Genomic DNA, 57671 nt, shown 5'->3' with positions numbered 1-57671 from the left:
CGAACTGGGCATGGAAGCCGTCTGGCAGATCGAGGTTGAAGACTTCCCGGCTTTCATCGTGATCGATGACAAGGGCAATGACTTTTTTGCCGAATTTGGCATCTGATCCATCCTGATCACACATATCGTTTCCAACGGGGCAGAGGCATTTTCTGCCCCGTTTTGCTTGGGTCTTTCTTGGCGGTGAAACGCGCGCCAAAAGAATAGCCAGGGCCCTGCTGGCAAATCTTGATTTGTGCGATGCAGCGTGGTCTTTTGACACCGGATTTCAATCGTCAGGATATCATTTATGTTGCGCCCGTCCGCCCCGTCATCCCCTACAGATTTGGTTGAAAACCGCCTTTTGGGCACATTCTGTGCCGTTTTGACCGTAACCATTTGGGCATCGTGGATTATTGCAACCCGCTATGCGGTAACAACGCGGTTTAATGCGATTGATATTGGCTTGATCCGCTTTTTTGTGCCGTTTGTTCTGCTCTCGCCGATTTGGTGGAAGCGCGGTATCTGGCCGCGCGGCCTGCCGATTGGCCTGGGGCTGGTTATCGTTGGCGGCTCGGGTGTGGCCTATTCGCTGGTGGTGGCAACGGCCCTTAAATTTGCCCCCGCTTCGCATGTTGGCACTCTGTTGCCGGGGGTAATGTCGATTTGGGCGGTGTTGATCGGGGTGGCCGTGTTTGGCGAAAGACCCAATGTCATCCGCTGGGTGGGCTATGGGGTGATTGCCACGGGCATTATTATTTTAACCGCCCTGCAACCCGGCCAGGCGGACGAGGATACGGTGATTGTTGGCTATGCGCTGCTGGTGTGTGCGGCCTTTATGTGGGCCAGTTATACCCATGCCCTGCGGAGATCCGGCCTTCAGGCGATTGATGCTGCTGCCTTTACCGGGTTTTGGTCCTTTGTCAGCTTCGCCGTGATCGCCCTGTTTACCGGGACCAATATTGTCGAGGCACCGCTGAATGATGTGCTGGTGCAACTTGTGTTTCAGGGGCTGTTATCTGGCGTGATTGCAGTTGTGACCTATGGCATTGCCGTTCGCAATATCGGCTCGACCGGGGCCGCGGCGTTTGGCGCGCTAACCCCGGCCTTTTCCGCCCTGGGCGGTGTATTTTTGCTGGGCGAAGCGGGCAGCATGAGTTTGATATTGGCGGTCGCACTGGTGATTGTCGGTGTGATGGTGGCATCGGGGGCGGCGGCCAAGCTTTTACGCCGTTAATTTGTTGCCCGCGAAAAGGGCTTTTCGCAGGTGCAATATCGCGCTAGGATGAAATCATCATGTTTTGGTAACGGAGCCAAAATATGCAAAGGGCAACGTGGCCTGTATGACGGCAAGGGCGAAAAGCGCCCGGCCGGTATATTGTGCTACGGAGAGTCCCATGTTTGCAGCTTTTATCCGTTCGGTTTCCCGCGAAGAAGACCCCATCCAGAGCCGTTCTGACACGATGGCGGGCATATTGCGCCTGTTGCGCGAGGTTACGGCGATTGCCGATGTTGCAGAGCAATATGATCGTGCCATTCACCGGATTCTCGAGGCGGTTTGCAATTATACCGGTTGGCCGGTCGGGCATGTTTACATGCGTGCCGGCCTTAACGCTGGTCTTGTTTCGGGCACAGCACGCCGTGACATGGCAGCGGTCGATCCGGATCATATGGTGTCTGCGGGGATATGGGTGATCGGACAGGGGGTGACGCCCGATGCGCTGGCCGAATTTTGCCAGCAGTCGGAAGCCACGGTTTTTGCCCCTGGGCAGGGATTGATTGGCGATGTGGCGCAAAATGGCGCGGCCGTGTGCCTTGCCGATGTTACAGTACGCGACGGGTTCCTGCGTGCGCGAACGGCACAACAAAACGGTTTGCGCGGGTGTTTTGCCCTGCCGGTGCGGCTGGATGGCAAGGTGATTGCGGTCATCGAATTTTTCAGCCGTGAAATCGCCCGGCTTGATGAAACAATGCTGGAGCTTTTGGGGTTTGTCACCGGACAGGTGGCCAGAGTTGTGGAACGTGCGGGCGCGATTGAAAGCCGACGCGCCCTTGCTGCCGATTTCGAGGCGGAAATTCAGGGCACTGTGACGGCTCTTGGCGTGGCGGTAAGCCAGATGCGCGGGGCGCTGGGGGTTCTGGACCAGGCCAACGGGCGCACGCGGGATTGCACGGCACGAATTGATCGCGCGGCGGATACCGCCCTTTTGCGCATTGAAAATGTCGCCCGGGGCATGACGTCTTTGCAGGATGCCCTGCAACTTGTGGGTACTGACGCTGCTGACACCCACCGCACCACCGAGGAATTGGGCAGGGATGCGCAGCATATGCAGGAAACCTTTACAGGGCTGCAAAGCCGGGCTGCCGATGCCGAAAGGATGCTGGCAACAATTTCCGACATTGCCACACGCATCAAGTTGCTGGGGCTGAATGCCGCGATCGAGGCGGCACGCGTCGGCGCGGCCGGGCGCGGCTTTGAGGTGGTTGCCAAAGAGGTCAAGGCCCTTGCTGATCAGGCCGATTTAACAACCAGAGACATTGATGTTTGGATGGGAAACGTAACGACCGCTATCAGCGAGGCCGGCCACACGGTGGAACGGTTTGCCGGAAGCATGGTCGAGTTGCGTGACCGCGCAGCGCGCACCGCCCAGCAAAGCGAGATTCAGCACGGCATATGCGATGATCTGGCGGGCAAGGCAAATGCCGCACTTGAGGATGCCCGCGCAGCCAGAAGCAGTGCCGATGACATCAGAACCGCACAGCAAAAAGGGGATGCGGTGATTAAGGAAGTTTCCCATGCTGCGGTTGATCTGGAACAGCAGGGCAATACCCTTCAGGCCCGCGTTGACGGCTTCATTCGCCGGGTGCTGGCGTTTTAGCGCGTGATGCCTGCGCAGCAGGGATTGCCAGGGGTACGATCAGATGTCCCCGGCCTGTTTATCGGCAGTCATACGCGCCATAAACCGGGCCAGAGGCGGGCCAATCAGCAATACCATAAAAAACCGGGCCGATTGCATGACCAGAATAAAAGGCAAATCGACATGGGTGCTGGCTGCGATAATGGCAACGGAATCAAGCCCGCCGGGGCTGGTTGCCAGATAGGCGGTTAACGGGTCCACATCCAGGAAGTGCACCAGCAAAACCGAAATACCGGCACAAAAGCCGATCAGCACGACAATGGACAGCAGGATTTTGGGCAGCGCGCTGGCGGCATGATGCAAAACGGCGGGGGTAAATTTAAGGCCGATGGTCCAGCCGATAATGGCATAGGTCAGGCCCAAAAACCATTCGGGCAATTCCACTTCCAGCCAGCCATTGATGTGAAGCACCATCACCGTGATGATGGGCAACAACAATGCGCCAGACGGAATGCGCAACACGACCCCCAGCACGGCCGATACCCCGGCCACCAGCAGGGTCAGGCCAAAATTGGTAAGGTCAAAAACGGGAAACCAGTCTTGAACCGGGATTGCGGTGCCAGCGGGCAGGGTGCTGGAAACCCAGAAATTTGCCACCAGTGATGCTACCGTGACCACGCAAACCACCCGCACATATTGCATGAAGGCGACCAGCCGGGCATCGGCGCCAAAGGCTTCTGCCATGATCACCATTGCCGATGCGGCACCGGGCGAAGACCCCCAAATGCCCACGGTGCCAGGCAAGACCCGGCGAATGCACAACAGCCAGCCCAAAAAGCTGCTGGCAAGCAGGGTGATCAGGGTGATGCCAAGGACCAAAGGCCAGTCATTGACAAAGGACGTTATGATGGCCGCCGTCATCGACCCGCCAATCATGGCGCCCAGAACCGACTGGGCCGCAATAAAGCTGATACGCGGGATGCGAATGGAGGCGCTGTTGGTGCCCATGATAATGCCGATAATCATGGGGCCCAGCAAAAGGGCGGCGGGGACATTAAAATGATGCAGCACGATCCCCAGCAACACAGAACTGCCAAATAACAGGGCCCATTGCAGCAATTCTGGCAGGTTTCCCAGGCGACGTGCGGGGGAGATTTCCGATCGTTGCGGCGTGTTTTGCGATTGCGAGCCACCATCGGCACGGACACTGGCACTGGCTTGAGAGGTGCTGGCGGGATGGTCTGGTTTTGGCGGCGTGTGGGGCAACGTCGTATTCCGTTTTGGTGCGTTTGGCATCGGCGCACTTTTGATTTTTTGGGGTGTGGCGTCACAGGCAGCCCTATCGACAGGGCGGCCAGAAACCCGACTATAACGGCATTGGCGTGGTGGCGCGTGTTGCCATTACAAGAGGGGGGTGTTGCCGATTTTGGTTTCGCAATGCAAAATTATTATAAGATAAATAACGGAAAGAACAAAGCCGGTTGCCAGGGCTTTGCGTGGTGGGGCAGCAATTTCTCCTTGCCGGATCAAACGGATGGCCCGGCAAGGAGCATATCGGTATCAGGTTTGGCCTTACGCGGCCGGGCCGTGGCAGACCGCCTCGATATTGTTGCCATCCGGGTCCAGGACGAAGGCCCCATAATAGTTCTCGTGATAGTGCGGGCGCAGGCCCGGCGCGCCATTATCCCTGGCACCCGCAGCAAGGGCGGCGTGGTAAAACGCATCAACAAGGGCGCGCGTCGGGGCGCTAAAGGCAATGTGGATGCCAGGCGGTGGCGTGGTGCCTTTATCGCATTCGGAAATCCAGAAAAACGGTTTGCCATGATTGCCAAAGCCGGTATGGGCCTTGTCGCCGGTTTGTTCGGCAGTGACTTCCATAACGACGGAAATATCAAGCGGGGCAAGGGCCGCACAATAAAAATCATGGGCTTTGGTGTGGTCGGTAACAGGAATGCCCAAATGGTCGATCATGAATTCCTCCGGTTCTGTTCAGCTACAGCATGACGCTATACCATAGCCCTCCTGACAGGATACTGTCAGGAGGGCTATGGTAGCATGCACGAATTGGAAAAAGCCGGAAAATTGATATGAGACGTGCAGACAGACTGTTTCGCCTGGTCCAGATTTTGCGCCGACGTAAACTGAGCCGGGCCCGCGAACTGGCCGAGGAACTGGAAGTTTCCGAACGGACAATTTATCGCGATATTCGTGATCTGGCGGCATCTGGCGTGCCGGTGGAGGGCGAGGCCGGTGTAGGCTATATCCTGCGTGACGGATATGACCTGCCCCCCCTGATGTTCGATGCCGAAGAAATCGAGGCCCTGGTGGTCGGCGCGCGCATGGTGCAAAGCTGGACCGACCCGCAAATGGCACGCGCGGCAAGCGATGCGTTGTCGAAAATCGAGGCGGTGGTGCCCGAAAGGTTGCGCGGCCTGATTGGCGGTATACCCATTGCCGTGGCCGATATTGCCCAGGAACCGATTGTTGTTTCAATGCCGGTTTTGCGCCAGGCCATTCGTGAACGCAATATTATTAACCTTGATTATACCGATGTGAACGGGGTGCGCACGCAGCGCCGCGTGTGGCCGCTGGGCATGTTGTTTTTCGGGTCGGTATGGTTGCTGGCGGGGTGGTGCGAATTGCGCAATGCCTTTCGCGTGTTCCGGGCGGACCGTATTGTGGCAATGGAGGTTCTGGGCGAACGGTATCGTCCCACGCCAGGACGTTCGATGCGTGATTACATGATTTCCGAAGGGGTCGAGGGGGAAATTTTAAATGGCCTTGGGCGTTAGCGGACAGCCGGCAGCACGTGGCCGGAACGAATTTGTCGCGATGCTGACCGACCTGTTTGCCCCGCTGGGGCATATCACGGCCCGGCGCATGTTTGGTGGTTGGGGAATTTATTGTGACGGCATTGTTTTCGGGCTGGTTGCCGACGATGTTCTTTTTTTAAAGGCGGATGATCTTTGCCGTGATGTTTTTGAAGCCCGCCATCTTGATATGTTTTATCCGCAAGGGCCGGAGGGCATTTGCATTTCCTATTACGAAATTCCCGGCGACTGGCTGGAAGATGAAGACGACATTCTGCCTTACGCCCGTGTCGCCCTTGATGCCGGGTTGCGGGCCAGCAGAACCAAAAAAACAAAGAAGAAAAAAACAATAAAATGACGCGCCAATGCGCTCCTGATATTGGTTTTATCTGGCCGGTTTTCCATTTATACGGGTGCAGTTTTGTCCGTGTTTGGCGCTGTTGGGCAGGCCAAACGTGCGGAGCGGTGTGATCTGTGACAGTGGGGACCTTGTTCATTCGGCGGGATACCCTAAACGGACAGGGTAATAATTTAGTCTGATGGTATAATTTTTGCCGGGCTTCTCTTTAATCTTTATATTATAAATATATCTACAGCTAATATCCTTTCCCGATGATCGGCCAGAGAGTGACGCGCTGATCGGGAGCAAGCAAACCCCGCAGAAAAGCGCCCCGCTGCCTGCCATCTGAGCGAGAGTTAATTCGTGTTTTTAACGAAGCAGTTTGAGAGCTTTGTTGATCTGTTCCGGTTGCATTACGAACGTCCGGAATTGATGCGTGCGCAGGTCGAAGGCCTGACGCGGCAAATACCGATGATGTATTTGCTGTTGATGGTAAATGCACTGGGTCTGAGTTATACGCATTTTCAACAGGCTCCCGTTTTTCTGACGGTATTCTTTCCCGGTTTTTTGACGTTATTGTGCCTTTTTCGCTCTATTGTCTGGATCAGGACAAAGGCGGTTCTGGACGATATGCCGAGTGTTGTTCTTATGCTTCAGCGTATTCGCTTCATGGCTGTCGCTGTAAGTGTCTTGTTTACCGGCTGGGCGATTGCACTTTATTGTTTTGGCGATGAATTGCACCAGCTTCATGTCGCCTATTTCATTTCGGTGACGGTTGTCGGATGTGTTTTTTGCCTGTTTCAGTTTCCGGCAGCCGCCTTGTTTGTCATTACAACGGTTTTTGGCGGCTGTATCGCGACATTTTCCTTTAACGGAACCGCGATTTTTTCGATGATTTCGGTGAATATGCTGACGGTGTTTCTGGTCGTCATCTATTTTATCCGCAGTTATTATTTGTCCTTTGCCGACCTGTTACAGTCGCGAAAGGTCTTGCAGGAAAAACACTATCAGACCCTTGAACTCAGTGCGCAAAACGAAAAACTGGCCCATTGTGATGCCCTGACCGGTCTTGCCAACCGTCGGGATTATTTTAACGTTCTCAATGCCAAAATCGCCCATGCCCTGCAACGGGCTTCGGGGGACGAAAACAACACGGGCCCCCGGCAGTTTGCCGTTATTTTGATCGATCTTGACGGTTTCAAGCCGGTTAACGACGTTTATGGGCATTTGGCCGGTGACGAAATACTGGTCAGTTCCGGTAAACGCATTTGCAATGTATTGGGAACCGGGGGATATGTTGCCCGGTTGGGCGGCGACGAGTTTGCGGCGATTGTCGATGGCTATGACAGTGCGGAGACACTGGAAAAGACTGCCACCGAAATTTGCGCCATTTTGAAACAGCCCTTCGAGTGTGCCGGGGGATATGTGCAATTGTCGGCGACTGTTGGGATTGCAACCTTTCCCGCTGCCGCACGTACGGCGATTGGTTTGTTTGAACGCGCCGATTTTGCCCTTTATCATGCCAAGCGCAATGACCGGGGCACAAGCATGCTGTTTGCTGCCTGTCATGAAACCATTATTCGCCAGGAATCGCGCATTGAGCAGGGCTTGCGCCAGGCCGATCTGGAACAGGAATTATCCCTGGTTTTTCAGCCGGTTTATAATCTGGACAGCGGTGCCATCTATTCGGTAGAGGCGCTGGCGCGCTGGCACAGCCCCGAGCTGGGGTTTGTGGCACCTGACGTGTTTTTTCCGATGGCGGAAAGAACCGACCGGGTGAATGATTTGACCCGTATCCTGTTTAACCGGCTGTTGCAGGAAGTTGAAAACTGGCCGGTGCATATTGGCGTGTCTTTTAATCTGTCGGCGCATGATCTGGCTGTGTCGGAAATGATGGATTGGCTGATTGCGCGGATTGACCAATCGGGCATTGAGCCGTCCCGTATTACATTTGAAGTCACCGAAACGGCAATTCTGCGCGATTTTGATGCGGCCCGCCAGCATATCGAACGGTTGCGTCGTTGCGGAGCACGCGTGGCCCTGGACGATTTCGGGATCGGTTTTTCCAGTTTGCGCTATGTGCATGAACTGGAAATTGACTGCCTTAAAGTTGATCGCAGCTTTATCACGCCGATTGTCAGTAATCCCCGCAGCCAGCATATCGTCAAAACCGTTTTTGACATGTGCGAAAACTTTGGCATTGATTGTGTGGTCGAAGGGGTTGAAACCCTTGAACAATGCACCACTCTGCGTGAATTGGGGGCCCGTTATGGCCAGGGCTATTTGTTTGCCCGTCCGGCAGCAAAGGTGTCGTTTGATCCCTTAAACACCGTTTGTGACGCATCCGTTAACCCGGGTAGCTGACGGGTTTTGATGGTGAAACGCTGTTGAGAGGGGGGCAGCAGGGTTATCATGGGGCGATCTCACCATCGGATTTGACCGCCCGGAATGGGGTTTTGATAATATATTGAATTTAAAAGTAAATTTTCAATAAAACGGTTTTTATCGTGTGATTTTCCCGCGTCGTTTATCTGATGGCTGACATTGTAAGGTCTATTGGCTTGTAAGTCCCTGATACGACTCGAGAAATTTTTCATTGTTGCCTGTTTCCTGCCGAGTCGGTACCATCGCCCAACTTTATTTGCACGCAGGGTTCTGGCAAAATGGCGCAATCACAGCCGGGTCTTTACATAACATCGTCCCCGAACGGAGAGACGGCGGATTTGGCCCCCGAAACGCGGCTGCGACTGCGCCAGTTGATCGATTGTCTTCCCGATGTTCCGGCCCGCCTGCGGGTGATGGGGCATGCCCTGCTGGATGCGGGCCTGACCGATCTGGCGCTGGAATGTTTCGGGCGTGCCCTTTTGGCCGATGATCTGGATGATGCAACCCATTTGGGGCTGGTTAGGACCTATTTGCAAAAAGGCAACCGCAACCAGGCTGTGGCGCATTTGGAAATTGCCATCAGTCTGCGCCCGGAAATGCGGGATTTGCGTGTGATCCTGGCGGAGCTTCTATGTAACAGTCGGCATTTGCGGCGCGCCCTTGATCAATTGGCACAGGTTTTGTCTGACGAGCCGTCCCACGCCGGGGCCAGACGGGGGCTTGCCACTATTTTGCAGGCCTGCATCACCCGGTCTGCCAATGTGACCCGTGAGAATGTTTTGCAAGCCACCCCGATTGTACCTGCACAGATTGCGCCTGGCCCGGTTGCGCCCGCAGCAATCCGGCTTGTGCCGATGCAAACGGATCCGGCCCCATCCGGCGGGGTGATGGTTTGGCAAAATCACGCGGCCAGCCAGATCGAGGTCAAAAAACACAATAGCCCGACCCGCGCCTGGTACTGGAGCGAACCTGCCCATCCGGCCATTCGATCCTGATCAGGGGCAACAGGCCTTATTGCCGGGAAGGGGCAGTTTGTGGTTGCAGGGTGATGAGGGTGAAATCATCGCTTAGCTCGCGGGGGGTATGATCGTAAAAATAGTCCGTGACCTGGGATGCCAGGTCGCTGCCACCACCCGGGCGTTTCATGATATGATACAGGACATCCTGCAGGCGTTCCGGATCCAGCATATTGCCGTTATTTAACGGTGTTTCGATCAGGGCGTCGCTATAGAGCATGAGGAAGGAATTATCGCCAAACGGGGTTTCGCGGGTTTCGTAACGGGCGTCATTGGTGACGCCAAGAGGCACCCCGGACCCGTCGAGGAAGCGTATTTCCTGGCCGTTGTTTTTACCGATCACCGGAGATGTCGATGCCGCACAGGCATATCGAAACAGGGCCTTTTTACGGTCAATGATGCCATAAAGCATGGTGGCATATTGCCCCACCGGCAAAAGCCGCTTGAGCTGCACATTGAGGGATTCGAGATAACTGCCAGGGTCATGCAGGTCTTCGCCGTCGGACCACATCAGGGAATGCAGGCGAAAGGTGTTAAGGGCCGCACCAATGCCGTGGCCGGCGAAATCAACCAGATAAATTGCCAGTCTGTCTTCATCAAGCGGTGCCAGGCCCCATATATCGCCGCCCAGTTCGGATGACATCTGAAATGTGGCGCTGATGGAAAGCCCGTAATCACGACCAACGGTGCGGTAATAGTCCGGCCGTGGCACCAGCATGGCCTGCATGTCATGGGCCAGGACCAGTTCGGACTGGGTTCTGTCACGATAGGCGCGTAACTGTTTGACCAGAATACGGTGTTCCAGATGAATGCGAACCCGTGCCAGCAGTTCCGATTTGTTGAGCGGCTTGAGAATAAGGTCGGTTGCGCCATCCTCGAAAATGCGCGTGCGGCCTTCGTTTTCTTCAAGCGCGGTTTGCGCAATGATGGGAACTTCAAAATAGTCGGGATCGGCACGGATCTGTTTGCAGACATCATAGCCGTCCAGGCCGGGCATGATGATGTCGAGAATAATCAGGTCCGGCTGGTTTTGCCGCACCTGTTCAAGGGTGTCATTGCCGTCACGCGCAAAGACCAGATTGGTGAAACCTTCGGCCCGCAAATAGGAGGCGACAATTTCACGCGAGATCAGGGTGTCGTCGGCAATCAGGATGCAGGCCTGATAGAGTTCGCGGGGGTCTTGTATCTCGCCGGCAAAGGCAATTGGCGCGATATTCTGACCGGAATTTTCCGCAGGAAGTGGCGGGGTTGCCGGGCTGACGGGCCGGGAAGATGCACCGCCGGACCGGGCGGACCCGACAGGCGGTGGTGCAGCGGCATATAACCGCGCTGCCGACGGGGGCCGATCGGTCAAATCCGTTGAAACGGAACCATCTTCCATTGCCGGATGGCCGGAAAAGCGCATACGAATGGTGCGGCCATCACGTTCAAAGCCAAGATCATTGCACAGTGTTCGGATGAGCGACAATCCGCGCCCGAATGTGGAATCGCTGCCGGGCATGGCGCGCAATTCGCCGTTTTGGGGCGGTATGAAGCCACGTCCCTGATCATGGATGAAAATTTCCACGCCGTGCGTTTCGGTCAGTTGTCGCGCTGCGAGAATGATGGCGCGATGGCCAAAGTCGGGATCGGCAAGCCGTTCACGCGTGGTTTGTTCCAGCGCATTGAATTTTTCCATCGAAAGATGGCCGGTGGTGTCGATTTCCATGTTGCCATGCAAAAGCGAATTGGAAAAAGCTTCCTGCACGGCGATTTCAAGGGTTGGCGCAATTTTGTCGTGCAACACGCCGCGCCGGCGCAGGGCGGTGACAAATTTGCGGGCAATTGGCAAATGATAGGCGCTTTGCGTGGACAGGCAGGCAAGAAGGTCCCATTGCGGGCCGGGAAACGGGCGGCGTAACGGGCTGAGATCGCCCAGTTCCAGCCCGTCATAGGCTTCGATAAAATAGTTGCAGTTCAGTCGCGGCAAGGCGCCCAGCCAGTCCGGCGTGACCAGATTGGGTAAAAAACACACCTGAAACCGGGTTTCGCGGGGGAAATCCTCGATACCGGTACCGTGGAAGAAACGGGTGTCGGATACATCTTCGGCAACGAAAAGATGCTCGCCAAAGATCAGGTTTTTGGCCGTTTCAAGGCTGGCATTCCCGGCAATGGCGACACGATGCGTCATTGGTGTGCCAGAAGCCTGATAGATGCCGCCAGACATTATCAGTCTTCCATCTGGAAAAGAGTGTCGAAGCGGGCAACTTCCAGCATGCGTTTGACCTGGCCTTTTGCCCCGCGCAGCACAATGGTGGCATGGTTTTTTTCCGCCTCGTCACGGGCGAGCAGTAGCATGCCCAACCCGGCTGAATCGACAAATTCGATCCCGGAGAGATCAAAGATCCGGGTAAGGGAATTCAGGCTGGAAAGTTCGTCGATCAGTTTGCGAAATACCGTATGGTCGCTAAATGTAAAGCGTTCGGACATTTCGATGATAACGGCAGTTTCGTTTTGCTGCGTTTTATAAATCACGCTGTCTTCCTCCTGGTCGACGGGTCGCCATTCAAAAAATATTTCCAATATTTTTCAATTGTCGGGATATATTTTAGCCGAAATTTTGTTCTTCGCCTATATTCACTCATGTGAAGTTTTGCGCACGACGTTTGGGTGTTACGGTCCGGATTGTCAGATGACAGGATACTCATATATATATGATTTTTCATACTGTTTTCGCTAAAAACCTCTGGCAAAAGGACGATAGGCAGCACTGCCGTTGATGCCCCTGTCAGACGAAGGAAGTAGTTGACCAGCATGGCAGTTTCCGATGCCCGTATTCTGATTGTTGAAGATACCCTGTCGCTGGCACGGGTATATCAGGATTATTTGCGTGTCGATGGGCATGATATTGCCCATATTGGCGTCGGACGCGAGGCCATTCGCCTGTTGCAGGAAAACCGGTTTGATGTGGTCGTTCTTGATTTGCTGTTGCCGGATATGGACGGTCGCGATGTGTTGCGCATGGCCCATGAGGTTTCACCATCAACGCGGATTATCGTGATTACCGCGCATGGTTCGGTCAATGTCGCGGTGGAGGCGATGCGCGACGGGGCATATGATTTTTTATTAAAACCCTTTACCGCTGAAAAATTGCGCGAAACCGTTTCGGCGGCCCTTGCGGGCAAAGCACAGCACATGGATGCCGAATTGAATGCAGCGCCCGAAGGCGGGGGCGGGAGACGTGCGGAAAAGAAGCTGGACGTCACGTTTGGCGACGGCGAGAAATATTTTGACTTTATCGGTGCTTCCGAAACCATGCGTGGTATTTACCGGATCATCGATTCCGCAGCGCCAAGCAGGGCGACCGTTTTTATTACGGGTGAAAGCGGGACGGGCAAGGAACTGGCGGCAGAAGCCATTCATCGTCGTAGCGAGCGGGCAAATGCGCCTTTCATTCCGTTAAACTGCGGCGCCATTCCCAAGGATTTGATGGAAAGCGAGATTTTCGGTCACGTCAAAGGGGCCTTTACCGGTGCGGTGACAGACCGTGAGGGGGCGGCGCACCGCGCGGCAAATGGAACCCTGTTTCTGGATGAAATTTGCGAAATGGATCTGGAGCTGCAAACCAAGCTTTTGCGTTTCATCCAGACCGGAACCTTTCAGAAGGTTGGTGGCAGTTCGCTGGAAACAGTGGATGTGCGGTTTGTTTGTGCAACCAACCGCGACCCGCTGGAAGAGGTTCGTGCGGGCCGTTTCCGCGAGGATTTGTATTATCGCCTTCACGTTATTCCATTGCATATGCCGCCCTTGCGCGATCGCGGGCTGGACGTGCTGCAGATTGCCAATTTTTACCTGCAGCGGTTTTCCCAGGAAGAGGGCCGCGATTTCACACGGTTCTCACCCGATGTGGCAGACCTGTTTTCACGCTATTCCTGGCCGGGAAATATTCGCCAGCTTCAAAACATCATCCGCAATATTGTGGTGCTGAATAACGGGCCTGCTGTTGAAATGTCGATGGTGCCGCGCCCGGTAAGCAATTTTGGCCTTGAGGGGTCTTTGGTCAACGGTTCCATCGAAGCCCCGCCGCCCCATCCCGTGGTTTCGCCCGAGCGCGATGCAGACGGGCGAATATGGATGGATGACCACGAAGCCCTGGCCTTTTTGTCGGGCAACCAGAACCAGCCGCAACCCCTGCCCAATAGTGGTTTGGGTATTTTTGCCGCCCGTCCGGTGCATGCGCGTAAAAAGAATGACGAGATCACCAAGGGCATAGAGGCAATCCGTCCGCTTTGGATGGTGGAAAAAGACGCCATCGAGGATGCCATTAACCGGTGTGATGGCTCCATTCCCCGTGCCGCCGAGGCATTGGGGGTCAGTCCATCGACCATTTATCGGAAAAAACAGGCCTGGGAAGAAATCGGTTAGGGGCAGCCGTTTGGGGATCCTGTTTACGGGCTGTTTTGACGCTTATGCGTTTTGTTCTTCAAAATCAGACAGGGCCGTTGCCAGGCGGTTCATGTTTTCCGCAGTGCCAGGCAGGCCCAGTCGCAACCAGGTTGGCGCGGGGGCAAAGCTTCGTCCCCAAATGCCTTTTTGTGCCAGATGATGCTGCAATTCGGGCAGGTTTTGCCCGGCATAAAGGCGTAAAAGGTCCGTGCCACCAATCAGTTTGGCCCCACTGGCGCGGAGGATGTGTTGGTCCAGCCAACGCGCCTGGATATGCAGGTTTTCGCGGGTTTGCTGCTGCCAGGCTGTGTCGCTTAGCGCCTTTGTCGCGATATGAAGGGCCGGGCCCGGCACAGACCACGGACCAAGGCGGTCGGATAATTGGGCAATAAGCGCGGGCGCGGCGATGGCAAATCCAACGCGCAGGCCCGCCAGGCCAAAGAATTTGCCAAAAGATCGCAGGATGACCGTGTTTTTCAGGTGTGTGATCAGGTGGCACAGCGAACTTTCCGGGCAGGTATCGGCAAAGGCTTCATCCAGGATCAAATATTTGTCGTGCGCATCAAGATATTGGGCGAATTCGTACAATGTTGCTGCATCAATTATGCCGCCATCAGGATTGTTGGGATTGACGATGACAAAAACATCGTGCTCTGCCACCAGGTGCGGAAAATCGATGTTACTTTGCGCACCACGCCAGCCTGTTGCATGAAGATTGGCGGCCAGGGCGCGGGATGTTGGGGTGTGGAAGCCGTGCGACAGGATGTGCTGTCGGTCGCTCGCTGTTGTCTGGATGTTGGTTGTGTCAATACCGGCGCGTTTCCAGGCCGGGGCGTGTTCACCATAGGTTGGCCCAAAAACGGCAACTTTTTTGACCGGCAGGGTTTGCGCCAGAACAAAGGGTAAAAGCTGGATCAGGGCCTGTGTGCCCGGGGCACAAACAAGATGACCGGGCACGGGAACGCCGTAATAGTCCTCTGCGGCTTTGACCAGTTCGGCCAAATCGTGCGCCAGCGGCAGCCTGTGCCAGTAATGCTGCGGAACATCCCCGACCCGATAGGGCAGCGGATTGATCCCGGTTGAAAGGTCCAGCCATTGCTCCAGTGCGATGCCGTATCGCTGCGCGGCCAGATCTATCGCGCCACCATGATGGGAAATGTCGTCCTTCATTTTATCGGCGGCTCCGTCATCGGTTATCGGGCAGGGGGATTGCTGGTGCTGTTCCTGTTTCTGCCTAGCCTGCCTTGACCCCCAAGGCAAGAGGCGTAAGAGGCGCAAGAGGCGGGCCGGACAGATGTTTGGATCAGGGTATGGGGCGATGTTTTCCCAAGGTCAATGATGCCATTGGCAAACGGGCCTGTCCGGGGCTTGCGCAAGGGGACAATCGCCCATATCGTCTGGCGCGGCTTTGGTGGCACGATAGGGCATTGCATTTATGATAACGGTCAAACAGGCACAAAACGCCGATTACTGGCGCGAGCTTAACCCCAACCTGTATATTTCCGGCCAGGCAGGGGCCAATGATGCCATACTGAAGGCGTGTGCCGACAAGACCGCAAATATAAACCCGGCGGAGAGCCGGAAGGAAGACGAAGCGCCTGACCTGTTTGCCGGGGTCAGTTTTTCGGCCCTGTCGGAGCGGTTTTGGGACGAGGGGTATTTTCTGCTGCATGATATTTTGCCCGTTACCCTGCTGTCTGGTTTGCGTGATGCGATAGAGCGCCTTGTTGACGCCGGCCTGCCGCCCGCGATGATTTATTTGTATGATGAGGCCTGGCAGGTTTTTGCAGCACTGCGCCCGTTATTGACCCATTTTCTGGGGGACAGGGTTGCATTGCTGCCGCATTTCTGGGCCTGGCATGTTGATCCGCGTGATCAGGGCCGGGGGTGGCCGCCGCATCGCGATTATCAGGGTGAAAGCGCGATTGGCGATGACATGCTGATCAGTCTTTCATTGTGGGTGCCGCTGACAGAGGCAACGCCCGAGAATGGCTGTATGTATGTGTTGCCGCGCAGTTTCGAGAGGTGGTATGATTTTGTTGTTACAAAACCTCAGGATATTGAATTACAGGATGTAAGGGCATTGCCAGCCAGTCCCGGTGCGGTTATGGGATGGCGTCAGGATGTGTATCACTGGGGAAGCCGGGCATCGCGGCACGCATCTTCCCCACGGATCAGCCTGTCGCTGGAGTTTCAGAATGCGGCCTTTGACCCGCTGGGGGATCCGTTGCTTGATCTGGAAATGCCCCCGTCCTTTCGCGAAAGACTTTTGCTGATTGCCCGGCAGTTTGAAAAATACCGGCATATGCAAAAGATTGACGACGACATATTGGCCTGGAGCCGCGCGATCCTTTCGGCGTGATGTCCTAAGTATGTCGCCTTGGGCAGCCGTGTGAACGGCACAAATGGTCCGGTTGTTGGCGGATAAATATAAATAGCGTGAAGCGAGTTGGGAGACCGGGGGTAGATGCTTCGACTGACGGCCATTTGTCTGGCGGTGTTTTCGTTCATTGCGGGTATTTATTTTACGGTGCCTGTTCTTTTCGGGGCACCGGGCAGGGAACTGTCATTTGCCATCGCCTTTGTTGTCGAATTTATGGCGCTGTTTTCGGTCGCGGTTGGCTTTGTCATTTATGACACGACGGGGCGGCGACAACTGCTTTATGTGGCGCTGGGCATGGTCGCGCTATTTGTGGGTGACGGGGTTAATCTTGCCGCGCCGATGATATTGGCGCATTTACAGCCTGGCTGGCTGTGGGCCCTGTTTTCGGATGTGTCGTGGTTCGTCCTGCTTAGTCGCGTGGTCGCCAATGGTTTTTTTCTGGTCAGCCTGCTGCGCGCCAATGCACGCGACAATATTTGTCGTAGTGACCAGATCTGGATCGCCATCCCCGTGATTTTGGGCTGCGTGATTGTTGTGCAGCTTGCGCTGTCGCTGGTTTCCCCCAATTTTGCCTATGATTTTTCACATGTTTTTTCCAACATGATGATTTTGCCCTTGTTGGGCAGTATCGTTTTGACCCTGATGGCATTGTCGGGGTATTTGATGCGGGTCATTCGTCGCCCCGCAGCATTCGAGGTGCTTTTTACCCTATTTCTGCTTAATGCTGTTTATCATCATATGGCGTTTATGCTGTTTGACGAGACAGGACGCAATATAACCGAAGCGTTCTTGATGCCGTCGCGTTTGTTCAGTTATGGATTTGTGCTGATCGCGATGGTGGCGGCCCTGCGCGATCTTTATCGCAGCGCCTCGCAGGCCAGCTCGGCAAAAAGCGCCTTTCTTGCCACCATGAGCCACGAAATCCGAACCCCGCTTAACGGGGTGCTGGGAATGGCACAGTTGCTGCGCCAGACAAATCTCAATCAGATACAGCGAGAAAGAGTAAACGCCATTTTATCGTCTGGCCGGGCCCTGATGACCTTGCTGAACGATATTCTGGATATGAGCAAGATCGAGGCCGGCCATGCCGATATCGAGATCCGGCCTTTTCGCCCCTATGATGTGACCTGTGATTTATCCAGTGCCATTTTGGCCCTGACACAGGAAAAAAACCTAAAGCTGGTCTGGGATGACAAAATATTGCGCAACCGTATTTTCATGGGCGATGAAGTGCGGTTCCGCCAGGTATTGTGGAACCTGTTGTCTAATGCGGTAAAGTTTACCCGAAAAGGCAGTGTGCACCTGGTTGTTGAATATGACCCCAGCCGTGCGGGCGGGCGTATTCCCGGTCATCGTCCCAACGAGGTTTACCGGTTTTCCGTCAGTGATACCGGCATTGGTATTGCCCCGGAACGCCAGGAAAGAATTTTTCAGGCTTTTACCCAGGGGGACAGTTCAACCATGCGCCAGTTTGGCGGGACCGGCCTGGGATTGTCGATTTCGCAAAACCTGATCCGGATGATGGGCGGGCATATCGGTTTGCACAGTGTTCCTGGCCAGGGCACACGTTTTGACTGTTGGCTGCCATTTGACGTGCGCAGTGTAACGCAAGACCTGATAGATCACGACAAAGCCCGGGCTGAGGAAAATCCGATTGGCATTTTGGCCGACAAGCGCGTTTTGGTGGTTGAGGATAACGAAATCAATGCCAATGTGATGTCGGCCTTTCTGGAACGCATGGGGCTTAAGGTCGATATTGTCGGGAACGGGCGCCTGGCGGTGCAGGCGTTTCAGAAAAACAAATATGATGTCATTCTGATGGATGCCCATATGCCGGTTCTCGACGGGGAGGGGGCAACCCGCCATATTCGTGAAATCGAGCGGGAATCCAGCGGTGGGCGCGTGCCTGTTATTGGGGTGACAGCCGATGTTTTCGCCGACCGGCAGCGTGATTTTCTTGCCGCTGGAATGGATGAAGTGCTGACCAAACCGATCGAGGAACGGCGCCTTTATGCAAGCCTGATTCATCATTTGCGCGGGCGCGGCGATTTGCTTGACCTTACCGGCGGCGGATCGTCGGCAACGGCTGACACGAACCAGGCGCGTTCGGCCGGTCCGGCTGATATTCCGTGGCAAACCCTGTCTGAAATCCGTGCTGCTGCCAGGGGGCAGGCCGCCCCAAAGACGGCCAGTGAGGCAGAGGATGCCGGTGATGGCGGTAATATCGGCACTGAAGTGGCACAGGAAAATGGCCGGGCCGCACGGTGGCCGGAAACGGCGATAAGTGGGGGGGTGCCACCCAAGCAGGATTTACCCGCCCCCGTACAGCAGCATTCGGCCCTGCATTTGCCGCGAAAGGCAGTGGATCTGTCCAAAAAGAATGACATGTTGCGCCATCGGTCCGGTCAAATGCCCGGCCTGTTGGCGGAGACGGATCGGCCAGCCCAAGACAGAACCCTTGTGGGGCCGGGTATAGTGGCCGGGGCAACAGACACCCAGCGCGACGATGAACCTGATACGAATACCGATACGACCACCGATGCCGATACGGGTATCGATACCCGCACCGAAACAGATGCCAGCCAAAATGCAAAAAGCGGTTCGGATGATGAAGTTGTCTGGGTCAACAAGATTCGGATGCAGGAAATGCTTGATGCGCTGGGTCGGGAGCAGATGATCACCCTGATCAAAATGTTGCCTGATGCCTATCGCGAGGAATGTGACCGCATGACTGGTGCGATTGCGACTAATGATACAGTTGCCTTTCGCCGCGCGGCCCATTCGCTTAAGGGAATGGCAGCAAACCTTGCCGCCGATGAAATTGCGCGCCGGGCGCGGGACCTTGAATATTTTGACGGGCCGCTGGACCAGACACCGGCCATGATCAGGGAAATGGACGACATTTTGCAACAAACCATGCAAAGACTATTGGCTGTGACAGCAGACAAGCCACCTTTCGATTGAGATTGACGTTCGTATGGTTGATTGAAAAGTTTTCCCCGTGTTAGGTGAAAGGGATTGAGGGGCGATAAAGGAGAACAAATCCATGAAGCGCGTTCTTTCCCAGTCAATCCTTTGGGCGATGTCGGCCGTTTTTCTTTTATGTGGTACCGCCCTGGCGGACGCCGCGAACGCCGCATCCGACCAGAAAGACGGCACTAATGATGGCACGGGTGGGCAACCGAATGGCCGTCAGGTTCAAATTCTTGATACTCAAAGAAATGTTGAAATTTCGGGCGAGAAAGGCCAACTCGCCAGGTTGACGAATCCGCAAACCGGGATAAAGGAAATGGCGGTATTGATGCAAACCGCCGACCTGGACAGCCAGCCGATTATGATTGCCATGCGCCTTGCGCATCCGCTGGCCGAGGCGGAACTGGCCTATTTTGACAAAAACAGCCCCGGTAACGTATCGCTTTCGGCGTCATGCCGTGAAGTGCTGGTCGCCAAAATGCCCAGTGGGCGCCATGTCGCCCAGGGCAACCAGTGCAATATTGTCGAATTTTACTGACCTTGCGCGATGCGTCGCGCCCTGTTGCCCGGTGCGGGCGGACAACAGGGCCTATGACGTATGATGCAGTGTGGTGTAGTGTCGTGTGATCCGTTTGAGCGGTGACAGATCAGCGGGTTACAAGGTCCAGCGAATGGCGCGATAGTGCCTCGTTTCCTTGATCGGTGACAATCACGGAATGGCCTGGGCACATGGCACAACCGCTGTCACTGTCCATCAGGATCATGTGCAGGAAAAACACCATGCCCGGTTCGGCAATGACGGGGTTGTCGTGGTAAAACATCGGCCAGTCCATCCAGTTTGGCGCAAAGGTCGTGCCCATTGAATAGCCACAGGCATTCAGCCGATGGGATTTCATGCCATTTTTGTCGCAGATACGGGCATAGGCATCAAAGACATTGCCAATCGGCTCCCCGGGTTTAAGGGCATCGCGGCAGGCTGCCATTGCCTCGCAGGCGACCTTGTGCATTTCAATATGCCGGGGGGAGGTTGTGCCAATCGGCACGGTGCGCATCATGGCGGCATGATAGCGGCGATAGGCCCCGGCCCATTCCAGGGTGATCTGATCGGTTTCGGCCAGGTGCTTGCGCCCGGAAAAATAACGGCACAACAACGCATCCTGGCCCGCACCTATGATAAATTCATTGCCGGGATAATCCCCGCCGCCCGCAAAAACGGCACCCTGCATGGCAGCCAGAATATCGCCTTCAAAGGCCCCGGCGTGCACCTGTGTCAAGGCGGCGTCCCAGGCATCATCGGCCAATTCGCCTGCCCGGCGAATATAGGCCAGTTCTGCCGGGCTTTTGATCACACGTAATTCGGATACCAGCCGGGACGCATCGGCAAGGGTGCAAAACCCCGCAAGGGCGGTATCGAGCTTTTTGCCATTTGCTGCGGTTAAGCCATAGGCATCATATTCCACGCCCAGCTTTTTGCCTGCTGCGCCAAATTCTGCCAGCATGTCGCGCAATTGCAGGGCCGGGTTGACATCGGGACCATCCACCCAGATGCGAATATCCTCGATGTCCGAGGTATGGCGTGCCTGGCGCAGGTCGGGTGCGCGGGTGATCAGGGCGACCCGGCCATCACTTCCCAGGTAAAGACACTGGAAAAACACATATCCAAAGGTGTCATAGCCCGTCAGGTAAAACATGCTTTCCTGGCGAAACATCAAAAGACCGTCGAGACCGGCTTTTTCAAGTTTGGCGATGGTGGCGGCACGGCGTTGGGCGAGTTCACTGCGTTCAAAATGAAGGGCCATTGTGATTTCCCGTTGTCAGTGGTGGCGGTAGGCTGTTTGAACGCTATCAATTCCGGGGGCGGGAGGCACAGCATATTTTACGCGCCTTGCGAAAAGGGACGGGTATGTCGGGCCTGTCGGGCAGGGGATATGCGCGTCTTTTATGGAACCCCTGCGTGTGCATATCGTTAAAATGGTATTGCACCAATTGACGGAGGCTGTCTTGGTTAAGGATCATGGGCCATCGATCAAGGATGACGAAACCTATCGGCGGTTGCGCGACGAGGGGGCGGGCAAGGAAAAAGCCGCCCGGATCGCCAATGCCGGTACTGCGGCCAGTAAAAAGGGCGGGAAACATCCGCCTTACGAGGAATGGACGCGGGATGATTTATATGACCAGGCCCGCAAGGTTGACATTCGCGGGCGTTCGGACATGACCAAAGCGGAACTGATCCGGGCCTTGCGCAATCACTAGGCAATGTCTGGCCGCCAAGTCCCTGTTTTACAGGCGGGAATTGGTCGAGTGCAACTGTGGCATGGCTGTCAGTCGCATTTACCTGTTGATTGATCCGGCGTGATGGGCTGGAATTTTACAGATATATGACTACGTAAATAATTCAGTCCTGTGAAACGGGGGTCACAGGCTGTTTTTTATTGTCGAGATGTGACATCCCCCATATTTGAAAGGAGCAGGAAAATGGCAAGCTATATCAACCCCAAGGGGACTTCCCCGTCGCCAAACGATGGTAAAAGAACCGGGCCGCGATATGAAAAATGGAATCGCGACGACCTTTATCACCTGGCCAAGATGCGCGGCATCGAAGAACGGGCACAAATGTCAACCGACGAGCTGATCGAGGCCCTGCGCACGCACCCGTAACGGGGGTGGATCTGATATCAGAAGCAGGTTGCGGAATTTCAAACGTTGAGCTGCTCTGATAACGAATAACGGCGATCCTGGCGAGGCAGGCAAACGGGCAAAGGGCCCTTTATTGCCTGCGGCCGGGGCTTCTGGCGGGCTTGCTTCCTTTTCCCCGGAACAAAATGTTTTTGGTAAAGCGAGACCGGATTTGCCGTTTATTGCCGGGGCCACGGATGTACCGGGTGGCCTCATTACCTGTGTGCTTTGGCGCAAGAGACCGGCATGAACGGTTTGATTATGGGGATTACGGGTGTTTTGCCATATGCCCGAATGGCGGCATTGCAGCGCATGGCGTGTCCGTTTTGCGGGCTTAAAGTAAATCATCGTCCCTATCAAAAGAAATACCGTTTAAAATATACTCCGATCGTTCTGTCGCCCTTGGGGTGATGAGATATCACGGCTGTTTTTGAATGTTTTGCGCCGGGATATAGTGAAAAAATAAGTCATACCTGTTTATCCCGGAGATTGACTTGATTATGGTCCCGCGTGCGGTTTATCAGGGTAGCTTAATTCGCCGGATATGCCGGATTTCACAGGCGGGGCAGTCAAGTTGAAAGTAATGCACGTAATTTGGTCGCTGGCGATAGGGGCATTATTGTCGTTTGGCGCTTTGCCGGCACGGGCGGATGCGCATCGATTACCGCGTGTTGCTTTTATCAATCCCGGATATGGCGACAGGGGCTTTTGGAAAGATGTCAGCGATACCATGCACGTTGCTGCCAAGCAGTTTGGCATGGAGATTGTTGAATTTGACAGTGACCGGCAGTGGCCCCTGATGGCCGAAAATGCCAGCCGTGTCTTCGCGATGGACCCGCCCCCCGATTATATTGTTGCCTCGAACGAGCATCAGCAGGGCGGGCGCATCATTTTAGAAGCCAATGCACGTAAAATTCCGATTTTTATGATTTTGAACGATTTGACCGACGCCCAGAAACGGCGTTTGGGTCGTCCCGGTACAAATTTCCCTTACTGGATCGCCACGTTAACGCCCGATAATCGCAAAGCAGGCTATGAAATTGCCCGATCCCTGGTCATGGCAGATGAAAAACGCCATCCGGGGGCCGTTAAGCGTGATATTTGTCTGCTTTCGCTGGCCGGGGACCGGAATACCCCGGCATCGCTGGCGCGGCTTGACGGGCTGGATATGGCATTGGCAGAATTTCCGCAGCTTGTGGAAAAACGCCGTCTATATGCCAACTGGTCTTATGAGGAGGGATATAATCGCACCGCTGCCTGGCTTCCGGAAGGATGCCTGGATGCTATTTGGGCGGCGAATGACGATATTGCCCGCGGGGCGATTTCGGCAATCAGGGAAGCGGGCCGGATTCCGGGAAAAGATGTTATGGTTGGGGGTCTGAACTGGTCAGCGCAGGGACTGAAACTGGTCAAGGCAGGTGAAATGACCATGACGCATGGCGGCCATTTTCTGGCCGGTGCGTGGATCATGGTGATGGTGAACGATTATCGCCACGGTATTGACCTTCAGAAAATGGGACCGGATTTTTCCTTTCCCATGCAGGCGATCACGCGCGAAAATATTGATCTGTTTGAAAAGAAACTTGGTGATCGCAATTGGGCACATATCGATTTTTCGGCCTTTTCGCTGTCAGGAAAGAACAGCGAAAATACATCCTATCATTTTGATCTCGCACATCTTCTTGGCGCGATAAAAAACGACCAGATAGAATGATAAAAGGATAGTCTTTTTTGCGACAATCATTCGGTCAATCCAGCACGAGCGAGTTGAAGAAACTCAAGCCGGGCAGTTCCATTTTCGCACGGCAATTGCGGTGCGGGCTGCTGGTTGCATCGTTTTTGGGTGTTCTGATTATTTTATATCAGGGCATTGCCGATTATCTGGCTCTGCGTGACGATTATGAGGCTGCCAATGCGCGCGTGATCAACGAGATCCGGGTGGTGGCAAGAACGGTGCTTTTTGATCAGAATGCCGACCTGGCCAGAACCGTTGCCAACAGTGCCATGTTCGAGCGATCTGTTGTGTCGGTAAAGCTGATGGATATTGACGGCAATGTTATCGCCAAACAGCATCGCGCGGGGGCGAATTTATCGTCTGATACGTTATCCGACGCGTTTTTTGGCGGTATTGTGAGCCGCAATTTGCCGATTTATTCTCCTGTAGGGGGGGCAGCCAGGGGGGATGTTGTTGGTCAGATTCAGATTTCGTTTTCGCCGCAGGTCTATGTGTCGCTGCTTTATGAGCGGATCAAGGCGTCATTGATTGGTGTTTTGATTTTTGCTGTGGCGATGACATTTTCCGCCGTCGGGGTAACATATTTTATTGTCACAAGGCCCCTGCTGGAATTGATCAACTATATGGTCAAGGTTAATCCGGCTGACGCCAGCAAGCCCCTGCCTTTGCCGCCTTCGCACCGGCATGATGACGAAATCCAGATGCTTGGCTCGTCGCTGATCGGTTTGCTGGCCCTGATCCGCAGCAAGGTGCAAAGAATTGCCAATGTGACCGACGAACTGAAATCGGCAAATCTGACGTTGGAAAGCCGTGTTGAACAGCGCACCCGCGAATTAAACAGTGCAATTGAAAAGCTTGAACTTCTGGCGGCAACCGACCCGCTAACGGGGCTTGCCAACCGCCGAACCCTGATGGGCCGGTTGAAGAATGCCGTTGCGGTCTGGAAGCGCCGCGGGACGCGTGTCGGGCTGATCATTGTTGACCTGGACCATTTCAAGATTCTGAACGATACCTATGGGCATCAGGTTGGGGATATGGTGTTGAAGTCGGTTGCCCGGGTTTTTGTCCGCGTTTTGCGCGAAACCGATCTGGTTGCCCGCCTTGGTGGCGAGGAATTTGCCGTGTTGCTTGGTGATGAAGATGAAAATGGATCGTGGCGTGTTGCAGAACGTCTGCGCGAGGAAATTTCCCGCGACAGCGTTTGTAGCGATGACGCGACAATTCATTACACGGCCAGCCTAGGCATAGCCTGCCTGCCAGTCAGGCACGATTGCACCGCCTTTGACGGGGAGGGCGTGGAAGGGGTTTTGCGCCAGGCCCGGGAAGTTGAGAACATTATCGATGCCCTGTATTCGCTGGCGGACAAAGCCCTGTATCAGGCCAAGGAAAACGGCCGAAACCGGTGCGAAGTGATGGTTCCGCCACCTGATTTTCTGCAAAAAATGGCAGACGGCACCCTCTGACGTTGTCGAATATCCTGGCTTGAAAACATCTGTTTGTCACACTTCCTGTTTACAGAGGGCGTTTGCATGCTTCAAAACGAAGAAAGTTTTGCGTTGCAATCGCGTTGTGCCGCAAAAATCCGTTTCCAGCCAGTGCGACGCGGCACAGAGGATATGTTATGATGGCAAACACCAGCTCCGGGACGGGCCTATCTGATCCGTTGCGGAATATTCTGCTTAACGTTGACAGTTACAAGGCCAGTCATCCCTATCAGTATCCGCCCAATACCACCCATATTTACAGCTATATCGAAAGCCGGGGCGGCAAATGGGACAGCGCGCTGTTTTTCGGTTTGCAGATGTTCCTCAAGGAATATCTGACCCGGCCGATTACGCAGGCGATGATCGATGAAGCGGAAAGTTTCTGGCAAGGGCATGGGGAGCCGTTTTACCGCGAGGGCTGGCAGCATATCCTGGACGCCCATGACGGTTATTTGCCGGTTAAGGTTTGTGCGGTGCCCGAAGGCAGCATCATCCCCAATCACAATGTGCTGTTAAGCATCATCAATACCGATCCCAAATGTTTCTGGCTGACATCGGCCCTGGAAACGGCATTGTTGCGGGCGGTGTGGTATCCGACCACGGTGGCAACCAATTCCTGGCAGTGCAAACAGGTGATTTTGAAATATTTGCACCAGACATCCGAAGATGTGGGGCAGATCGGTTTCAAGCTGCATGATTTTGGCGCACGGGGTGTTTCCAGCCTGGAAAGTGCTGCCATTGGCGGCGTCGCCCATTTGGTCAATTTCCTCGGTACGGATACGGTCAGCGGCGTTCTGGCGGCGCGCAAATATTATCACGAGGACATGGCCGGTTTTTCCATCCCTGCGGCCGAGCATTCTACCATGACCGCCTGGGAACGGGACCGCGAGGTCGATGCCTATCGCAATATGATCCGCCAGTTTGGCGGGGCGGGCAAGCTGGTGGCCGTGGTGTCGGACAGTTATGACCTGTATCACGCGGTTGATCATATCTGGGGCGAAGAATTGCGCCAGGAAGTGATTGATAGCGGGGCAACGATTGTGGTGCGGCCTGATTCCGGCGACCCGACGACGGTGCCTGTCGATTGTGTCATCCGCCTGGGCGAGAAATTTGGCTATAGCGTGAATGCCAAGGGCTACAAGGTGCTGGCACCCTGTGTGCGGGTTATTCAGGGCGACGGCATCAATATCAATAGTATCGGGGCGATTTTGCAAAAACTGGCCGATAAAGGCTGGGCGGCGGATAACATCGCCTTTGGCATGGGCGGTGGCCTGCTTCAGCAGCTTAATCGCGATACGCTGAAATTCGCCATGAAATGCTCTGCCGCACATATTGGCGGGCGCTGGATCGATGTTTACAAGGACCCGGTCACAGACCACGGCAAACATAGCAAACGGGGCCGTTTGGGGCTTGTGCGACGCGATGGCGCCTATCAAACCGTCCCGGAGGACGAGGCCGGAAATGACAACCTGTTGGAGCCGGTATTTTGCGATGGCAAATTGCTGCGCGACTGGTCCTTTGCCGATATTCGTGCGCGTGCGGAGGGGTGAAATAGGCCCAACAGGGATTTGCATTTTATAAGGGCAGGCTGAGGCTTGCCCTTTTTGCTTTTGAATGACAGTGGAAAAAACAAAACCCCGGAAAACCGCGAAGGTTTTCAGGGGTTTGATTGGTGGGCGCACGGGGACTCGAACCCAGGACCCGCTGATTAAGAGTCAGCTGCTCTACCAACTGAGCTATGCGCCCATCGTAAGATGGTAACACGTGACCGTTTGGTGTGTCGATCAAGTGCGGAGCGGGTTATAGCCTTCTGGCACCTTGCTTGTCCAGACCAATTTTGACCCGCTGCCGATTTTTTGCATTTTTGTTAATGGCGTCCGTCATCATTGCCCTGGCGTGAAATGCGGACATCGCGGTGGATGCTGATACTCATGAGCAGGCCAAAGCTGACCAGGATGGTCATCATCACCGTGCCGCCATAGGACACCAGCGGCAGCGGAACCCCCACCACCGGAATAAGCCCCATCACCATTGCGATATTGATGAAGACATAAAGAAAGAAAGTGGTGGTAATGCCAATGGCAACCAGACGGCCAAACTGGTTCGCACAGCGCAGCGCGATGACATAGCCGTAAACAATAACCAGGGTATAAAGCAGCAAAAGGGCAATGCCGCCCACCAGGCCAAATTCCTCGCCCAGCATGGTAAAGATAAAGTCGGTCTGTTTTTCGGGCAGAAAGTTGAGGTGGCTTTGCGACCCCAGCATAAAGCCCTTGCCAAACAGCCCGCCAGAGCCCAGGGCGATTTTCGACTGGGTAATATGATAGCCCGCGCCGAGCGGATCATTTTCCGGATTGAGGAAGGTAAGAACCCGGTTTTTCTGATAGTCGCGCAGAAATTGCCAGCCAATGGGAATGGCGGCCAGCGCCCCGCCCAGAATAACGCCAAATTTCCACATGCGCACACCCGCCAGCCAGAAAATCACGCCGCCCCCGGCAATCAGCAACAGGGCGGTGCCAAGGTCCGGCTGGCGCAACACCAGGGCAGCAGGGGCCAGCACCATTAATAGCGGTGGAATAAGCAGGGGAATGCGCCCGGTTTCCTCGATCGTCAGGCCATGAAAATAGCGCGCCAGCGCCAGCACCAGCGAGATTTTCATCAGTTCGGAGGGTTGAAGCTGGAAGAAACCCAGATTGATCCAGCGTTGTGCCCCCATGCCAATGTCGCCCTTGATTTCAACGGCGACCAGCAGGATCAGGGAAACGACATAGGCGGCATAAGACATTTTAAGCCAGATGCGCACATCGGTCAGGGCGATCAGGATCATAAAGACCAGCCCGGCAACAAAGCGCATCATTTGTCGTTCCGCCCAGGGCTGGAGAGAGCCATTGGCCGCCGAATAAAGCATGGCAAAGCCGATGCAGGACAGAATGGTCAGCAAAAGCACCAGCGTCCAGTTCAGTAACAACAGACGGCGCCCCAGTGGCACATAATCGGGGTCCTGGCCAATGCGATAGCGCGATGCCATTTAGCTTTCCTGTTTTTTGCTGGAGGTTCGCAAAATTTGTGAGGCCGACTGGATATTTACAGCCGAAACACCTGGCCTGCTTGATTTGAGTTCCTGCGCACGGGTGAGAAGGTCGCGCGCAATCGGGGCGGCAACGCCGGAACCCGACCCGCCATGTTCAACAACCACAGCGCAGGCATAACGCGGGTTTTCAACCGGGGCAAAGGCGATAAACAGGGCATGGTCACGGTATTTCCACGGCAATTCTTCATTTTTAAGAACGCCGGTCTGGCGTTCGTGCATGGAAATGCGGCGCACCTGGCTGGTGCCGGTTTTACCCGCCATTTCCAGCCCCTTGATTTTGATGCGCGAGCGATAGGCCGTGCCGCGCAATTCGTTGGTGACACCATTCATGCCATCGCGAACGTAATTAAGGTGCTGGCGCGGAATGCCCAGATCGGGAAATTCGGTGTCGCTGCGCGCGGTAATGTCATCCGGCGCGACATGATCGCGGGTCAGATGCGGGGTTACGGCCCGGCCCGAAGCCAGACGGGCGGTCATGGTTGCCAGTTGCAGCGGTGTGGCCAGGACATAACCCTGACCGATGGAGCAGATCAGGGTTTCACCGCCCTGCCAGCGTTTGCCAAGCTGGGTTTCTTTCCATTCCCGTGTCGGCATCAGCCCGCCCCGTTCAGAGGGCAGGTCAATGCCGGTCGGGTCGCCAAGGCCCATGCGCTTTGCCATTGCGGCAATTTTGTCGATGCCCAGTTTCTGTGACACTTCGTAGTAATAGACGTCGCAGGAATGTTTCAGGGAATCGTGCAGATTGACCCAGCCATGCCCGCCGCGTTTCCAGCAGTGAAAGCGTGCATTGCCCAGATCAAGATGGCCCGGACAGAAAAACCGCTGTTCGGGGGTGATGACACCGGCCTCAAGGGCCGCCAGGGCGACACAGGTTTTGAAGGTGGAGCCGGGCGCATAGGTGCCATTCACCGCCTTGTTCGATAGCGGTGCATATTCGTTATTGATCAGGCTGTCCCACAGCTTGTGGGAAATGCCATTGGTAAAGCTGTTGGGGTCGTATGTGGGGTGAGATGACATGGCAAGCACGTCGCCATTATAGACATCCATCACCACAGCAGCCGCACTTTCATATTCCGAAAGGCGCTGATTGGCATAGCGCTGCAATTCGATATCGAGTGTCAGAACAACGGTTTCGCCGCTTTCGCCTTCCTCGCGGTCAAGCTCGCGAATGACACGGCCCAGTGCATTGACCTCCACCTGGCTGGTGCCCGCCCGGCCACGCAGGGACATGTCATAGGTTTTTTCAATGCCGCTTTTGCCAATGCGAAAACCGGGCAGTTCGAGCAGCGGGTCGCCGGTCAAATCCTTTTCGGCCACGGCGGCAACATAGCCCAGCGTATGGGCCAGATGCGGGCCTTCGGGGTAATCGCGGGACCGACCGGCATCAATGATGATGCCTGGCAGGTCGGGGGCGTTTACGCCAACACGGGCGACTTCATCCCAGGTCAGGTTATCGCGCACGGTTACGGGCACAAAAGACCGGCGGCGCTTTACATCTTCCTCAACGCGATCAATTGTTTCCGGTGCAATTTCAATGACCTGGGATAGGATTGTCAGTGTCTTGCGCACATCCGGGCTTTGTTCGCGCACAATCAGGATATGATAATTCTGCCGGTTAATGGCCAGCGGTGCCCCGAAGCGGTCGGTAACAATGCCGCGCGGCGGGGGCAGCAGGCGGTGCGAAATGCGGTTGTCATCGGCCAAGGTGGCGTAACGGTCCCGTTCCATGACTTGAAGATAATACATGCGCGCGGCAAGGCCGGTCAGCAATACGCCCTGTCCCGCGCCCAGCATAATGGCGCGGCGGGTAAACATGCGGTATCTGTCTGAATCTCGGTGCCACATTGGTAGGTCGGTATCCGTGTTCGGCTGCCATGCGCAAATCATGGCAGGCAAAGGCAATGTATTTTACCGCTGGCGGGCGGATATGAAAACCATCTTGTCGGCCCTGGGGCCGCTTTTACCGCGAAATGCGGGGCGTGCAACAGAACAGTAATGGCGGGTCACAGCCACATGATCCCGGTTGTTGAAACAGCATGAATATTGCCAAATTTGCAGTTGGCCCGAATGCTGCATCCTGCCCCTGTTTATAGATTGCGCAACAGCCCGTTCTGAATGCGCACCAAAATCCAGGCGACCAGCGGAAACATGCCTGCGGTGATCAGGTAACTAATCATCAGCGGCACAAAAGGCAACAGGGCACCACTTAAAGCCGAGCTGAATAACCATTGCAGCAAAAATGCCGGACCGGCAACAATGGCAAATCCCCACCACATTACCGTAAAGGCCTTGTTATGAAAGAACCGCCCCTGATTGGCGCTGGCCGCCTGTACCAGAAGAAAAACCAGGGAACTGACCCCAAGCGGCAACCCGGTTAACAAATCCTGGATCAGGCCCAGCATGAAGGCGGCAAAACCCGTCATCAGATCTGGCCGGTTTACGGCCCAGAAAAACACCGCCATCAGTGTCAGGGCAGGGGTGACATCTGCCAGTTTCGGAATGCTGTAGGGCAATAATCCGACCAAAAGCAGGACAAAAACGCTAAATGCCGGTACCGTCGATCTTGCGATGACGTCAAGGCGTTGCCATACGCCGGGTTTCACGGTCGGCTGCCTGCACTACCTGATGGCGGGCTGGCGGGGCCGGGCTGGTCTTCTGTGGTGCCATCTTCTGCGGGTAGCGGGGCCACCCCCACACCGGTCGCAAGGTCTATGCCATTAACGGTCTGGTTTTCCTGGTTAAGATGCGGCATGGAATGCAGGGCATCGGGGTCCTTGAGGATACCGGCCAGCCCATAATTGACAACCCGCAGATATTCCACCTGGTGGCGGCGAAACAGCGGGGCAACCCGCACCGCATTTTCCGACACCGACGAAACGATCCCCACCGGAATACCGGGCGGAAAAGCCCCGCCATGACCCGATGTCAAAACCCGGTCGCCCGGCGCGATAGAGGCATCGGCGGTCAGGAAGGTCAGGATCGGCCGGTCGGTATTATCCCCCGACAGAAAGGCACGGTCGCGGCTGTTTTCGATCATGACCGGAATGCGCGAATTGATGTCGGTAATCAGCAGAACACGCGATGCCTGATAACCGGCATCGGCAATCCGGCCAATCAGTCCCTCGTCGGACAAAACGGCCTGGCCCTTTTGCACGCCATCGCGGGTGCCGGCACTGATCATCATGCTTTGGGCAAACGCGCCGCCCATATCGGCAATGACGCGCGCACTGACTTCGTGCTGCGCGGGCGGGTTGGCAAAATGGGTCAGTTCGCGCAGCCGTTTGTTTTCATAGTTCAGGTTCCGCGCAATTTGCTGCCAGGCCAGCAATTCGCGGTTTTCTTCACGCAGACGCAGGTTTTCCTCGTAAAGATTGGCAAAACTTTCAATACGGCTGGTCACATCATCAATGCTGGCAGCCGGGCGGGCAGCCAGGCTCATGATCGGTGACACCAGATCAACGGCCGCGCCGCGGATACGTTCGATCAAAACCGTGTCGGCCTTGCCCAGCAACATCAGGGCAAAACACGAAACAATCAGCAGAATGAACGCAAACCGGTGAAGTGCCGTACGGATCGGCGAAAAAATGCGCTGTTGTGGACCACTATGTTGTGCCACGTTTTTCCCCGTATTCCCCGCGTGTCGTCGAAAAACTCTTCGTCGCGAACAATGATAATAAAAACGCCGAGTCGCGTCCAGTCAAGGATGCGGCCCGGCGTAGATTTTCCCACACAAACCTTAATAGGCGGTGTGCAACACGTTCCGCAGCATTTTCTTTTCTTCCAGGGCGCGGCCGGTACCCAGCGCGACACAGGAAAGCGGATCGTCGGCAATCGAAACCGGCAGGCCGGTTGCATGGCGCAACACGTAATCCAGGTTGCCCAGCATGGCACCACCACCGGTCAGAACAATGCCTTTATCAACGATATCGGCGGCCAGTTCCGGCGGGGTTTGTTCCAGCGCGACCTTGACGGCCTCGATGATTGCAGAAACCGGTTCGGCCAGGCTTTCGGCGATCTGGCGTTCGGAAATCAGCAGTTCCTTTGGCACGCCATTCATCAGGTCGCGACCGCGAATTTCCATTGTTGCGCCGTCGCCGTCATCAGGCGCGCAGGCGGAACCAATTTCCTTCTTGACCCGTTCGGCGGTGCTTTCACCAACCAGCAGGTTATGGGTGCGGCGGATATAGGCGATGATGGCCTCGTCCATTTTATCGCCGCCAACACGCACGGAGCGGGCATAAACAATCCCGCCCAATGACAGTACGGCAACCTCGGTGGTGCCGCCGCCAATATCAACAACCATGGAGCCGGTCGGTTCGGTCACGGGCAGGCCGGCACCAATGGCAGCGGCCATCGGTTCGTCAATCAGCCAGACTTTGCGGGCACCGGCACTTTCGGCACTTTCCTGAATGGCGCGGCGTTCAACCGCCGTCGAGCCGGACGGAACACAGATAATGACTTCCGGGCTGGCAAAGTTGCGCCGGTTATGCACCTTGCGAATGAAATGCTTGATCATTTCTTCGGCAATGTGGAATTCGGCGATAACACCATCGCGCAACGGGCGGATCGCCTGAATATATCCAGGGGTACGGCCCAACATCAGCTTGGCTTCTTCACCAACCGCGAGAACCTGTTTTTTGCCTTTCTCGTCGGTGATTGCAACGACCGATGGTTCGTTAAGGACAATACCGCGTCCTTTTACGTAAACCAACGTGTTGGCGGTGCCAAGATCGACCGCCATGTCGGAGGATAATATCCCAAGCAGTTTGGAAAACATTCCTGCCCTATGCCCCGGTAATAGAAAACTCTTAAACGCGAATGTATCGCTCTAGATAGCGCAGCGAGAGCGCCTATGCACGAATAAACTGCAACGGATTGCGGAATAGTTAAGGTCGCCTCTGCCTTTGCCGTGCTTAACGTGAATTTGCCCTTTTTGACCAGCAGAAAGGTGCAGATCAGATCGTCCTTAATTGTCTATTCAATTTGAAATTGTATTTTTCGAGTGCGAAAATTTGACTGCTTTGGGAAAAGTCAAAAGGACTCGGTAAACCGGTCAAAATGACGTTCCGGTGCTGATCGTCGGACTTCCGGGACACCATATTTTCGGACTTCGCCCAGTATTTCACTGTCGGGCTTCAAGCCAGAATCGCTCAAAAATAGGGGCTTTCGGACATATACACTAATTCCGGGACTGTTTGCTCATGAATGACAGTGATTTTATGGGCATTCAGCGGATTTGCATCATCCGGGGTAGGAACTGTTGGCGCATCGTGCCGGTTTTACCCTTTTTCCTTCATCGATGAGGCGGTGAATATTTTGTGTCCATTGTTATTCATTTCAACTTATGGTCGTTAATTTCGGCTGCGGTGAAAAACAGATGGAGTTTGTCTGTGAAATGCTGGCGAATGCGAAACAATGCCAACTTTGTCCCGTTTCTCACGGACTTGCGACGGATCGTATTTGTGTTTGACGCCATATTCATGTTGCCAAAAATGTAAATCGGCACAAACCCTGACCCGGTGGTATTGAGAAAATTCACGCCAATTGACAGAAAATGAGGCGGGATTTGTGAGGCGAAGGCGGTCATTTTCAGCACCCGGTGGCGCATTTCACGACAGTATGGGAAAAAATTTTCGTCAGAGTTGAATTTTGACGCCATCTTGTCGTCTCTCAAGGTGTGATCGCTTGCGACTCGTCTGTTTTGGGGGGCATTCAACAAAAAAGCGGGCGGCCTGTTTGGCCGCCCGCTGGCAAAAGCATCAGATGAAGCTGAAATATTCAGCCGGCTTCGCGTGTTTACGAGGCGATGGCATCCGGCGCGGTTTTCTGGCTTTTGAGGATCAGTTTGTTGACCGCCGTGACATAGGCCATGCAGGAGGCCACAACCGTATCGGTGCTTGAGGCATTGCCGATCACGGTACGACCATCGCCTTCCAGTTTGACGGTTACCTGTGCCTGGGCATCGGTGCCCTCGGTTACGGCGTGCACCTGATAGAGCTTCAATTGCCATTCATTGTGCGGATAAATTTCCTGAATGGCGTTAAAGGTGGCGTCAATCGGGCCGTCACCGGTGGTTTTGGCGGTTTTGCTTTCGCCATTCACCGTCAGTTCCAGTTCGGCCACCTGCGGGCCCTTGGAACCGCAAACCACGCCCAGCGAGACAAACTTGATATGTTCGTTATCGCGCAGGCCATCATCGACCAGAGCGACGATATCGTCGTCGTAAACTTCTTTTTTCTTGTCTGCCAGTTCCTTGAAGCGGTCAAACGCATCCTGGACGGCATTGTCGCCCATTTCGCCAAAGCCCAGTTCCTTGAGCTTTTCCTTGAAGGCATGGCGACCGGAATGCTTGCCCATCACCAGGCTGGACTTGTTCAGGCCAATGGTTTCGGGCTTCATGATTTCATAGGTTTCGGCGTGTTTCAGATAGCCGTCCTGATGAATGCCGCTTTCATGGGCAAAGGCATTGGCACCAACAATGGCTTTGTTGGGTTGTACCACAAAGCCCGAGACGGCGGAAACCAGACGCGAGGCATTCATGATTTTAGTGGAATCCAGCCCGGTGGAATAGGGCATGACATCGTTGCGGGTTTGCAGCGCCATCAGGATTTCTTCCAGTGCGGCATTCCCCGCACGTTCGCCCAAACCGTTAATGGTGCATTCAATCTGGCGGGCACCGGCCTGAACCGCGGCCAGCGAATTGGCAACCGCCAGCCCCAAATCGTTGTGGCAATGTACTGACAGGATGGCCTTGTCGATATTGGGCACACGATTGAACAGCATGGTCATGATCGCGGCATATTCGCTTGGCGTGGTGTAACCAACGGTATCGGGAATGTTGATCGTGGTGGCACCGGCTTCAATCGCGGCTTCAACGCAGCGGCACAGAAAATCGTGGTCGGTGCGCGAACCATCTTCGGCCGACCATTCCACATCATCGGTAAAGCGTCGGGCAAAGGAAACGCTTTCGCTTACTTTTTCCAGCACGCGTTCCGGCTCCATCTGCAATTTGTATTTCATATGCAGGGGGCTTGTGGAAATGAAGGTGTGAATGCGTTTCTGTTCTGCCGGAACCAGGGCTTCGCCAGCGCGTTCAATGTCGCCTTTGGTGGCACGGGCCAGCGAACAAATGGTCGGGCCTTTGATCTGTTTGGCGATCTCATTGACAGAACGGAAATCCCCGTTCGAGGCAATGGCGAAACCGGCTTCGATGACATCGACCTTCAGTTCCGCCAGCGCCTGGGCAACACGCAGTTTTTCATCGAGCGACATTGACGCGCCGGGGGATTGCTCTCCATCACGCAGGGTGGTGTCAAAAATGACGACGCGGTTGTCTTGCGAACTTGCCATGACTTCGTTTCCTGTTTTTGGTTGGGCCAGAATGCCCTGTAATCATATGAAAATAATCGGAAATTCAATGCGGGCCTGAAATGCGGCGCGGCTGGTTCCCCTGAGCTGCGAGGCGACGTTTCATACCGGTTTATCGGGTATGGTGGCCTCGGGTGGAACGCTCAGGGGCGGGTAAGTCGTAGCGACCCGCGAGCGGCACAACCTAGAAGACCCGATAGGAGAAGCGCATCAGACATAATCGCACGCCCGTTTGCCAAAATGGCAACGGCGCATGTGGCGCGATTAATATGAATGGTCTGCTCTGCGAACATCGGTCTTCTGATCAGGTGAAATCACTGTTGATTGATGCGTTAATGTCAACGTCATGAGCGATCAGGTCAAGTAATTTTTGTACTCTTCTCGCGTATTTTTTGCGCGTTTTTGCCAATGTGCCTGGGGCACACTGTGCGCACAATTGATTATGCGCCGGTTTGGGGTGGGTGCAAGCCCCTCTGGCGGGGTGTGAAAAAGTTTATATGTGCCTGGTGTGCTACCCGTTGGCGAAAGCCCCGACATGGTATATGCCGTAAGGTGCAGGCCGATTTTTTAAACTGGATGTAAAAAATGAATCTGTCGCTTTTGGCAGCCTTTGTTCCAACCGCCTTTTTTGTCTCCATCACGCCAGGCATGTGCATGACGCTCGCGCTGACAATGGGGATGACCATTGGTGTGCGCCGGACTTTCTGGATGATGGCGGGCGAGTTGGTTGGTGTGGCTATTGTTGCGTTGTCGGCCGCACTTGGCGTTGCGGCGGTAATGCTGGAATATCCGGCGGTTTTTGCCGTGTTCAAATATGTTGGCGGGGGGTATCTGGCCTATTTGGGCATTCAGATGTGGCGGTCGCGCGGGCGCATGGCCCTGTCGCTTGATGCCGCGGCCGGTATGACGGCGGGCAAACCGGCAAAGGCGGCGGCATTGGCAAGCCAGGGCTTTGTCACCGCCATTGCCAATCCCAAGGGCTGGGCCTTTATGGTGTCCTTGCTGCCGCCCTTTATTCATGTCGATCAACCCATCATGCCGCAGCTTTCCCTTCTGGTGACAATTTTGCTGATCACCGAACTGGGGTGCCTGATCCTGTACGCAACGGGTGGAAAATCGCTGCGACACTTTTTGGAAAAAAGCGGTAACGTCCGCATTCTGAACCGTATTGCCGGGACATTGATGATCGGTGTCGGGATCTGGCTGGCATCAAGTTAGGGTTTGCGACGCCAGGCCTGTCATCTGTCTTTCAGTCCTTTTTTCACAGTCCCTGTCCTGCGCGATCCTGCCGGAAAAATGCCGTGTGACCCTGTTTGTAAGGATAGGAAACGCGAAAAGGCAGGGTTTGCAACGTCTTTGGGCTATTCCCCGACCGACAAAATGGACTACAGTTGAGTGAAGGCATGTCTGCGCCGGACGTGTCGGGAGTGTCAAAGACACGGCATGGCCCTGGCGTGCGGCGTGTTTGCGGGGGATGTTGGCGGCACGGTGTGCAGATAAGAGTGACGGATGGCCCGCGATGCCCAGCGGTCCGCCCAGTATGGGGGAAAGCAACGGATGCGTGAATTACGCTGTATTATTTTTGAAAATTTTGAAGTCATCAAGGCCATTACAGGGCACCGTCGCCGTATTGGAAAGCCACTGCCAGCCGGTCAGATAGGAAAGCTTAAAATCACCACCAGCCCGGAAATCGTTGTGACGCTGGAGCTTCTCCCCGATGACGGGCATTCTCTTTTTATTCCGTCATCCGGTGCAGAGCTTGCCGCCGCCCTGATTGCCTTTTGTATCGAACAGCGGGTTCCAATGCCGGTTTCCGCCAAAAAGGCGCTGACGGTTCTTGAAGGCAATATCGCGATTAAAATCACCAAAAGTTAAAAACAAATCGCTTTTGGGATGGTTGGCCGATTGGCTGGCTATCCGGCTGGCATACACGATGTGTGACGGTGTGTTTTTCAGGCCAGGATCGTGTGTTGCGCACGGGAAAAACCCGTTTATCCAAAGGGAAATAGAGCTTTAAGTGTTACCACTGCATCATTTTACCCTTCAGGGCATTCATGCGTTCTTTTTCATCTTTGAAATTTTGCCCGGCGGCAACACCATCCTGAACCTTGGTAATCATCAACCACTGCTTGACCTTCATGAAACGCGGGGCAAGGAATTGATAGGTATCGCGGACAAGCTGGACCGTTGTCGGGCTGCGTTCGGGCGTGAGTTCCACCCAGCGGTCAAATAACGGTTCCCAGGCGCGCAGGCGGCGGAAAAGATCATCGCGTTTGGAGCGGATATACTGGCGCTGTGTCGTGAAATTGCGCAAAACCGACATGATCTCGCCGGTATTGGCATCAATTTCGTCAAAGGATGTTTCAAACTGTTTCATGGCATCGTCAATCAGACGAATGACCTGGGTGACGGTTTCCAGTACTCCTTTTTCGTGGGCATAAATACGGCGGAGTTCCTGGAGCTTGGTATTGACCATTTTGACCAGGCGGTATTTTTCGCGCAGGGTTTCGATATAGGCCAGTTCATCGGCCACCTGATGAACCAGATTGATGACTTCCTCGCGGTTTTCCCGGCCCATGCCCAGTTTATCGGCGACTTCGTCAAAGGCATCGTTGATTTTGCGTTTGGTGGCGGGGTCTTCGGCAATCTGCATCAGTTTTTCGGGGTCGGTGATCAGTTCTTCACTGCCCGACATCCAGGTCACAAGCTGCATGGTGACCCGGTTATAGGCGATTTGCTGATGGTTCGTGTCCACCTTCCACGAGGCTTCGCCAGTCAGAACTTCAAGCGGTAAATCGTCGCCCGGGCGCAGCACATTGATAAAATCCAGCGCCTTGTCGACCAGGCCGATCAATTCGCCATCGTTGGATTCTTCATCAATACCAAATTCGCGGCACACCGCACGCAAGGGCAGGGATACGGTGGAGCCTTCGCTCATTTTCAGGACAAACAGCGATTCTTGCGAGATGTCGGACTTCTGGAAATGGCATTCCTCAAACGTCCGGAATATCTTGTGCTGAAGGTCAAGTTTGCGTTCGCGTATCTGCTTGTTCATCGTGCTGGTTCCGCCCGTTAAAGGCCTGTCTTTGCAGACGCTTGTTTGATTCTTTTTGTCGGCAGGGGCCTGTTCTCTGCTGATGCCAGATTATACATAACGCCTTGCAGAACCAAAAATAACTTGTTCCCGTCACGTTTTGCAATCGCCATATTCGCCTTTTGGCAGTTTTCGGACAATCGGCAACACCGCGCCAGAAAACGGGAAACCGTGACGTTTTTTGTGAAATTCCAATAATGCTGCTGCTTTATCGCCTTGATGCCACCCTGGCAAAACATGTCACTGCATATGGGGGAGTCTCAGGCAGAACGGGACGGGCAATCAGAATGGGTCAGTCAAGGCGGATGCAGGTATTGCGTCCGGCCTGTTTGGCACGATAAAGGGCCTCATCCGCCCGGTCGATGAATTCAAGAATATTTTCACCGAGTTTCAGGCCACTAAGACCGATAGAGACAGTCAATTGCCCGAAATCCTTGCCGGTTTTTTTGTTGCGTATGCGCCGGACGGAAACATTCTGGCGTAGTTTTTCGGCCAGTTTTTCGGCGTTTTCAGGGGTGGTATCGGGCAGGATGATGGCAAATTCCTCGCCGCCATAGCGGGCAACGGTATCGGCCCCTTTGGTGGAGTTTACCAGAACGCGTGCCACTTCCTTTAGTACGCCGTCGCCCGCACGGTGGCCGTAGGTGTCGTTAAAATGTTTGAAGCGGTCAATGTCGATCATCAGCAGGGTCAGCGGATTGCCCGTTTCCATGCTGTTGGTCACAGCCTCCCGCAACGAGGCGTCAAACATTTTACGGTTGGCAATGCCGGTTAGCGTGTCGGTCAGGGCATCGCGGCGGACAAGTTCAAGCTCGTTGCGCACACGACGAACCTCGCCATGATAATGTTCCAGTGACCCCTGAAACTCCACACATCGCTGGCGGGTGTTGTTTGTGGTGGATGCAAGTTCAGATGTGACCTCGCGGACTTCATCAATGGTGATACTGTCATCATTGAACCGGGTCGCGGCATTATCAAGATGCGAGCAAAACCCCTCGGTCTCGCGCAGGACTTCATCAACCGCATCCTCAACCAGTTCAACAGCAGCCTGTAATCCGGCGACACCGGCCGTCAACTGTTTGTCAACGGCGCCAACGCCCAGATATTTGTGATACAGCCGGTAAACGGTTTCTTCGTTCAGGTCCTGTGTATTGCGCACCAAAACCCGGATGATCTGGCTGAGTTCTGAAATTTCGTCGGCAAGATAGGCATAAAAAACGTGATACACCTGCGGGGTTGGTTGCAGGTTGAGATCCGTAATCATGGCCATCGTGTTTTGGGCAATGTCACGCGGGTTGGCTATTTTGGTCGCAGCGGTCACTTGATGATTATCCGATCCGGTATCCTAAAACGGTGGTTCTTAATCCCGCAGCGTTTGCTCTGTTTGTGTTTTACGTCGGGTTTGCGCCGGGTGGTATTTTGTGTATCTCGTGTCCGGCAGCCAGACTTGTAAAATTTGTCCACATAACCTTAATGCACCCTTATTGATCTCAATGCAATTGCCTATCGCTTCCGGGGGCGGCAGTTTTATGATCAATTGGATGGTTATGGCAGGCTTTGATGACAAATTACTATACTTAAGAATGGATTTTTGATCAAAAAAGTCTGTAAGAATAGGCTTTTCTCTGTTGAGAGTGGTTTTTGAAACCGTCAAAAGAAAAGATTTCTTAATATATGATTTCATTGCGCCGCAGATATTTTTCGCGTTATTATCGAAACAATGCAGTGTTTCAGGGATCACGCTGGTTGCCTTCCGGTTGAAGGGGGATTCGGGTTTGATTGCTGGAAGATGGCAGGACTTGCACTGGTGTCCTTCCGGCGTGAAGGGCAGGCATATTAAACTTAAGGACGACTACTGATATGGCTACCGGAACGGTTAAGTGGTTCAACGCGACCAAGGGTTATGGCTTTATTACCCCGGATGAAGGCGGAAAAGATGCGTTTGTGCATATTACCGCAGTTCAGCGCGCTGGACTCCAGGGTCTTGATGAAGGCCAGAAGATTCAGTTCGAGCTGATTGAAGGTCGCAACGGCCGCATGTCGGCGGAAGATCTTGCTCTCCTCTAATATCGATTTGGATTGCAGCATTGCTGACAAACCGTTAACGCGCCGGTCGCCGGCGCGTTAGTCGTTTTTGAAGCCATTTTAAGGGCGGAGTCTTTGGTGCCCATCGTGCCGGGAAGGAAGGGATTATGAAAAAATCCGACAGCACAGGCAGCACCGTTACAGCCTGTGCCAATGTTTCCGAAGGCTGGAAAATTCCCGATATTCCGGATCTCCCGCCATCTTTGCAGGGCGATGAACAGCATGTCGCCGCTTGGCGCAAGCGGGTGCGACGGGTTCTTCTTTCCGCCCGTTCGGCGATGCCCGGCAGGATGCGGCGTGAAGCCGAAAACGAGATATGTTGCAGGCTGGACAGTGTTCTGGCCTCGGCTGTCGTGCCAGAAAAGGCATGTGTCGGCTTTTATTGGCCGATTCAGGGCGAAATTGATGTGCGGGACATGGTGGAGCGTCATATTGCACGGGGCGGAACCGGGGCCTTGCCGGTTGTCACGGCGCGTCACCAACCCATGGTTTTTCATCGCTGGGTACCCGGCTGCGAAATGACCAGCGGTTTTGCCGGAATTGATATTCCCGCAGCGCAGGAGCCGATGGTGCCCGATATTGTTCTGGCCCCGCTGGTCGGCTTTGATCGCGAGGGATACCGGCTGGGCTATGGCGGCGGTTTTTTTGATCGCACGCTGGCCGCACTTGACGTTCAGCCGGTTGTTATCGGTATCGGTTTTACCCATGCGGGCTTGGACAGCATCTTTCCCCATCCGTTTGACGTGCCTGTGAATATTCTGATTACCGAAGACGCCGTAAAGTATTTTTAAAGGTAAACGACCCAGGCCGGGATCAGGGCGGGGTTTGGCCGGAATGCTCTGGCAGCAAAAGGGACAGGTCCATATTTTGCGAGAGCCTGTCCCTGAGGGTTATGTTGCTTTTAGGGTGCTGGTTTGTCATTCAGCAGCGTGCAAATGATTTGCTGCCATATGCGGGCGTTTGCGGATCGGCTGGATATTGTCCCGTTTTGCCAGGAAGTCCGGCCGGGGATAGTGCGCGGCAAACGGGGCAACAACCCGGTTTTTCATGCTGTTATAAACGAAAAACGCATTGGAACGCGGAAACGGCGTAATATTGTTACCTGAGCCGTGCAGCGTGTTGCAATCAAAAATCAGCACGGATCCGGCAGGACCGGTGGGGGCGACAAGACCCTGCTTCTGAATGATTTCGGTCAGGTTTTGTTCGTCCGGCGTGCCGATTTTCTGCGCTTTAAGCGAGCTTTTGTAATTGTCATCCGGTGTTTCACCCACACAGGAAATGAATTTCTTGTGCGAGCCGGGGACCAGCATCAGCGGGCCGTTATAGGGCGTATTTTCCGACAGGGTAATCGACATGGAAAGTGCGCGCATGCGCGGCATGCCGTCCTCGGTGTGCCATGTTTCAAAATCCGAATGCCAGTAAAATTCCTTGCCCTTGAAGGCCGGTTTGAAATTGACGCGCGACTGGTGGATATAAACCTCGTCATTGAGAATATGCTCGGCAATCGCGGCCAGCCGCTCGTCGGCCATCAGGTCCAGATAGGTCTGGTTCTTTTCGTGAATGCGAAAGACGCTGCGTACCGCATTGCTTGAAGGTTCGCGAATAACGTCGTCCTCGGTTTCGCCGTTTTTGCGCAGGGTTTCGGCCTGCTGGCGCAGCACGGCAATTTCATCGGCGCTAAAAACATTTTCGATGAACAAAAACCCATTTTGCTCATAAAAATCCTCTTGCTCCCGGCTAAGCACCGTGCTGCTTCCCTTCCGTGACCAGATCACAGGGTCTTTGCGGTCAAAAATTTGGGGTTCCTGGTCTTTGCGAGATCGATACATATCTCCAAGCATCTCATGCTCCTTTGCTTGCGCACTCTCTGCATGCGTTGCGTTGTAAAACGTCGCCCTCACTTAACTCCGTGCTCTGCCATCTGTTCCAGATATTTTCGGGAAAGTTCAGTTATGTTGTTCCAAATCCTGAACGTGACCGCATTTTGTTTTTGACTGGCAGATGGCCTATATAGGTAACGAGCCTTTTCCGGAACGGGTACAAATGCCTGCGCGATGCCGGGTCGGCCAAAATGGAAAGGGCAGGGCGGAAAAGTTGGCTGGGGAACCTGGATTCGAACCAGGACTAACGGAGTCAGAGTCCGTGGGTCTACCGTTAACCTATTCCCCAGCAGTACCCGTATTGCAGCCATGATAGCTGCGCGGAGGGGTAGTTAACCGAGGTGGCGTTGCTTGTCAAGAGAAGCCCGATAAAAAACGTGTCTTTCGCATTGCAGGGGCAAATTCAGCCTTGGGGTTTGGTCGCGCAATGGTATGACTGTTCTTATATGTCTGTCGTGATTGTATTGTTTGTTATGCGGTCATAACCGTTTTTTTTGGAATGAAAAAGACAAGAGCCTGCAATGCCCGTGCTGTTTTATGGTGATCCCCACCGCAATTTTGCCCCCCTGTTCGAGGCTGTTGACCGTTATCAGCCCGAACATGTGGTGATTCTGGGTGATCTTGATTTGCAGCGTCCCTTTCGCGAGGAACTGGCCCCGGTGCTGGATCAGGGGGTGCAATGCTGGTGGATTTTGGGCAATCATGACTGCACCGATGCTGCACAATATGATTTTCTGTTTGCCGATTATCCCCAGGGTAATCTGGGGAACCGCGCAGTTGATATGGTATGTCGGGATGGTACTGTTACCATTGCCGGTTTGGGCGGGATTTATCGTGGCCGTGTCTGGTACCCGATTGGTCATAAAAGTGCGGTTTTCCAGACCCGCGAAGACATGATCGCAGTAACCCGCCCGCATGTGCGCTGGCGCAAGGGATTGCCGCTGCGCCAGCGGGATACGATTTTTCCCGAGGATCACGAAATTCTTTCGCAACTGACCTGTGACGTGCTGGTCAGCCACGAGGCCCCGTCCTGCCATGACTATGGCACCCTGGAAATTGACCGGCTGGGGCTAAAAATGGGCGCACGCCTGTTTGTGCACGGGCATATGCATCATAGTTATGTTGGTAAAACCGCCTATGGTACCCCGGTGCGCGGCCTGGACGGGGCGGAGGCGTTTTTGCTCTCTCCGGCGGATTTGTAAGCGGGCATTCCTGAACAAAGTAAAAAAGGCTCCGGATGCCCAAAACCCCGTCTGCCAATATCCTGAAAGCTGTTCTCGCGATTGTCGTTTCCGTATTGGCGCTTTCGCTGGGCGATGCGATGATCAAGGCGACAAACCTGTCATTGCCATTGTGGCAGATGTTTGTTTTGCGCTCGGCGTTAACGATTTTGCCTTTGATGTGGCTTGTGTGGCATCGGGGTGCGGGGTTCCGTGTTTCGCGCTGGACGGTGCTGCGCAGTGTTTTACTGGTGGTGATGTGGCTTGGTTACTATGCCAGTTTGCCGCTGGTGCCGCTGTCACTGGCGGCGGCGGCCTATTATACCAGCCCGATTTTCATTTTGATTATTGTCGCGTTTTGGGCGCGCAAAATGCCATCTGCCCGGGCGTTTTTGGCGATCATCTTTGGCTTTGTCGGCGTGCTTTGCGTTATTCGCCCCGATACGGTCGGGTTTGACGGGGCGGCATTGCTGCCTGTTCTTGCGGCAATTCTATATGCCTGCGCGATGGTGCTGACATCGACAAAGTGCCAGAAGGACGACCCGTTTGTTTTGGCCGTTATGCTCAATATGGCCTTTATTCTGTTTGGCGGACTGTTGGGCATGTTTGCGGGCGAAGGGGATTCGTTCCTGCTGGGTCCGTGGCAGGCCGTGAGTGCGAATTTGATGCTGATTGTGGCAGGACTGGCCGTGCTGATTTTTATTGGCAGTGTCGGGGCGGCGATCGCCTATCAAACCGGGCCCCCCGCACTGGTTGCCGCATTTGATTACAGCTATCTGGTGTTTAGCGTCATTTGGGGGCTGATCTGGTTTGGCGAGGTGCCGGATGTTTGGGGACTTGCCGGCATTGTTCTTATTGTCTCTGCCGGGTTGATTGCCGCGAACGGGCAGAAGGCAAAAGGGGCTGTCTTGCGCGACTGATGCCTCGCCCACGAGGCAATCATGAATGTCCTGTTCGACACTCTAATCGTCAGGTCCGCAGATGTCTATTTTAGGGGAGATTGGCTGGGGAACCTGGATTCGAACCAGGACTGACGGAGTCAGAGTCCGTAGTTCTACCGTTAAACTATTCCCCAGCAGAACTTTTATGTTACGCCGATTGGCGTGGAGCGGTGTTTATAAAAACGCCTGCGTTTTGGCAAGCGTTTTTTTGAGAATTTGTCATTTTCCGATGCGAAACAGCTTTGCCGTTCCTATATAAAAAAGCGCAAATCGCTGCGACGTTTCCGTGACCTGTCGCCCGGATTTAACCACAAGGTAAATGGGGGCTTTGCGTTATTTTGCAATCTCGGTACACTTATGTGACAGATTCGGCGTTTTCGTGGTCACACTGTTTCCAATTCGCCATGTTGTTTTGTGGCAGAGGGAATGTTATCGCGGAAAATAGCGGTTCTGTGCAGGTAAAAACCAACTGGCAAAGGATATTGTGAAGGTGTCACACAGCTTTCCCCATAACACATCCCGCGGGTCGTCGAGGCTCGATAGCGGGAATGGTGTGCCCGGGGATCGCGTGCTGGGGGCATCCGGGCACAATCCTGCCGGGGTATCTGCGGTAAAACCCCGTTCGCTCAGCAGCCATCCGCCGCTTTTTGGCGCCATTGACCTTGGCAGTTCCAATTGCCGGTTGCTGGTTGCCCGCCCGTGCAATAGCGGATTTAAGGTTGTGGATGCCTTTTCACGCGTAGTGCGCCTGGGGGAAGGGGTGCGCGAAAAGGGATATTTGTGCCAGGGCGCAATGGACCGGGCGATTGAAGCCTTGCGGATTTGTGCCAAAAAACTGCGCAAACATCCGGGTATCAAGTTGCGCGCTGTTGCCACCGAAGCCTGTCGATCGGCTGATAACCGGGATGATTTTATTCATCAGGTCGAGGCGGAAACCGGCATTACCCTGGACATTATCAATGCCGAGGAAGAAAGCCGCCTGGCTTTGCAGGCCTGTTCGGCGCTGCTTGATGACCGGCCCTATGCCATTGTCTTTGATATTGGGGGCGGCAGTACCGAAATTTGCTGGATCAAGGTGGCACAAACCGGGGAAACCCGCTGTATCGAAACTTTGTCCATGCCGTGCGGTGTATTGTGCTTGACGGAACGTTATGCCAGTGTTGAAAACCGCCGGGACCGGTTTGAGGCGATGCGCAGCGAAATTCGCGAACGGCTGGAAGATTTCGCCCAGCGAAATTGCTGTTCGGATATTCTTGATGACAACAAGGTGCAGATGATTGGCACCTCGGGCACCGTGACCACCTTTTGTGGCATTGCGCTTGGCCTTGAACGGTATGAGCGACACAAGGTCGACGGGTCCGATTTGCGCTTTGACGATGCCGAACGCGTGACAGAGCTTTTGTTGCGTATGGAAGCTGATAAACGCAAGGGACACCCCTGCATCGGCAACCAGCGGGCCGAGCTTATGGATGCCGGGGCGGCCATTTTTGCCGCCATTCGTGATATTTGGCCGCTGGCAACATTAAAGGTTGCCGACCGGGGATTGCGCGAAGGTATTCTGGTCGATTTGATGCGTGCGGACGGTCATGCTATTGACCCGTGCGAGGCGCGCCGTCATATAGGGGCCCGGATACCGGCATCGGTTTAACTGGCGATGGGCATTTTTGCTGCCGGACCCGTTCATTTATACATTTCAATTTCAGGATTTTCTTATGACCGATCAACGCAGCGGAAAAGGTGGCGGACGCCGCCGCAAGGGCTCGGCCATTGCCGCGATTGATACTGGCGCGCGTCGCGGGCTGCGCACGCGTGTCAAAAGTGCCAAGGGGCGCAAAATTTCCTCGACGCGCTGGCTCGACCGGCAATTGAACGATCCCTATGTGCAGGAAGCCCGCCGTCTGGGCTATCGTTCCCGTGCGGCGTTCAAGCTGATTGAAATCAACAACCAGTTCGACATCCTCAAACCCGGTATGCGGGTGGTCGACCTTGGCGCGGCCCCGGGCGGCTGGACCCAGGTGGCGGTGGATATGGTTGGCTCCAAGCAGGGGCGCGGCCAGGTTGTCGGGCTTGATATTCTGGAATGGGAAGGCGTGCCGGGTGCCACCTGTTTGCAGGCTGATTTTCTGGACCCGGCGGCACCGGACATGATCAAACATGCCCTGCAAGGGCCGGTGGATGCCGTGATTTCCGATATGTCACCCGAAACCACGGGGCATCGTCAGACAGACCATATTCGCATTATTGATCTGGTGGAGCATGCCCTGCTTTTTGCCGAGGAAGTTTTGGCACCGAACGGCATTTTTATCGCCAAGGTGTTTAAGGGCGGCACCGAAACCGAACTTTTGAATCGCATCAAGCAGCATTTCCGTGTGTCCAAACATGCCAAACCGCCGGCATCGCGGGCCGAAAGCCCGGAGACCTATCTGATTGCCACGGGTTTTCGTGGGCAAAACAATGCCGAAAGCGACATTGCCTCGGCCGAATTGCCCAGGGACGAGGATTGGTCGCCGGTGTGACCGGTTGGCGATAGGTCAACTTGGCCTGAACTGTTTTATTTGTACCCGTTTATTTGTGCCTTTTGGGGCGCAGAGGCAACGCGCCGGATGATATGTCCGGCGCGTTTTTTGATGGGCGCAAAGGCGCGTGTATCGTGGTTGAGGCAAAATTGAAAGCAGCCGGATGCTTTTTGCGTTAGGTCAAACATCCTATGCAAAAGGAGGGTTATAGATTGAGGACACGGTTTCGCGAGAGGGGTTTGGAACCGTGCGGGGATTGGGGCGGCGATTTTCGTGACATATCGGGAATGCGCGCCAGGCTGGCATGGTTGTGGGTTGAAAACCCTGCATGTCAGAAATTTGGGGGTTTCTGATGAAGCAGGAAAATTTGCGCCTGACCGGCGTCGAGCGCCATTTTGACGAACATGAAATCATTGTCAGCAAGACCGACCTGAAAGGGCGGATTACCTATGCCAATGATGTGTTTTTGCGCATATCAGGTTATCGCGAGGATGATCTTTTGGGGCAGCCGCACAGCATTATCCGGCATCCGGACATGCCCCGATGTGTTTTTTCCCTGATGTGGGAAACCCTTGCCAAAGGACGCGAGATTTTTGCCTATGTGATTAACCGCTCGGTCAATGGGGATCATTACTGGGTCCTGGCCAATGTGACGCCCAGTTTTCATGCCGATGGCAGCATTCGCGGCTATCATTCCTATCGGCGCAAGCCCCGGCGTGATGCGGTAACGGCAGCGGCAGAGCTTTACCGGCACTTGTGCCGTGCCGAAGAGAGTGTACAAAACCGGCGCGATGGCATGAAGCACGGCACGGCCGAGCTGATGGCTTTGTTACAATCCCGAAGGATGGATTATGACCAGTTCGTTTTCGCTTTATAAATTGTGTATTGCCTGTTCGGTGGCGGCACTTGTTCCGTTTGCCTTAACGATCATGCTGATTGTGATCGACGGATAACATTACCGGGCTGCGGGCGGGCACAAAAAAAGGGCTTTGCCAAACAGCAGCCCCATCGACCAGTATCTAACGGAAACGGAAAAACAATGCAGCAATAAAATTTCAGGGCTGCATTGTGCGGCTATCCCTTGGCACGGGAGCCATAACGTGTATAAGTTCCGCGCCAACTCAGATTTACCGAGGTGGTGTAGATGTCCCGTATCGAAGAAGCCCTGACTTTCGACGATGTCCTGATCAAGCCCGCGGCCAGTTCGGTCCTGCCGGCACAGGTTCAAACCAATACCCGTCTTACCCGTGATATCGAATTGCGTGTGCCGTTGCTGTCCTCGGCAATGGATACCGTTACCGAAAGCCCGATGGCAATCGTCATGGCGCAAAATGGCGGTATGGGCGTTATTCACAAGAACCTTGATATTGTCCAGCAGGCCGAAGAAGTGCGCCGGGTGAAAAAGTTTGAATCCGGCATGGTGGTTAACCCGATTACCATTCACCCGGATCAAAGCCTGGCCGATGCGCTTGATTTGATGGATGCCAACCATATTTCCGGAATCCCGGTGGTGGAACGCGAGACCAAAAAGCTGGTCGGTATCCTGACGAACCGCGATGTGCGTTTTGCGTCCAACCGCGCACAGCCGGTTTCCGAACTGATGACCTATGAAAACCTGGTCACGGTGACGGAAAACGTCAATACCGACGAAGCCAAGAAGCTTTTGCACCAACACCGCATTGAAAAACTTCTGGTGGTTGATGATGCCTATCGTTGCACCGGCCTGATCACGGTCAAGGACATCGAAAAGGCCAAATTGCATCCCAATGCCTGCAAGGATTCCAGCGGTCGCCTGCGTGTTGCGGCCGCAACCGGCGTGGGCGAGGAAGGTTTCCGCCGCTCGATGGCACTGATCGAGGCCGAGGTGGACGTGCTGGTGATTGATACCGCACATGGCCACAGCGCCGGTGTGATTGCCGCAGTCGAGCAGGTCAAGGCCCGTGCAGGCAAAACCCAGATCGTCGCTGGCAACGTTGCCACCCCCGAAGCCGTGCGCGCCCTGATCGAGGCCGGTGCGGATGCGGTGAAGGTCGGGATCGGTCCGGGCTCGATCTGTACCACCCGTGTTGTTGCCGGTGTGGGTGTGCCGCAGCTCACCGCCATTCTGGAATGTGCCGCCGAAGGCAAAAAGCATGATGTGCCGATCATTGCCGATGGCGGCATCAAATTTTCGGGTGATATTGCCAAGGCGATGGCCGCCGGGGCCAGCACCTGCATGGTCGGCTCGCTTTTGGCCGGGACGGACGAAGCCCCGGGTGAGGTGATCCTTTATCAGGGCCGTTCCTATAAATCCTATCGCGGGATGGGCTCGGTCGGGGCGATGGCGCGTGGCTCGGCGGACCGTTATTTCCAGGAAGATGTCAAAGACAACCTGAAACTGGTGCCCGAAGGCATTGAAGGCCGCGTGCCTTACAAGGGCCCGGCAAGCCAGATCATTCACCAGCTTGTGGGCGGTTTGAAGGCGGCAATGGGCTATACGGGCTCGGCGACGCTCAAGGACTTTACCGAGCGGGCAACCTTTGTGCGCATCACCAATGCGGGCCTGCGCGAAAGCCACGCCCATGATGTGACCATCACCCGCGAAGCGCCGAACTATCGCCCGGGTGCCTGACGCTGACGCTGATGCCCAAGCCGGTTGCAGACGCAAGCGGTGCGACATGGCCCTGATGGAAGTGCTGGCCTGCCTTGCGTGTGAAACGGTTGGCGTTGGCAGACTGGCATGATATGAGCGGCCAGGATTATGGATGACGGCGGATGTTTTTTCTGCCGTCATTGTCTTTTTACCGATATTGGCAAGCGCGCCTGCAGAGCTGGAATCGCGAACGCCAATTTAACCAGGTCTGGAAGTACGTTTTGAAACCCGGAGCACGCATAGCTGCCGTTATTGAGCTTTATGACGGCTGGACACATACCCGCGATGACGCCGACCGCGTTATTTCGGGCTATTTTGGCACCCGTCGCTATATTGGTGGGGGCGACCGGCGGGAAATTGGCGAACGCTTCTATGACCTGATTCGCCATCAGGCCCGTTTGGGCTGGTGGCTGGTGGAAACCGGTTATGAACACCAGGATGGCCGTGCGCGCATGATTGCGGCACTGGTGCTGAAAGATGGTCGTTCGCTTGATGACATCGCCGATATGTTCAATGGCGATCAGTTTTGCCCTGATCCGCTGCATCCGGCGGAAAAGCATCTGATCAACAAGCTGTCCGGTCAGGCGCTGGACCATGATGCCCAGCCTGGCGCTGTGAAAACCGAACTGCCCAAATGGCTCTATGCGGAGCTTTTGAAGCTGCATCACGAACATCTGCCTGCCGAAATGGCGGCCTATAACCAGCCTGCCAAGCTGGACTTGCGGGTGAATACGTTGCGCGGCAGTGTCGATAGCGCCATTCGCTCGCTCGAAAAAGACGGCATCAAGGGCATTGAACGCACCCCCTATGCGCCCAACGGCCTGCGGTTGCCGCTGGGTTTGAATATGCTGGTTGCGGCGGCCTATAAGGACGGGCTGATTGAAATTCAGGATGAAGCCTCGCAGATTTGCGTGAAGCTGGTGGATGCCCAGCCGGGCATGAAGATTTTGGATCTGTGTGCGGGCGGCGGGGGCAAGACGCTGGGCATGGCGGCCGATATGCGCGGGCGTGGCCGAATTCTGGCCTGTGATACGCATGGCAACCGGCTGGATAATGCCCGCAAACGCGCCAAACGGGCCGGGGCGGGCGATTGTATTCAGCTTCGCAGCATTGCCGATGAGCGCGATAGCTGGCTGCGGAACAAATCGGGCTTTTTTGACCGTGTATTGCTTGATGTGCCCTGTTCGGGCCTGGGGACATTGCGCCGGAACCCGGCGCTGCGTTGGCGCATCGGGCAGCGCGATATTCGCGCGCTGACATTGCAGCAAAGCAAAATCCTCAAGGCCGGTGCCGCCCGTGTCACCAAGGGTGGCCGGCTGATTTACGCCACCTGCTCGATTTTGCCCGAAGAAAACGAACGCCTGATTGAAACCTTCATGCGCGATCGCAAGGATTTCAGGGCCGTGCCGATAAGCGAAATCTGGCCCGATGCTCCGGCATCGGTGCCCGTACCAGGCGGCAAGGACAAGCCGTGGCTGCGCCTGTCGCCCAATATGCACGGAACCGATGGTTTCTTTGTTGCGGTATTTGAACGCACCGCCAAGGGGAACAAGGGTTGATGCGCGGGCAGGGCCTGGTGCTGGCATTTGCCGGGGCCCATCGCGCCTGCCTGCTTTCCCGCGCTCCCACTGTATTTGCACAGAAAAACGCCCTGTCCCAAAGCGGGACAGGGCGCCGTTTTTCAGGTCATGGACGTGACCTGGCGGGGGCGATGCCCCGCGCAGTTTGCTCTGGCGGTGTTTTCACCTGCCGTGTGTCCTTGTTGTTATTCCTTGTTCATCAAGGTGCTGTCGCTCTCGGTTTTGCCACCGGCGGGGGGCGTCATCTGAACCGGGGCGCTGCCATCGCCGCTACGGGTATCCTCGGTGCCGGTCGGGCTGTTGCTCATGCCGTTCGACATGGTGTCATCCGTTGCCGGGGCGTCTGGAACAGTGCCTGTTGCCGGAACTTCGCCGGTTTCAGCCGACGGGGTGTCACCGCTGGTGGCCGGGCTTTGCTCGGCCGAACTGTTGGTCAGCGGCGTCATGCTGCTGTCAGCTTTATCCTGGGTCATGGCGATGGCGGTTGCTGCGCCGGCAATCAAAAGAAGGCCCGCAACGGCAAGAGCGATTTTACTGCCTTTATTATCATTCATAGCTTTTGGTCCCTTTTTGGTTTGCTCGCCGGGCGCGGTATGTTCTGCGCTCCGTCAGTTTTCAATCTAAAAGCCCATTGCGCACAAAAAAGGGACCAAATGTGCGAATTTGGCGATCAAATACGGCCAAATTGGCCGGTTTGCGACCTTGATGGGGCTGCTGCGCCCCTGCGGGCATTGCGTGATCAAGCGGCTTTCGCTGCCGTGCGGCGGGCGGGCGGTTTGATCACGCAATGTTCAAAGCGCAGCATTTTGACCGTTGGGCAGCCATTGCGCCGGGTTGCCGAAACGGCTGGTTTCGCGTATGTACGGCGCATCCCCTTGAGCGATGGAGAAACGGCCCGATGACAGATCGTGTGCTGATTATTGATTTCGGATCGCAGGTAACGCAATTGATCGCGCGGCGTGTGCGCGAAAGCGGCGTTTACTGCGAAATTCACCCTTTTAACAACATCTCGGATGCGTTCCTGGATGAATTTGCCCCAAAAGCGATTATCCTTTCGGGCGGCCCGGCCTCCGTGCATTGGGAAAAATCGCCAGCAGCCCCGATCCGGGTGTTTGACATGGGCATTCCGGTGCTGGGCATTTGTTATGGCCAGCAAACGATGGTCAACCAGCTTGGTGGCAAGGTCGAAACCTCGGAACATCGCGAATTTGGCCGCGCCTTTGTGGACGTGATCGAGGATTGCGCCCTGTTTTCCGGCATTTGGGCCGTGGGCGCGCGCGAACAGGTCTGGATGAGCCACGGCGACCGGGTTGATGCCCTGCCCGAAGGCTTCCGCGTGGTTGGCAAGTCTGACGGGGCACCCTTTGCCGCCATTGCCAATGACGAAAAGAAATTCTATGCCGTGCAGTTCCACCCCGAAGTGGTCCACACCCCGCATGGTGCGCAGCTTCTGCGCAACTTCACCCATGATGTGGCCGGGTGCGTGGGCGACTGGACGATGGATGCCTATAAGGACGATGCCATTGCCAAAATCCGCAAGCAGGTCGGCGATGGCAAGGTCATTTGTGGCCTTTCCGGTGGTGTTGACAGCTCTGTCACGGCGGTTCTGATCCACGAAGCAATTGGCGACCAGCTGACCTGCGTGTTTGTGGATCATGGTTTCATGCGGGCGGGCGAGGCCGATCAGGTCGTCACCCTGTTCCGCGACCATTATAATATTCCGTTGGTCCATGTGGATGCCTCCGCGACCTTTATTGGCGCAATCGAAGGCGAAACCGACCCGGAAATCAAACGCAAAACCATTGGCCGTCTCTTCATCGAAGTGTTCGAGGAAGAAGCCAAAAAAATCGGTGGTGCGGACTTCCTGGCCCAAGGCACGCTGTATCCGGATGTGATTGAAAGCGTTTCGTTTACTGGCGGTCCGTCTGTCACCATTAAATCGCACCATAATGTCGGTGGTCTGCCCGAACGCATGAATATGCAACTGGTCGAACCGCTGCGCGAACTGTTCAAGGACGAAGTCCGTGACCTGGGTCGTGAACTGGGCCTGCCCGACAGCTTTGTCGGCCGTCACCCGTTCCCCGGACCGGGCCTTGCCATCCGCATCCCCGGCCAGCCGATCACGCGCGAAAAGCTCGATATCCTGCGCAAGGCCGATGCGATCTATCTCGAAGAAATCCGCAATGCAGGGCTGTATGACGCCATCTGGCAGGCCTTCGCCGTGCTGCTGCCGGTCCGCACCGTCGGCGTGATGGGCGATGGCCGCACCTATGACTATGCCTGCGCGCTGCGTGCGGTAACCTCCACCGACGGCATGACGGCAGACTATTTCTCCTTCCCGCCCGACCTGCTCGGCCGCATCGCCAACCGGATCATTAACGAGGTCAACGGTATCAACCGCGTCACCTACGACTACACCTCAAAACCACCGGGAACGATTGAGTGGGAATGATCACACGTTAGGCACTAGCTGGTACTAACTGGCATAGAGATACACTTAAGCCCATGTTTTAATGGGCTTTTTTGTTATTGTGTCTGGCAGTATTTGGCAACTGATGGCAGCGGGAAGCACCGCTTGAGCGTGGTATCCAAGGTGGTATTATCGAGGCATGATGCCATGAGTGATAGCCGATACCATGCTGCTTGATCCTGTGTGTTCATGGTATTGAAATTTCTTAACTAACTGGTTTTATTGGTTTTATTGTCTGATTTTTGGATGGTCTTTCAGCATGGTATCGGAATCGAAGAAGGATAAGACTCTTGCTTACCGATACCAAGCTGCGCAACCTCAAGCCGAGGGATAAACTCTACAAGGTGAATGATCGGGATGGCCTCTATGTGGCTGTCACCCCTGCCGGTTCCATCTCATTTCGTTACAACTACTCGATCCATGGTAGGCAAGAGACAATCACCTTTGGCCGCTACGGCGTTGGGGGCATCACTCTGGCAGAAGCCCGTGAGCGACTAGGTGAGGCCAAACGGATGGTCGCAGATGGGAAGTCGCCAGCGAAGGAGAAGGCCCGCGACAAGGCGCGTGTGAAAGGGGCTGAAACCTTTGGTGCCTGGGCGGAAAAGTGGCTACGTGGCTACCAGATGGCCGACTCTACCCGTGATATGCGTCGCTCGGTCTATACGCGAGAGCTGGAAACGAAATTCGGCAATCAGAAGCTGACAGAAATCACCCACGAAGATTTGCGGGCGCTAACCGACGCCATTGTGGAGCGGGGCGCTCCTGCTACGGCTGTCCATGCGCGTGAGATTGTACTCCAGGTATACCGCTGGGCCACTGAGCGAGGCCAGAAGGTTGAGAACCCGGCAGACCTGGTGAGGCCAGCAAGCATTGCCAGGTTTGAGCCGCGAGACCGTACCCTGACGCCCGAGGAAATCAGACTGATGTACCAGTACATGGGCCGTATTGGTACATCGCCATCAATCCGGGCAGCGGTTAAGCTGCTGTTGTTGACGATGGTGCGCAAAAGCGAGCTGACGAATGCCACTTGGAGTGAGATCAACTTCAGCGAAGCGCTCTGGACGATTCCCAAGGAGCGGATGAAGCGACGAAACCCTCACCTGGTGTTTCTATCCAGGCAGGCCATGGACATCTTCATCGCTTTGAAGACGTTCTCCGGTGGATCGGATTATGTTCTGCCGTCGCGTTACGATTCTGACGTACCCATGGGCAGTGCCACGCTGAACCGGGTGATGACGATGACTTATAAGCTGGCCCAGAAAGAAGGACAGTCGCTTGCCAAATTTGGTCCTCACGATCTGAGGCGCACAGCCAGTACCTTGCTCCATGAAGCCGGTTACAACACCGACTGGATAGAGAAATGCTTGGCACATGAGCAAAAAGGTGTGAGGGCGATATATAACAAAGCCGAGTATCGTGATCAGCGTACAGCTATGTTGCAGGACTGGGCTGATATGATTGATGAATGGACTGCTGGAAAGACCCGATAACTTTTCTTGTATTTTATCTATGGATTAATTGTATCCGCATCAGATTATAGGCTTGTAACCATGGCAGAGCGTAAACAAATACCTACAAAAACGAAACTTCGGCTGTTTTCGGAGGCAGCAGGTCACTGTCAACGCCCCGACTGCCTTCAGCCTCTTTTTCCCGCTGAAATGGGTGGGGACAAGCATATAGCTGAAATGGCTCATGTGATTCCACATGGAGAAACGGGGCCGCGCCATGAAGAAAGGCCCACTGGAGGACTTGAGGTCGACTCTTTTGAAAATCTTATTCTGTTGTGTCCCACATGCCATACGATAGTCGACAAAGATCCCGGCGGATATAGCCGAGGTACGTTGCTAGATTGGAAAAATAATCACCTTGCTGCTTTGGCACACAGACAAGGAATTCGTACATACGATGAGCGTGGCCAAGTTAGATGTGCCGTGGTCGCCGCCATGGCCGAAAACAAAGCTGTATGGAGGGAGTTTGCGCCCTCCGATGGATCAGGCTTTGAATATGATCCAGAATCTGAAGCAGCGAAAACGTGGATGCAGAGGATGCGAGGTGTCATTCTGCCTAACCATTTCCGTATCCAGGCCATTATCATGGCAAACCAACAGCACATGACGGAAGCTGAGCTACAGACATTCGCACAATACCAAGAGCATGTTCGAGGTCTCTCAGAGCGACATGTTTGTGGCGTAGCAGGCAGTGCTATCCGCTACCCAGAAGAAATGGATGGAATCTTCTCATGAACTGGCAGGTGAACTATGCGCTTCAATATATATTGGAAGCTCATAAGAGTGCGTCAGCACAGCATATTCACGGTGATGCTATCAAAATTACGCTGCCTCATCAGCCCGACATTGTGGCAGTTGTCTCGGCTTATTACACGATCAATGCTGACTTAGCGGAACAATACCATGAGGATTTCCCCGATATGGAATTCCTTTGCGGATATCGAAAGGAATGCGTTTGGGAAGGTGAAGCGATCGAATATTTAGAAAGAAACGCAATAGGCTGGGGAAGTGCCGGTACACTCGGTTCCGCCCTTTCCAACGGCAATGTAAGGAGTGCTTCCCATAAGGATTTCTTCTTCTCCTACCGGCTCATTAGTCAAATGAGATCTATTACAAATCTTGATAGAGAGTTTGACCGAGTTTTCACGATGACGCTTGCCAACGGGCGTACATTTCGAGTGGGCATGATCATGGAGTATGAGCCGACAGCTGACGCTATTCGCACCTTCTGGGATCGGTTCGGCCCCATCGACATTGCTTGGAATATCAATCCGAACGGGAATCCCACTCAGAATGCCATTGAAGCAGGAAGGGATCTTGGCTGTGAGGTGATGAAATGGGAAGAGTTAAAGAAACTGTTACGGAACCGTTGATGAAGGCACGTGGGGTGGCAAGACACTTACTAAAATCTTGCGAGTCCCTGCGTGAGTTCGAATCCTACATGTTCGGCTCTTCATTGCTCGGTGTAGGCAGCGATTTCGATATTTTGATTGTTGGTCCGCCTGGTGAGGCTTTGTTAAGACTTAAGGCGGAATTGAGAATTGCGGGGAAAGAGCTGCCGCTCGACGTTCTATATATGTTGCCTGCGGAGGCGGAGGAAACAGGGTTCGTTACAAGTCAAGGGTGCATAACCCTCGCGAAATTGGCGGACTCTGAAATGCACTGATTACTGCCTCCCTTCTCGCGCAGATCAAGTTGGCTAAAATTCTAGTCAGTGAATTTTAGCGGCTAAAATTTCTATTGGGCTTTTTCCGGCCTGTTAGCAGGAAGCAAAAAATCTTTGCGAACGGCTGCTAATGCTTTGGATACTGCTTGAGGTGTCATTGGTTGTTGTTTCCTGCTTAGTAGCTTTTTGCCAATTTGAGATTGAGTGTAGCCATAATGCTGAAGTACCAGCATTTTCTTCTTATTGTCTGAGAGCTTAGAGTCGACCATCTTTCGAGCCAGATTGCGAAGCTCCGCTACGTCTGCTGGCTGTAATGTTAAATTCAACATGAATAGGAAGAAATAGTCATCGATCAGTTTGTCTCCTGACATAGCATGAGGCTTAGAGCGATGTGCAGATTGATGAGTTAACCTGGAAAGTTCGATATTGAATTGTGCGAGGGAGCGCTTTGCTTGTTTGTAACTTGGATTCCACTCGTCATTGGCAAGTTTGGGGCGATGCTCTTTGCAGTAATTGTGGCTAAGTTCTAGGCTCAGGACTCATTAATTGAGGTAAA

At 54.6% G+C, this 57671-nt stretch carries 51 protein-coding genes and 3 tRNA genes (1 of these 54 running past the window's edge); 33 read left to right on the top strand and 21 right to left on the bottom strand.

Annotated features, from left to right (window positions below):
- The 3 genes from TH25_RS21410 to TH25_RS21400 form a co-directional block, all read left to right on the top strand.
- A protein-coding gene (locus tag TH25_RS21410) for a fumarate hydratase (RefSeq protein WP_114090302.1) crosses the window boundary here: on the top strand, window positions 1-106 show its final stretch. The gene continues 1511 nt to the left of window position 1, outside the view; only the last 106 of its 1617 coding nucleotides appear in the window; its start codon lies beyond the left edge, outside the window; its stop codon occupies window positions 104-106.
- A gap of 183 nt (window positions 107-289) precedes the next feature.
- A complete protein-coding gene (locus TH25_RS21405) occupies window positions 290-1216 on the top strand; it encodes a DMT family transporter (protein WP_114090301.1) in 927 nt (308 codons plus the stop codon).
- Window positions 1217-1376: 160 nt separating this feature from the next.
- On the top strand, window positions 1377-2858 hold the full coding sequence (locus TH25_RS21400; RefSeq protein WP_181847757.1) for a methyl-accepting chemotaxis protein: 1482 nt from the start codon (window positions 1377-1379) through the stop codon (window positions 2856-2858).
- 39 nt (window positions 2859-2897) lie between these two features.
- Here TH25_RS21400 and TH25_RS21395 read toward each other — a convergent pair whose 3' ends face one another.
- Together TH25_RS21395 and TH25_RS21390 are read right to left on the bottom strand one after the other, a co-directional pair.
- Window positions 2898-4103, bottom strand: a complete 1206-nt coding sequence (locus TH25_RS21395) for an AbrB family transcriptional regulator (RefSeq protein ID WP_258549263.1) — start codon at window positions 4101-4103, stop codon at window positions 2898-2900.
- 306 nt (window positions 4104-4409) lie between these two features.
- A complete protein-coding gene (locus TH25_RS21390) occupies window positions 4410-4808 on the bottom strand; it encodes a VOC family protein (protein WP_114090298.1) in 399 nt (132 codons plus the stop codon).
- 116 nt (window positions 4809-4924) lie between these two features.
- Between TH25_RS21390 and TH25_RS21385 the strand changes: the two genes are divergently transcribed.
- The 4 genes from TH25_RS21385 (at window position 4925) to TH25_RS21370 (ending at window position 9367) form a co-directional block, all read left to right on the top strand.
- Window positions 4925-5629 carry a helix-turn-helix transcriptional regulator gene (locus TH25_RS21385; RefSeq protein ID WP_114090297.1) on the top strand — a complete coding sequence of 235 codons (705 nt, stop codon included), beginning with the start codon at window positions 4925-4927 and terminating at the stop codon, window positions 5627-5629.
- Window positions 5613-6005, top strand: a complete 393-nt coding sequence (locus TH25_RS21380) for a TfoX/Sxy family protein (protein ID WP_114090296.1) — start codon at window positions 5613-5615, stop codon at window positions 6003-6005. Before TH25_RS21385 ends, TH25_RS21380 begins: the two co-directional genes overlap by 17 nt.
- A 345-nt stretch (window positions 6006-6350) precedes the next feature.
- A complete protein-coding gene (locus TH25_RS21375; protein WP_258549262.1) occupies window positions 6351-8351 on the top strand; it encodes a putative bifunctional diguanylate cyclase/phosphodiesterase in 2001 nt (666 codons plus the stop codon).
- Window positions 8352-8650: 299 nt separating this feature from the next.
- Window positions 8651-9367, top strand: coding sequence for a tetratricopeptide repeat protein (locus TH25_RS21370; protein ID WP_114090295.1), 717 nt, complete (start codon window positions 8651-8653; stop codon window positions 9365-9367).
- A gap of 16 nt (window positions 9368-9383) precedes the next feature.
- Here TH25_RS21370 and TH25_RS21365 read toward each other — a convergent pair whose 3' ends face one another.
- The gene (locus tag TH25_RS21365; protein ID WP_258549261.1) at window positions 9384-11594 is read right to left on the bottom strand and encodes a SpoIIE family protein phosphatase; all 2211 of its coding nucleotides are present in this window, start codon (window positions 11592-11594) and stop codon (window positions 9384-9386) included.
- 2 nt (window positions 11595-11596) lie between these two features.
- The gene (locus TH25_RS21360) at window positions 11597-11902 is read right to left on the bottom strand and encodes an STAS domain-containing protein (RefSeq protein WP_114090294.1); all 306 of its coding nucleotides are present in this window, start codon (window positions 11900-11902) and stop codon (window positions 11597-11599) included.
- A 279-nt stretch (window positions 11903-12181) separates the two neighbouring features.
- Between TH25_RS21360 and TH25_RS21350 the strand changes: the two genes are divergently transcribed.
- Complete coding sequence (locus TH25_RS21350) at window positions 12182-13792, top strand: sigma-54-dependent transcriptional regulator (protein WP_114090292.1); 1611 nt, start codon at window positions 12182-12184, stop codon at window positions 13790-13792.
- A gap of 42 nt (window positions 13793-13834) precedes the next feature.
- Here the strand turns inward: TH25_RS21350 and cobD are convergent, their stop codons facing one another.
- Window positions 13835-14983 (bottom strand): threonine-phosphate decarboxylase CobD, encoded by a 1149-nt coding sequence (cobD, locus tag TH25_RS21345; protein WP_114090291.1) that lies wholly within the window; start codon window positions 14981-14983, stop codon window positions 13835-13837.
- Window positions 14984-15248: 265 nt separating this feature from the next.
- Here cobD and TH25_RS21340 point away from each other — a divergent pair, with 265 nt between their 5' ends.
- The 3 genes from TH25_RS21340 (at window position 15249) to TH25_RS21330 (ending at window position 19707) form a co-directional block, all read left to right on the top strand.
- Window positions 15249-16175 (top strand): phytanoyl-CoA dioxygenase family protein, encoded by a 927-nt coding sequence (locus TH25_RS21340; RefSeq protein WP_114090290.1) that lies wholly within the window; start codon window positions 15249-15251, stop codon window positions 16173-16175.
- 105 nt (window positions 16176-16280) lie between these two features.
- Window positions 16281-19160: an ATP-binding protein gene (locus TH25_RS21335; protein WP_114090289.1), complete on the top strand. Its 2880-nt coding sequence runs from the start codon at window positions 16281-16283 to the stop codon at window positions 19158-19160.
- Window positions 19161-19242: 82 nt separating this feature from the next.
- A complete protein-coding gene (locus TH25_RS21330; protein ID WP_114090288.1) occupies window positions 19243-19707 on the top strand; it encodes a hypothetical protein in 465 nt (154 codons plus the stop codon).
- Window positions 19708-19816: 109 nt separating this feature from the next.
- Here the strand turns inward: TH25_RS21330 and TH25_RS21325 are convergent, their stop codons facing one another.
- Window positions 19817-20968: a M24 family metallopeptidase gene (locus TH25_RS21325; RefSeq protein WP_114090287.1), complete on the bottom strand. Its 1152-nt coding sequence runs from the start codon at window positions 20966-20968 to the stop codon at window positions 19817-19819.
- 202 nt (window positions 20969-21170) lie between these two features.
- On the opposite strand from TH25_RS21325, the gene TH25_RS21320 reads away from it, so the two are divergent.
- From TH25_RS21320 to TH25_RS21300, 6 genes are all read left to right on the top strand, one after another.
- On the top strand, window positions 21171-21422 hold the full coding sequence (locus TH25_RS21320; protein ID WP_114090311.1) for a DUF7218 family protein: 252 nt from the start codon (window positions 21171-21173) through the stop codon (window positions 21420-21422).
- A gap of 222 nt (window positions 21423-21644) precedes the next feature.
- Window positions 21645-21827: a hypothetical protein gene (locus TH25_RS21315; RefSeq protein ID WP_114090286.1), complete on the top strand. Its 183-nt coding sequence runs from the start codon at window positions 21645-21647 to the stop codon at window positions 21825-21827.
- 264 nt (window positions 21828-22091) lie between these two features.
- Entirely contained in the window at window positions 22092-22256 is a 165-nt protein-coding gene (locus tag TH25_RS25140) for a hypothetical protein (RefSeq protein WP_181847755.1), read from the top strand.
- Between the two features lie 172 nt (window positions 22257-22428).
- Window positions 22429-23559: an ABC transporter substrate-binding protein gene (locus TH25_RS21310; RefSeq protein ID WP_114090310.1), complete on the top strand. Its 1131-nt coding sequence runs from the start codon at window positions 22429-22431 to the stop codon at window positions 23557-23559.
- Between the two features lie 17 nt (window positions 23560-23576).
- On the top strand, window positions 23577-25043 hold the full coding sequence (locus tag TH25_RS21305; protein WP_147253062.1) for a sensor domain-containing diguanylate cyclase: 1467 nt from the start codon (window positions 23577-23579) through the stop codon (window positions 25041-25043).
- Between the two features lie 158 nt (window positions 25044-25201).
- Window positions 25202-26614 (top strand): nicotinate phosphoribosyltransferase, encoded by a 1413-nt coding sequence (locus TH25_RS21300; protein ID WP_258549260.1) that lies wholly within the window; start codon window positions 25202-25204, stop codon window positions 26612-26614.
- A 120-nt stretch (window positions 26615-26734) separates the two neighbouring features.
- Here TH25_RS21300 and TH25_RS21295 read toward each other — a convergent pair.
- The 7 genes from TH25_RS21295 to TH25_RS21260 form a co-directional block, all read right to left on the bottom strand.
- Window positions 26735-26810: transfer RNA gene (locus TH25_RS21295), tRNA-Lys, on the bottom strand.
- 121 nt (window positions 26811-26931) lie between these two features.
- Window positions 26932-28092, bottom strand: a complete 1161-nt coding sequence (rodA, locus tag TH25_RS21290) for a rod shape-determining protein RodA (RefSeq protein WP_114090284.1) — start codon at window positions 28090-28092, stop codon at window positions 26932-26934.
- Entirely contained in the window at window positions 28093-30000 is a 1908-nt protein-coding gene (gene mrdA, locus TH25_RS21285; protein WP_473243351.1) for a penicillin-binding protein 2, read from the bottom strand. It abuts the gene before it with no gap.
- 242 nt (window positions 30001-30242) lie between these two features.
- Entirely contained in the window at window positions 30243-30758 is a 516-nt protein-coding gene (gene mreD / locus TH25_RS21280) for a rod shape-determining protein MreD (protein WP_114090282.1), read from the bottom strand.
- Entirely contained in the window at window positions 30755-31771 is a 1017-nt protein-coding gene (mreC, locus tag TH25_RS21275; protein ID WP_114090281.1) for a rod shape-determining protein MreC, read from the bottom strand. The genes mreD and mreC overlap by 4 nt, the downstream gene beginning before the upstream one ends.
- 120 nt (window positions 31772-31891) lie before the next feature.
- Entirely contained in the window at window positions 31892-32932 is a 1041-nt protein-coding gene (locus TH25_RS21270; RefSeq protein ID WP_073953786.1) for a rod shape-determining protein, read from the bottom strand.
- Between the two features lie 1019 nt (window positions 32933-33951).
- The gene (locus TH25_RS21260) at window positions 33952-35505 is read right to left on the bottom strand and encodes a 2-isopropylmalate synthase (protein WP_114090279.1); all 1554 of its coding nucleotides are present in this window, start codon (window positions 35503-35505) and stop codon (window positions 33952-33954) included.
- Window positions 35506-36108: 603 nt separating this feature from the next.
- On the opposite strand from TH25_RS21260, the gene TH25_RS21255 reads away from it, so the two are divergent.
- Both TH25_RS21255 and TH25_RS21250 read left to right on the top strand, forming a co-directional pair.
- A complete protein-coding gene (locus TH25_RS21255; RefSeq protein ID WP_114090278.1) occupies window positions 36109-36741 on the top strand; it encodes a LysE family translocator in 633 nt (210 codons plus the stop codon).
- Window positions 36742-37032: 291 nt separating this feature from the next.
- A complete protein-coding gene (locus TH25_RS21250) occupies window positions 37033-37398 on the top strand; it encodes a hypothetical protein (protein ID WP_258549259.1) in 366 nt (121 codons plus the stop codon).
- Between the two features lie 145 nt (window positions 37399-37543).
- On the opposite strand, the gene TH25_RS21245 is transcribed toward TH25_RS21250, so the two are convergent.
- From TH25_RS21245 to TH25_RS21230, 3 genes are all read right to left on the bottom strand, one after another.
- On the bottom strand, window positions 37544-38578 hold the full coding sequence (locus tag TH25_RS21245) for a hypothetical protein (protein WP_114090277.1): 1035 nt from the start codon (window positions 38576-38578) through the stop codon (window positions 37544-37546).
- A 331-nt stretch (window positions 38579-38909) separates the two neighbouring features.
- On the bottom strand, window positions 38910-39938 hold the full coding sequence (locus tag TH25_RS21235) for a GGDEF domain-containing protein (RefSeq protein ID WP_114090275.1): 1029 nt from the start codon (window positions 39936-39938) through the stop codon (window positions 38910-38912).
- Between the two features lie 39 nt (window positions 39939-39977).
- Window positions 39978-40358 carry a hypothetical protein gene (locus TH25_RS21230; protein WP_114090274.1) on the bottom strand — a complete coding sequence of 127 codons (381 nt, stop codon included), beginning with the start codon at window positions 40356-40358 and terminating at the stop codon, window positions 39978-39980.
- A gap of 119 nt (window positions 40359-40477) precedes the next feature.
- Between TH25_RS21230 and TH25_RS21225 the strand changes: the two genes are divergently transcribed.
- Together TH25_RS21225 and TH25_RS21220 are read left to right on the top strand one after the other, a co-directional pair.
- Window positions 40478-40684 carry a cold-shock protein gene (locus TH25_RS21225; RefSeq protein ID WP_073953794.1) on the top strand — a complete coding sequence of 69 codons (207 nt, stop codon included), beginning with the start codon at window positions 40478-40480 and terminating at the stop codon, window positions 40682-40684.
- A gap of 125 nt (window positions 40685-40809) precedes the next feature.
- Window positions 40810-41493, top strand: a complete 684-nt coding sequence (locus TH25_RS21220; RefSeq protein ID WP_114090273.1) for a 5-formyltetrahydrofolate cyclo-ligase — start codon at window positions 40810-40812, stop codon at window positions 41491-41493.
- Window positions 41494-41619: 126 nt separating this feature from the next.
- Here the strand turns inward: TH25_RS21220 and thpD are convergent, their stop codons facing one another.
- Both thpD and TH25_RS21210 read right to left on the bottom strand, forming a co-directional pair.
- On the bottom strand, window positions 41620-42543 hold the full coding sequence (gene thpD, locus TH25_RS21215) for an ectoine hydroxylase (RefSeq protein WP_181847753.1): 924 nt from the start codon (window positions 42541-42543) through the stop codon (window positions 41620-41622).
- Window positions 42544-42797: 254 nt separating this feature from the next.
- Window positions 42798-42871: transfer RNA gene (locus tag TH25_RS21210), tRNA-Gln, on the bottom strand.
- 232 nt (window positions 42872-43103) lie between these two features.
- Here TH25_RS21210 and TH25_RS21205 point away from each other — a divergent pair.
- Complete coding sequence (locus TH25_RS21205) at window positions 43104-43784, top strand: metallophosphoesterase family protein (protein ID WP_114090272.1); 681 nt, start codon at window positions 43104-43106, stop codon at window positions 43782-43784.
- A gap of 35 nt (window positions 43785-43819) precedes the next feature.
- Window positions 43820-44722 carry a DMT family transporter gene (locus tag TH25_RS21200; protein ID WP_114090271.1) on the top strand — a complete coding sequence of 301 codons (903 nt, stop codon included), beginning with the start codon at window positions 43820-43822 and terminating at the stop codon, window positions 44720-44722.
- Window positions 44723-44803: 81 nt separating this feature from the next.
- Here the strand turns inward: TH25_RS21200 and TH25_RS21195 are convergent.
- Window positions 44804-44877: transfer RNA gene (locus tag TH25_RS21195), tRNA-Gln, on the bottom strand.
- Window positions 44878-45233: 356 nt separating this feature from the next.
- On the opposite strand from TH25_RS21195, the gene TH25_RS21190 reads away from it, so the two are divergent.
- From TH25_RS21190 to TH25_RS21170, 5 genes are all read left to right on the top strand, one after another.
- Window positions 45234-46391, top strand: a complete 1158-nt coding sequence (locus tag TH25_RS21190; RefSeq protein ID WP_258549258.1) for a Ppx/GppA phosphatase family protein — start codon at window positions 45234-45236, stop codon at window positions 46389-46391.
- Window positions 46392-46455: 64 nt separating this feature from the next.
- Complete coding sequence (locus TH25_RS21185; protein WP_114090306.1) at window positions 46456-47259, top strand: RlmE family RNA methyltransferase; 804 nt, start codon at window positions 46456-46458, stop codon at window positions 47257-47259.
- A gap of 352 nt (window positions 47260-47611) precedes the next feature.
- Complete coding sequence (locus tag TH25_RS21180; protein ID WP_114090305.1) at window positions 47612-48136, top strand: PAS domain-containing protein; 525 nt, start codon at window positions 47612-47614, stop codon at window positions 48134-48136.
- A 267-nt stretch (window positions 48137-48403) separates the two neighbouring features.
- Window positions 48404-49870 (top strand): IMP dehydrogenase, encoded by a 1467-nt coding sequence (guaB, locus tag TH25_RS21175; protein WP_114090269.1) that lies wholly within the window; start codon window positions 48404-48406, stop codon window positions 49868-49870.
- A gap of 242 nt (window positions 49871-50112) precedes the next feature.
- Window positions 50113-51450, top strand: coding sequence for an RsmB/NOP family class I SAM-dependent RNA methyltransferase (locus TH25_RS21170; protein ID WP_114090304.1), 1338 nt, complete (start codon window positions 50113-50115; stop codon window positions 51448-51450).
- A 206-nt stretch (window positions 51451-51656) separates the two neighbouring features.
- On the opposite strand, the gene TH25_RS21165 is transcribed toward TH25_RS21170, so the two are convergent.
- Window positions 51657-52025 (bottom strand): hypothetical protein, encoded by a 369-nt coding sequence (locus tag TH25_RS21165; RefSeq protein WP_114090268.1) that lies wholly within the window; start codon window positions 52023-52025, stop codon window positions 51657-51659.
- Window positions 52026-52369: 344 nt separating this feature from the next.
- Between TH25_RS21165 and guaA the strand changes: the two genes are divergently transcribed.
- The 5 genes from guaA (at window position 52370) to TH25_RS21135 (ending at window position 57115) form a co-directional block, all read left to right on the top strand.
- The gene (gene guaA / locus TH25_RS21155) at window positions 52370-53923 is read left to right on the top strand and encodes a glutamine-hydrolyzing GMP synthase (RefSeq protein WP_114090266.1); all 1554 of its coding nucleotides are present in this window, start codon (window positions 52370-52372) and stop codon (window positions 53921-53923) included.
- A 308-nt stretch (window positions 53924-54231) separates the two neighbouring features.
- Window positions 54232-55431, top strand: a complete 1200-nt coding sequence (locus TH25_RS21150) for a tyrosine-type recombinase/integrase (protein ID WP_114090265.1) — start codon at window positions 54232-54234, stop codon at window positions 55429-55431.
- A 60-nt stretch (window positions 55432-55491) separates the two neighbouring features.
- On the top strand, window positions 55492-56184 hold the full coding sequence (locus TH25_RS21145) for an HNH endonuclease (RefSeq protein WP_061322547.1): 693 nt from the start codon (window positions 55492-55494) through the stop codon (window positions 56182-56184).
- Window positions 56181-56822, top strand: coding sequence for a hypothetical protein (locus tag TH25_RS25135; protein ID WP_181847751.1), 642 nt, complete (start codon window positions 56181-56183; stop codon window positions 56820-56822). Before TH25_RS21145 ends, TH25_RS25135 begins: the two co-directional genes overlap by 4 nt.
- Entirely contained in the window at window positions 56822-57115 is a 294-nt protein-coding gene (locus tag TH25_RS21135) for a nucleotidyltransferase domain-containing protein (RefSeq protein WP_114090264.1), read from the top strand. The genes TH25_RS25135 and TH25_RS21135 overlap by 1 nt, the downstream gene beginning before the upstream one ends.
- Before the next feature lie 71 nt (window positions 57116-57186).
- On the opposite strand, the gene TH25_RS21130 is transcribed toward TH25_RS21135, so the two are convergent.
- On the bottom strand, window positions 57187-57486 hold the full coding sequence (locus TH25_RS21130) for a hypothetical protein (protein ID WP_220151475.1): 300 nt from the start codon (window positions 57484-57486) through the stop codon (window positions 57187-57189).
- Window positions 57487-57671 lie beyond the last annotated feature (185 nt).

Origin of the sequence: Thalassospira profundimaris (genome assembly GCF_003326755.1) — a bacterium.
GTDB lineage: Bacteria > Pseudomonadota > Alphaproteobacteria > Rhodospirillales > Thalassospiraceae > Thalassospira > Thalassospira profundimaris_B.
The sequence above is the reverse complement of the archived record's forward strand: the minus strand, read 5'-3'. Positions and strand labels throughout refer to the sequence as shown.

Excerpts from the sequence above, each read along its gene's own strand:
- TH25_RS21405 (WP_114090301.1), top strand. The coding sequence starts at position 290 with ATGTTGCGCCCGTCCGCCCCGTCATCCCCTACAGATTTGGTTGAAAAC.
- TH25_RS21400 (WP_181847757.1), top strand. The coding sequence starts at position 1,377 with ATGTTTGCAGCTTTTATCCGTTCGGTTTCCCGCGAAGAAGACCCCATC.
- TH25_RS21390 (WP_114090298.1), bottom strand. The coding sequence starts at position 4,808 with ATGATCGACCATTTGGGCATTCCTGTTACCGACCACACCAAAGCCCAT.
- TH25_RS21385 (WP_114090297.1), top strand. The coding sequence starts at position 4,925 with ATGAGACGTGCAGACAGACTGTTTCGCCTGGTCCAGATTTTGCGCCGA.
- TH25_RS21380 (WP_114090296.1), top strand. The coding sequence starts at position 5,613 with ATGGCCTTGGGCGTTAGCGGACAGCCGGCAGCACGTGGCCGGAACGAA.
- TH25_RS21370 (WP_114090295.1), top strand. The coding sequence starts at position 8,651 with ATGGCGCAATCACAGCCGGGTCTTTACATAACATCGTCCCCGAACGGA.
- TH25_RS21365 (WP_258549261.1), bottom strand. The coding sequence starts at position 11,594 with ATGTCTGGCGGCATCTATCAGGCTTCTGGCACACCAATGACGCATCGT.
- TH25_RS21350 (WP_114090292.1), top strand. The coding sequence starts at position 12,182 with ATGGCAGTTTCCGATGCCCGTATTCTGATTGTTGAAGATACCCTGTCG.
- cobD (WP_114090291.1), bottom strand. The coding sequence starts at position 14,983 with ATGAAGGACGACATTTCCCATCATGGTGGCGCGATAGATCTGGCCGCG.
- TH25_RS21340 (WP_114090290.1), top strand. The coding sequence starts at position 15,249 with ATGATAACGGTCAAACAGGCACAAAACGCCGATTACTGGCGCGAGCTT.
- TH25_RS21335 (WP_114090289.1), top strand. The coding sequence starts at position 16,281 with ATGCTTCGACTGACGGCCATTTGTCTGGCGGTGTTTTCGTTCATTGCG.
- TH25_RS21330 (WP_114090288.1), top strand. The coding sequence starts at position 19,243 with ATGAAGCGCGTTCTTTCCCAGTCAATCCTTTGGGCGATGTCGGCCGTT.
- TH25_RS21325 (WP_114090287.1), bottom strand. The coding sequence starts at position 20,968 with ATGGCCCTTCATTTTGAACGCAGTGAACTCGCCCAACGCCGTGCCGCC.
- TH25_RS21315 (WP_114090286.1), top strand. The coding sequence starts at position 21,645 with ATGGCAAGCTATATCAACCCCAAGGGGACTTCCCCGTCGCCAAACGAT.
- TH25_RS25140 (WP_181847755.1), top strand. The coding sequence starts at position 22,092 with ATGAACGGTTTGATTATGGGGATTACGGGTGTTTTGCCATATGCCCGA.
- TH25_RS21310 (WP_114090310.1), top strand. The coding sequence starts at position 22,429 with ATGCACGTAATTTGGTCGCTGGCGATAGGGGCATTATTGTCGTTTGGC.
- TH25_RS21300 (WP_258549260.1), top strand. The coding sequence starts at position 25,202 with ATGATGGCAAACACCAGCTCCGGGACGGGCCTATCTGATCCGTTGCGG.
- rodA (WP_114090284.1), bottom strand. The coding sequence starts at position 28,092 with ATGGCATCGCGCTATCGCATTGGCCAGGACCCCGATTATGTGCCACTG.
- mrdA (WP_473243351.1), bottom strand. The coding sequence starts at position 30,000 with ATGTGGCACCGAGATTCAGACAGATACCGCATGTTTACCCGCCGCGCC.
- TH25_RS21270 (WP_073953786.1), bottom strand. The coding sequence starts at position 32,932 with ATGTTTTCCAAACTGCTTGGGATATTATCCTCCGACATGGCGGTCGAT.
- TH25_RS21260 (WP_114090279.1), bottom strand. The coding sequence starts at position 35,505 with ATGGCAAGTTCGCAAGACAACCGCGTCGTCATTTTTGACACCACCCTG.
- TH25_RS21255 (WP_114090278.1), top strand. The coding sequence starts at position 36,109 with ATGAATCTGTCGCTTTTGGCAGCCTTTGTTCCAACCGCCTTTTTTGTC.
- TH25_RS21250 (WP_258549259.1), top strand. The coding sequence starts at position 37,033 with ATGGCCCGCGATGCCCAGCGGTCCGCCCAGTATGGGGGAAAGCAACGG.
- TH25_RS21245 (WP_114090277.1), bottom strand. The coding sequence starts at position 38,578 with ATGAACAAGCAGATACGCGAACGCAAACTTGACCTTCAGCACAAGATA.
- TH25_RS21225 (WP_073953794.1), top strand. The coding sequence starts at position 40,478 with ATGGCTACCGGAACGGTTAAGTGGTTCAACGCGACCAAGGGTTATGGC.
- TH25_RS21220 (WP_114090273.1), top strand. The coding sequence starts at position 40,810 with ATGAAAAAATCCGACAGCACAGGCAGCACCGTTACAGCCTGTGCCAAT.
- thpD (WP_181847753.1), bottom strand. The coding sequence starts at position 42,543 with ATGCTTGGAGATATGTATCGATCTCGCAAAGACCAGGAACCCCAAATT.
- TH25_RS21205 (WP_114090272.1), top strand. The coding sequence starts at position 43,104 with ATGCCCGTGCTGTTTTATGGTGATCCCCACCGCAATTTTGCCCCCCTG.
- TH25_RS21200 (WP_114090271.1), top strand. The coding sequence starts at position 43,820 with ATGCCCAAAACCCCGTCTGCCAATATCCTGAAAGCTGTTCTCGCGATT.
- TH25_RS21185 (WP_114090306.1), top strand. The coding sequence starts at position 46,456 with ATGACCGATCAACGCAGCGGAAAAGGTGGCGGACGCCGCCGCAAGGGC.
- TH25_RS21180 (WP_114090305.1), top strand. The coding sequence starts at position 47,612 with ATGAAGCAGGAAAATTTGCGCCTGACCGGCGTCGAGCGCCATTTTGAC.
- guaB (WP_114090269.1), top strand. The coding sequence starts at position 48,404 with ATGTCCCGTATCGAAGAAGCCCTGACTTTCGACGATGTCCTGATCAAG.
- TH25_RS21165 (WP_114090268.1), bottom strand. The coding sequence starts at position 52,025 with ATGAATGATAATAAAGGCAGTAAAATCGCTCTTGCCGTTGCGGGCCTT.
- guaA (WP_114090266.1), top strand. The coding sequence starts at position 52,370 with ATGACAGATCGTGTGCTGATTATTGATTTCGGATCGCAGGTAACGCAA.
- TH25_RS21145 (WP_061322547.1), top strand. The coding sequence starts at position 55,492 with ATGGCAGAGCGTAAACAAATACCTACAAAAACGAAACTTCGGCTGTTT.
- TH25_RS25135 (WP_181847751.1), top strand. The coding sequence starts at position 56,181 with ATGAACTGGCAGGTGAACTATGCGCTTCAATATATATTGGAAGCTCAT.
- TH25_RS21135 (WP_114090264.1), top strand. The coding sequence starts at position 56,822 with ATGAAGGCACGTGGGGTGGCAAGACACTTACTAAAATCTTGCGAGTCC.
- TH25_RS21130 (WP_220151475.1), bottom strand. The coding sequence starts at position 57,486 with ATGTCAGGAGACAAACTGATCGATGACTATTTCTTCCTATTCATGTTG.